The sequence below is a fragment of the Shewanella scandinavica genome (assembly GCF_031932065.1).
GTDB lineage: Bacteria > Pseudomonadota > Gammaproteobacteria > Enterobacterales > Shewanellaceae > Shewanella > Shewanella baltica.
The window spans coordinates 1-57,671 of record NZ_JAUOES010000015.1 but is presented as its reverse complement, the minus strand read 5'-3'; the positions used below and the strand labels follow the sequence as shown (position 1 = coordinate 57,671).

The window sequence follows — 57,671 nt, the reverse complement described above, 5'->3', positions numbered from 1 at the left end:
GCCTGTTTTCCGATGCCAGCCCTGTCGCTCTGTATCCGCTATTAGCCCTGTTCCCTTTGGTGATTGGATTGCACTTGTATTTGATTTGGTTAGCAAAAGGAATGGGGCGACTCGATCAGTTTTTCTATGCCTTAGTGCATATCCCGCTAGCGTTCGTGGTGTGGACATTTACGATTATGCATGTGAATGGCAACGCTTTTTCTTAAATTCGCCTGACGTTTCCGTTACAGAAAATAAAAAGCGCCCTGATAATCAGAGGCGCTTTTTTAAATGCTGTATTGCTAACAATTAGGCCGTAGTGTTGATGTTGTGGCCTGCGTTACCTACAGGTTTTGGCGCCGCAGCTGCAATTAAATCTACCGCGATTTGACCTTCGGCTTTTTGCTGCTCTTTGGCTAACTGAGCAACCTTAACGCCAATTGCACCATTTTCTAGATTAGGTGCGATAGCTTGGGTATTCAGTGAAATTGACATAACTAACCTCGATTGTAAGCTGGATCCCTTTATCGGCAAACCCAAGGTTAACTTTAGCCGTTAGCCATGAATTTGCCAATCATCCATTATTTTGTTAATTATTTAGTCGATTGTTTCGTCAATTACTTGGCCTTAGCCGAAAACAGTTTGCGGCCGATAATAATAATGGCTGTAATCCCCAATGAGCCTAAGATCAACCCCAGTGCCAGCGCCACATTTTGCAGTGCGGTAGGGTCGATAACCAGCGCGATACCCATACCCAACATCATCACACCTGACATGAGTTTTAGGGCTTGGCCTTCTTTTTCAGTCAGTTTACGTTTACCTAAGGTCGCGCTGAAGACGATAACGATAATCGCCAGCGGAATCACGTAAACAATGTTATATAAAACCAGATACATATAGCGTTCAATGTCTGGCAGATTGTGCATAGAAAGCACGCTGGTGTAAATCATCGGGAAGCCCGCGGTGCAGAGCAGTTCATAGGCGTTGGCGAGAACGGCTAGTACGGTAGAGCCAATAAGTAAGGCGCCTAAGCTACTCGAATTTGACAGTTTACCCATGCGCTTTATCAAGCTCGTCCGGTTTTCTGCCGACATAGATAGCGTCACTTCCCCCTTAGTAAAGAAGTAATCTTTAATGTTGATGACCCCTGCGATTAAGGCCAAACAACCCGCCGCTAAGATGATCATGCCGCCATCACTGCCAGCGCCCAACAGCTGGAAGATGTTCAGCCATGCGGTCATAAACAAGAAATAGATAAAGCCAGAGAAGAACACGAAAATCCCGCCGACGAGCAACATTCGGCTGCGGCTCTTGGCATTAACCATGATTGACAATAAAAACAGTAAAACGAAGAAGGCGCAGGGGTTAAAGGCATCAACCCCTGCAAGCACTAAGGTGAGCAGCGGCAAAGACATAGTCTCAGGAGTCACTACGCCCACTAAAGGTAACTCAACGGGCTGGACTTCAGATTGCACTGACGACGGTTCTGTAGCGTCCCCCAAGCTGGTGGCATCGCAGGTGCCTTCGCCAGTATCTGTGCCACAAGTGCCAAAGAGCGGCGCATTAGTTTCTGTACTCGCGCTCGTACTGATAACGCCTTTGGTGGGCATGTCCGCTTCGCTGAGTTGACCGCCAAGGGATAAATAACAATTCTTCAGTCGATTAACGAGAAACTCGCCCGTGACCGCTTCGCTCGAATAGCCCACCACGGCCTTTTCACAACTGGCCATATAGGGTACAGAACGTGCTTCTGTATTAGTTTTTGCGGCGATATTTTGCCAAATATCCTGCACACCTGGTGCGGACACCATATGAGATTCAAGTTCTATCCAAGGGTATTTTTGCGGCAATGAATCGATGAAAGGATGGGCCTCTGCACAGTGTGGGCAAGTTTTAGACCAGAAGAAATACAGCTTAATTTTGAGCTCACCCTGACCATTTATATAATGCCACGTTCGATCCGCTGAGCTTGCTGGTGTTGTCTCGGCCCAGCTAGGGATTGAAAAGGCAAAGAGGAATAATAGCGAGCAAAACAGAGATAATTTCGATAGATATTTTGTCATAGCGCCTCCCACTGAGAGTGGGTTTAAGTATCGTCAAACGGTTCGATTAGCTCTTACTCTACTTAAATCAATCATTTTGATTAAATTAGATATTAAGAAGTGTTAGTTAACTCGCGAATAACCATTTTTTGGGAACTGAAACCAGTTTATCTCCCTGTTAAATGGTGTGATGCACATTCACTCTCAGCTTGAGTCGTTAATGGCTAATAAGAATAGAGCACCCGAGGGTGCTCTATTTCTGACGTTATCAACAAGTGTCTATGATGGATTATGGTTAGCCTAACGCAACACCATTTACGCTGAGTTTCACGTCGATATTATTGCGAGTGGCGTTAGAGTAAGGACAAACTTGATGCGCATGACGCACTAGGGCTTCTGCGGCTTCTTGCGGTAAATCTAAGCTGACTTCTAAAGCAACCGCTAATGCAAAACCGCCAGCATCATTGGCACCTATGCCGACAATCGCACTGACTGGCGCTTGTGTAATATCCACTTTGCCGATTTTAGCGACATGCAGAATGGCGTTTGAGAAACAGGCGGCATAACCTGCGGCAAACAGTTGTTCAGGATTCGTGGCGAGACCGCTACCGCCCATGGCTTTTGGATAGGCTAAAGCGACATCCAGTAAACCATCATCAGTGCTGACTTGACCTTGACGACCCGCTTTTGCTGTGGCACGTGTTTCATAAAGTGTTTTCATAGTATTAGACCTTCTGAGGTTAAGGATTAAGTAAATCGATTTAAATTGTGCGCAATTCAATTGTGATAAACTATAATTCGATCTTTGGTGTGAATGCAAGTATATTGTGCGCAATATATTTAATTTGTCGGATCTTCCTATGGCAACAACTCAACCCAACACCCGTGTTAATACTGTCGATATGGCCGAAAATACCAGCACAGAGAATGCCTTATGTCTTGAGAATCAAGTGTGCTTCTCTCTTTATAGTGCTGCAAATGCTATGGTGCGTGCCTATCGCCCTTTGTTGGACAAATTAGATCTAACCTATCCGCAGTACTTGGTCATGCTAGTGCTATGGGAAGAGCAGGGCATTAGTGTCAAAACCTTAGGCGATAAACTTTTCCTCGATTCAGGCACGTTAACGCCATTGCTGAAGCGGCTAGAATCTAAAGGATTAGTGACTCGTGGTCGTAGCGAACAGGATGAGCGTGTGAGAGTGCTCGCCTTAACGCCAGCAGGGCTTGCCCTTAAAGCGCAGGCCAGTGAAATTCCCCATTTAATGCGTTGCAAAGTCGGCGGTGAGGCGAGCGAGTTACAAGCCTTAAAGGCCATGTGTGATCAAGCACTTAAACAATTACATGCCAGTATTGATTAAACTCTTATCGTCGAGATTTGATCTAAGACTAACTTATTGACATATTAACGCTTATTAGCTGTTCGACTGAGCTTGATTGAATGTTTGAGGCTCAGTAGGTCGGTCGTCTATGGAAGGTTAGCGAGAGTGAGTTATGGCCAGTTTCGATATAGCCATTATTGGCGGTGGGATCAGCGGTGTCGGCATTGCCCAATATGCGGCAGCGGCGGGCTATTCCACCTTGCTGATTGAAAAGGGGGAAATTGGCGGCCAAACCTCGGCTAATTCCAGCAAACTTATCCACGGCGGCTTGCGTTATTTAGAAACCGGGCAAATCAATTTAGTCCGCAAGTCCTTGCTTGAACGGCGCCATTTACTCAATCTTGCGCCCACTCTGGTTAAAGCTGTGCCTTTTTATATTCCCGTGTACGACAACAGTCAGCGCAGTCCTTGGACCATTCGCGCAGGCTTAAGCATGTATGCACTGCTGAGTGAATTTGATCCTTTAGGCCAATTTGTGTCAGTGCCTGCCGTGCATTGGCATCGTTTCAAGGGATTAAAACTCTCTGGATTAAAAGCCGTATTTCAGTACTGGGATGCGCAGACCGACGATAAATTGCTCACTCAAGCGGTGGCGCGCAGCGCGCAGGCTCTGGGCGCCGAAGTCTATGCCGAGGCTGAATTTCTTGAGCTGGAACATAGGCGCGAAACTTGTGAGCTGAGTTTTAGCCACAGGGGCGAAATCCATAAAGCCGAAGCGAGTCTAGTGATCAATGCTGCCGGCCCTTGGGTGAATGCGGTTTTAAGCAAAGTCTTGCCTCCACTTGCGGGTGTTGAACTCGATTGGGTGCAAGGCGCCCATGTGCTACTGGATATTCCTGCGCCCGATGGCATCTTGTATTTAGAGTCTTGCTTCGATAAGCGGGTCATATTTGTGATGCCTTGGTATGGGCAAACTTTGGTTGGCACCACAGAAACGGAACTGGCGTCTTTAGATAAACCACCCCAAGCGACCGAATCTGAAATTAATTATCTGCTTGGAATTTATAAGCATTACTTCCCGTTAACGCCGGAGATTGATGAGCTTAAGACAAAGATAACTCAGACCTTCTGCGGCATTCGGGTTTTACCTAAGCAAAATAGCCAAGCCTTTGAGCGGCCGCGGGATACCTTGATGAAAACATCGATTTCCCATCCGCGCATCCTCAGTTTATACGGCGGTAAGTTAACGACGTTTCGCAGCACCTCGGCAGAAGTACTTGAATGGATTGAAAAGGCCCTTGGTAAGCGCGAGGCGATTGCCGATGTTGATAAACTCAGCTTGTCTTGAATAAACCTAAAATTGCGCCCTTGGTACTGGTTGAGTGTGTTTCGAGATGATTTTTACCCGTAAAACCGCTACAGTGTGGCGCTTTTTTACTGAATCTAGGATCTGTCGTGAGTGCTGCTATTGTGAATGCCGTTAAGCAATGTGGTTATTTTAATCAAGGTCAGTGCCTTTCTTGCCGGCATATTCAGCAGCCTCTAGCGCAGCAAGTAGCGGTTAAAACCCAAACGTTACTGCAATTACTCGCGCCTTTTATTCCCGCAAATTCGGCAGAACTTTTTCTGCCTCCCATTACTGGCGATGACAGCGGCTTTCGTAATAAAGCCAAAATGGTGGTGCTCGGTGCCGCCCATGAACCCGTGTTGGGGATTGTAAGCCCAAGTGGTGAGGCGGTAGATCTTTGCGACTGCCTGTTATATCCCGCTGATATGCAAGCCTTGTTGCACCGTTTAACCCGCTTTGTGCAGCAGGCGGGGCTTCCTCCCTATCGGGTTGATAAAGCCAAGGGCGAGCTTAAGTTTATTCTGCTGACCCGTAGCCAAGTACGCGGCGAGTATCTACTGCGTTTTGTGCTGCGATCACGCAATGGCATTGAACGTATCGAACGCGAATTACCTGCATTATTGGCGGAATATCCGCAGATAAAAGTAGTGTCAGTCAATATTCAACCGATTCATATGGCAATCCTTGAGGGCGATGAGGAGATTTTTTTAACTGAGAATACCCGTCTCGAAGAACGTTTTAATCATGTGCCTTTGTTCATTCGGCCCAAGAGCTTTTTCCAGACCAATCCGCAGGTTGCGGCTCAGTTATATCAAACCGCCCGTGAGTGGGTCGCCGAGTTTTCTCCTCGCTCGTTATGGGATCTGTTTTGTGGTGTCGGCGGTTTCGGACTGCACTGCGCATCCAAAGACATAACACTCACAGGGATTGAAATTGAAGCCGAGGCGATTGCCTGCGCGCAAATGTCAGCGCAAATGATGGGGCTCGAAAACGTGCAATTTATGGCGCTCGATTCCACCGACTTTGCCAAGGGTAAAAGCGCAGCCGATAAGCCGGATTTGATCATTGTTAATCCACCAAGGCGTGGTATTGGCGAGGCTTTATGCCAGTCATTAAGCGAGTTTGCACCTAAGGCGATTCTTTATTCCAGCTGTAATCCCAAAACCTTAGCGAAAGATCTCGAGCATATTCAAGGTTATCACTTAACCAAGGTGCAGCTATTTGATTTATTTCCCCACACGGATCATTTTGAAGTTTTGGCTATGTTGGTGAAAGATTAGTTTTTTAGCTCATCAATTTATCACTAAGCATTTGTACTCACTCGTTTTACGACTCTTGAAATCCGCTCAAACTATCTTAAGGGCTCTGCTGTGTGGAGCCCTTGTTATCTTTTATCTGCGTTGCTCGCGTGAAACTTCATCATAATGTCTTTTTAGTGGCATAATCTTCAGCACTTTATGCATTGATGGGCGGCGATTTATGCTACAGATTTTCCTACGCTTTTTTACCTTAGGCTTGCTGAGTTTTGGCGGTCCTGCGGCGCACATTGGTTATTTTCGCCAGACCTTTGTTAATGAACTCGGTTGGCTCGATGATAAGCGTTACGCCAGTCTCGTCGCCTTAAGCCAATTTATGCCGGGGCCAGGGTCGAGCCAAGTGGGCTTTGCCATTGGTTATCAAAGAGGTGGACTGGTGGGGGCGCTTGCTGCCTTTGCTGGTTTTACGCTACCTTCCTTTATTTTGATGTACTTACTGGCGGTAACAACGTCGGCGTGGCTCGCTAATCATTATGTTCAAGGGATGATTGATGGGCTTAAGTTAATGGCCGTCGTTGTGGTTGCCGATGCCGTTCTTGCCATGTTTAAGCAGTTCTGCCAACGCAAATCCGCCCGTTTGTTAATGCTTGCCAGTGCTGCGGCGATTTTGATTGCGCCATTTATGTGGACGCAAATCATCCTGTTACTCGGCGCTGCGACTATCGGTATTTATAAATTGAGTGCGACGCAAGATGACACTGCGCCGCTTGCACCGATTCGCTTGAATTATCTCTATTTACTGCTCTTTTTCGTGCTGCTCATCGGCAGTTTTTTTATGGTGGATTTCGGACCTGAGGCTTGGATCTTCAGTGAGTTTTACCGCGTAGGGAGTTTAGTGTTCGGTGGCGGTCATGTTGTGCTACCTCTGCTAGAAACAGCAGTGGGCGATACCATAGGCGGCGATCGTTTTCTGACGGGTTATGCCTTTGCCCAAGCTGTGCCTGGGCCTATGTTCACATTCGCGACCTTTTTAGGCGCCGAAGTTATGCTAGATAAACCTTTCATGGGGGCTTGCATCGCGACTGCGGCCATTTTTTTGCCCGGATTTCTCCTTATGCTGGTGGGCCTGAAGAGTTGGCATGCGATTGCGGCAAGACCGAAAATTGCTGGTGCGATTGCTGGCGTCAATGCCTGCGTTGTTGGCTTACTCGCGGCCGCGCTTTATCAACCTGTTTTTTCTCAGGCGGTATTCTCGGGCAAAGATATGGCCTTGGTATTGCTCGGTTTTGGTGCATTAAAGTTATTTAAACCACCCATGCTGGTGCTGGTTTTAGGCTTTAGCTTGTGTGGGATCTTGCTAAATCGGCTGTGAACTGAGGGGCGATTAATTGAAGTTTTATTGAGCAAGATTAAGATTTTGTTACTTTAAGCGCATAGAAAAATAACAATGTTAGCTATACTCCAAAGATACAAGTTGTATTCCTTTGGAGCATTCAAGCATGTCTAAGTTGAGTTTACGCAATAAATTACTATTGCTATCGCTATTCCCTTTGATCCTCGCATTGCTCATATTGATGTCGGTTTCCTATTATGTCGAACAAGATGCACTTGCCGCTGAAGTGGTCACTTTTAAAACTAAGCTCGTCGGTGAGCGTAAACAACAAATTAAAGAAGCCACCGAAATTGCCGCAGGCATAGTGAATTATCAATTATCACTAAAAGAGCAAGGCAATGTGAATCAAGCACTCAGAGACATACGTTTTGGTAGCGCAGGTTACTTTTTCATGTATGACTCTCAAGGTAAAAATATCTTTCATGCCCTAATCCCAAGTTTAGAAGGGCAAAATAAGATTGATATGACAGATCCCCGCGGCACTAAAATTATCGTCGGCCTGCTCGACGCCGCTAAACGTGGCGATGGTAGTTTCTCCTACTACTATCAAAAACCTAATACCAATGAGCAGATTGAGAAGATCAGCTACGCCATGATGATCCCTGGCACTGACTGGATGTTAGGTACGGGCGCCTATATTGATGATATCGATGCCGTTGTTGAGGAATACCGCGCCACAGTGACAGAACAAATGGCAGATAAATCCTTCGCTATTTTACTGATAGCACTGTTCCTTACGGGTATTACTGGCTTTATCATCATGATCGCTGCCCACCGTATGGTCGTGCCAATCAAGAATATGGCCGATAACTTGAATGATATCGCTAAGGGTGAAGGGGATTTAACCAAACGACTCGCCGTAAAAGGGGAGGACGAAATCGCTCAACTTGGACGTTCCTTTAACCTCTTTGTCGATAAGCTGCAAAATATTATCGGCGATGTGGCGACCGCGACCGCTAAAGTGAAAACCGCGGCCAATGCGATTCATGCGCAAACTAAAGTTATGTCGAGTCAGTTAGTCAGTCATAACAATGAAACCGATCAGGTGGTGACGGCGATTACTGAGATGTCATCCACCGCTAGCGAAGTGGCTAAAAATACCACTCAAGTGGCAGAGGCCACCCACGCAGCAACGGGCGATGTGGCTAATGCCCAGCGCTGTGTTGATGCTTCGCTTGAAGAAATTGCCTCTTTAATGTCGCAAATCAACAATGCGGCTGGCAGTATCAAATCACTCAGCGAGCAATCCCAGAAAATCAACAGCGTACTGTCAGTGATTGGTGGTATTGCCGAGCAGACCAACCTATTGGCATTAAACGCTGCCATCGAAGCGGCCCGTGCCGGTGAACAGGGCCGAGGTTTTGCAGTGGTCGCCGATGAGGTACGTAACTTAGCCAGCCGCACTCAAGCGAGTACTTTAGAAATCAATGAGATGTTATCGGCATTACATAAGCTAGTGACCCAAGCCGTGAAAGCAATGGAAGAGAGTCAACAAAGCTGCGTGCGTTCGGTGGATTCTTCTCGCACGATTTCCGACAGTCTGGGTTCAGTGACTTCGGCTGTGACTGCGATTAACGACATGAGTACCCAAATCGCGGCCGCGGCGACAGAGCAAAGCTCAGTGACCGAAGAAATTAACCGTAACGTGTATGCCATCCAAGAAATTGTGAATGAGCTACTGCACTCCAGTGAAGATGCGGCCAGAGTGAGTCTGACTGTATCAGAGGAAGGTATTAACTTAGGTAAATTAGTGGGACAGTTTAGGATTTAATTACATCAATCTAAATAAAAAACGGGAGACTTAAGGTCTCCCGTTTTTTATTTGGCTCGTTTATTTTTTAAAGCGTTAACCGTTAATTCAGTTTAGTTAATTCATCCAAGCTAACTCGTGTTAGCCAATCCACTTTAGCCAATGCACGTTAACCCATTCACCTTAGCTCACTTCCTTTAATCAATCTTCTCGGCAACCCGTTCTACCCTCACCGAGCAGACCTTATATTCTGGGATAAAGGCCACAGGATCGAGCGCATTGATGGTGAGTTTATTCGCAGCAGCCTCAACAAAATGGAAGGGCAGGAATAGCACGCCAGCTTGGGCTCTTTTCGTCACAAAGGCGTCGATTTCAATTTCGCCGCGACGGGTCGTGAGTTTGATTTTATCGCCATTGCCTATCCCAAGTTGCTCAGCGTCATAGACTGAAATCATTACTTTAGGCGAGCCGAGTAAGTCGAGCCCCGCTGTTTTACGGGTTAAGGTGCCTGTGTGGAACTGTTCCAGTAAACGTCCGGTTGAGAGGGTGAGCGGGTACTCACTGCAGGGCATTTCCGCAGGTAAGCGATAACTCACTGGCGTAAACTTGCCTAAGCCGCGGGTGAATTGATTTTGGTGCATGATGGGCGTTCCCGGATGGGTTGCATCTGGACAAGGCCATTGAATGCCTTGGGGAATTTTACCGTCAGCGGCTGCACTTAATCGCTGCCAAGTAATGCCACGATATTGTGGTGTTAGCTCATTGATTTCCTGCCAAATCGCTTCTTCATTGGGGTAATCCCAAGCGGCGCCCATCGCATTGGCAATGGCTTGTACAATTTGCCAATCAGGCAGGGCTTCGCCTGGCGGTAACAGGGCCTGTTCGAGTCGCTGCACTCGCCGTTCTGTATTGGTGAAATGACCGCGTTTTTCGACAAACGCGGCGGCGGGCAGAACCACATCGGCAAGCTCGGCGGTTTCAGTGAGGAAGATATCCTGCACCACTAAAAAGTCGATAGCGTTAAGGGCCCTAAGCACATGGGCTTGGTCAGGATCGCTCAATACAGGGTTTTCGCCCATGACATACAAAGCCTTGATTTTCCCTTTGGAAATATCATGCATCATGTGGGTTGCAGTTACGCCAATTTCTCCCGATAACGGCGTTTGCCAATGTGCCTCGAAACGCATTCTGGCATGAATGTCAGTGACTTTTTGGTAACCACTAAAGAAGTTGGGCAGAGCGCCCATGTCGCAGGCACCTTGCACATTACTCTGTCCACGAAGCGGGTTAATTCCCGCACCCTCAACCCCAATATTGCCGCATAGAAGTTGTAGATTGGATATGGCGGTGACATTGTCGTGTCCCGTCGTGTGCTGAGTGATCCCCATGGCATAGTAGATTGCGGTTTTGTCTGCCGTGCCTATGGTGCGGGCGATACAGGCGATATCTTCGGCTTTAACGCCGGTTATCAAGGCCGCGTTTTCTAGGCTGTAATCTGCTTTTGCGAGTTCAGCGTAGAGGGCATCCACGCCTTCGGTGCGTGCGGCAATGTAGCTTTTATCCTGCCAGTTGTTGCGGATGATTTCCGCCATAATCGCATTGAGTAGCATGACGTCAGTGCCGGGTCTGTGGGCGACATAGAGCTGTGCACTGTCGGCAATGGCGACACGTTTAGGATCGGCCACCATTAGTCTCGCGCCATCCAAAGTCACGGCTTGTTTGATTTTCGAGGCAATGATCGGGTGGGCGCTGCTGGTGTCTGAGCCTATGATAAAAATCACATCCGATGCTTGAATGCTCGGAATGTCATTGGTCATAGCGCCACTACCAATACTCTGCTGCAGGCCTGTTACCGTAGATGAATGACACAGACGGGCGCAGTGGTCGATGTTATTGGTGCCGAGTATGCTTCTGACAAATTTTTGCAGCAGGAAGTTTTCTTCATTGGTGGCTTTTGCCGAGGCCAAGCTTGCCAGTGCATTACTGCCATGTTGCTGTTTTATTTGCTGTAAATGTTCGGTCACATAGGCGATGGCTTCAGGCCAACTACTTGGCGTGAGCTGACCATCTTTACGAATGAGTGGCGTGGTGAGGCGTTTTTCACTTTGAAGAAAATCGAAGCCAAATCGCCCTTTGACACAGAGCATGCCTTGGTTAACCACAGACTCTTTGTTGCCCTCGATATGACGGATCTGATTAGTGCTGGCATCAATTTTAAGGTCAAGCCGACAGCCTACGCCGCAATAGGTACAAATCGTTGAGGCGGTTTTGAGTGGCGTTTCATCGCCTTGGCGTTTATCCCGCGCATCGACGAGCGCGCCCGTTGGGCAAACCTGCACACAGTTACCGCATTGCACACATTTGCTGTCGGCCATGCTGGCGCTAAAGCCGACTCTCGGTGCGCGGCGCGTGGCGGTTTCACTTAGGTCTTGCGGCAGCGCTTGATAGGAATCATGGGCAAATTGAATCGCACAATGGCCACTCTGCAACTGGCACACATCAACGCACTTACCGCAGCTAATGCAGCGATTCGCATCAAATTGAATGAACGGACTCGATTTATCGACCGAAAACTTACGCGCGCTTTGGGTGCTGAGTGACTTAGGTTCGACATGGTAGTCGGTCGCATAGTCCCTTAATTTACAATCAGTATTGGCTTGGCAGGCGCATTCAAGGCAGCGCGCGGCTTCTTGCATCGCGGCATCGGGAGCAAAGCCTAGCTCGACTTCGCCGTAATTGAGTAAACGCTGCACCGCACTGAGTTCGGGCATGCTTAAACGGGCTTTACGCGGTACGGCGGGATAAAGATCGGTTGCGGGCAAGTCTTGTGTTACCGCTTTGCTGATGGCTTTAGCGGAATTAAATGCATTGGCATGCAGATCGCAACTTAGGCCTTGTTTGAGTAATTTATCTATGGCGATGGCGGCTTTATGGCCATCGCCTATCGCGGCGACTGCGGTAGCTGGACCGCGGCGCGCATCACCCATCACAAAGAGTTTTTCAACCCCAGATGACATAGTGTGCTCGCAGCCAATAAAGGTATTCCAGCGGCTGAGAGCTAGTGTACCTTGGCTTAAAGGACTCGCGGGATCTTGCAGAAAACTCATGTCGGGAGTTTGCGATACTGCGGCTATTACAGTATTAAAATCTTGGGTAAAGGTTTCACCGGTATCAACGGGAGCGCGTCTGCCCGAGGTATCGGCTTCGCCGAGCGCCATTTTGGCAAAGGTGACGGCGTGGACTCTGCCTTGCGCATCGCTATGGTTTTCAAGCGGATTGGTTAAGAAATGAAATTTCACCCCTTCGACTTCGGCCTCGTGTACTTCGTAAGCTTCGGCGGGCATTTCTGCGCGGGTGCGGCGGTAAATTAAGGTGACATCGCAGCCTTCACGCACCGCAGTGCGGGCGCAATCGATAGCTGTATTGCCGCCACCAATGACGGCGACTTTTTTGCCCAGTACAAGTGTCTGGTCGAGGCAATGATCTTTTAAGTAATCGACACCTAAGTAGCAACCTTTGAGCGTGCTGCCTGGGTAATCCATAGGCACGGCTTTTTGGGCGCCAATGGCGAGACAAACTGCATCGAAATCTTCAACTAATTGATTTAAATGCACCTCATGGCCGAGGCGCATTTCTGTGTGTATGGTTAAGCCGTTATGGCACAAGAGTTCGATTTCTTTATCGAGTATCGCCTTAGGTAAACGATATTCAGGAATGCCATAGCGCAGCCAGCCACCCGCCTGTGGCATGGCCTCGAATATCTCAACGCTATGCCCTTGGTTTGATAAGTAATATCCGGCACTTAACCCCGCAGGACCCGCCCCGATAATGGCGACTTTTTTGCCTGTGTCGGCTTGGCGTGGCGGCACATAACTCGTGCCGCCCTTTTCGCCATCGGCTAAATCGAGATCGGCGGCGTGGCGTTTTAATTGACGAATAGCGATGGGCTCATCGACCAGTCCGCGGCGACATTGTGCCTCACAAAAAGCGGGGCAAACTCGGCCAATAGATAGCGGCAGTGGCAAGGTTTGTTTAATGACTTTAACGGCTTCGGTATAGTTGCCTTGGGCGATGTGATAAAGGTAACTCTGCACATCGACGCCCGCAGGGCATGCTTGTTGGCAGGGGGCTTCGCAATCGGCAAAATGATCGCTCAAGATCGCTGTCAGTGCTTGTTTGCGCTGTTGACTTAACCATTCGGACTGAGTTATCACCCGCATGCCCGCTGCGATAGGCGTTTCGCAGGCGCGTACGCAGCGCAAACTGGCATCGGCATTTTCAATTTGGACGACACACAAATTGCAGGCTTGCTTGTCTGCTTGTGCGTGAGTGTGTGCATGAGTGCCTAATTGCTGCGAGGCCGCGCTGGGATCACATAAGCTGGGTATGGCAATGCCCGCGGCATGTGCCACTTGCAGTAGGTTATCGGTCGGGTTAACCGACAACACTTGGTCATCAATTCGAAGTTCTATCATCCCATGGCCTTTTTTATATGTAGGGTGCTTAGCTGCTATAGCGCGGGGCTGCAGGCTTAGGTTGTCTCGAGTATACCTAGACAGCTTTAGAAGACGCTTATGAGCGAGGGAAGTTTGCAGCAGAATTGCAGCTTGAATCACAAACCTAGTGCAGACTGTGCGCTGATGAATGTTTGTTCGAATTGAGCCGTGATTAGGTTGGTGGTATTTGGGCTTTTTAGTGGTAATTCCATTGATATTACGAATGTTTTCTTGGCAGGTAAGTGGTACTTTGGGTCGCGTTTGGCCTACTGAATCACTTAGCTTGGCTAAATTTAAGTAAGATCACAGTCTTAACTCTGCGCTTTTTGTTAGTCTCGGCTGTGGCAATCTGGTCTTTTAGGCCGGAAATTAATCCTTGTTATCCCATTTAATGAACAGTGCCCCCCTAGGTTTACCAGCCTGGTTAGGTTAAAATGCGCGGTTGCAAATACTGTTAATCATCGCCTCTTTTAGTGGAAGATCAATTAAAGCGGCCAAATAAAGAAAGTTGAAAATTCATGTTTGAAGTTAATCCAGTAAAATTCAAAATTAAGGAGCTTGCCGAGCGCACGCAGCTTCTTAGGGGGTATCTTTGACTACGATGCCAAAAATGAGCGTCTAGAAGAAGTTACCCGTGAGCTTGAAAGTTCAGAAGTGTGGAATGACCCAGAGCGCGCCCAAGCCTTAGGCAAAGAGCGCGCCAGCCTAGAAGCTGTGGTCAAAACCATAGACGATATGGACTCAGGTCTTGAAGATGTTGAAGGCTTACTCGAGCTGGCTATTGAAGAGGAAGACGAAGACACGTTCAACGAAACCAGTAAAGAGCTGGATTATCTCGAAAGCCGCCTTGCCGATCTCGAATTCCGCCGTATGTTCTCCGGCCCGCAAGATGCGTCAAACTGTTATTTAGACATTCAGTCTGGCAGTGGTGGTACCGAAGCCCAAGATTGGGCCAACATGGTGCTGCGTATGTACCTGCGTTGGGGCGAAGCCCATGGTTTTAGCCCAGAGTTGATGGAAGTGACCGATGGTGACGTGGCCGGTATTAAAGGCGCGACCATTAAGTTCACTGGCGAATATGCGTTCGGTTGGTTACGTACCGAAACGGGCGTGCATCGCTTAGTGCGTAAGTCGCCATTCGACTCATCGGGTCGTCGTCATACGTCATTCTGCTCAGTGTTCGTTTATCCAGAAATCGACGACGATATCACTATCGATATCAACCCATCGGATCTGCGTATCGATACTTACCGCGCTTCGGGCGCGGGTGGTCAGCACGTTAACAAAACAGAATCGGCGATTCGTATTACCCACTTACCGACTAACACAGTCGTGCAGTGTCAGAACGACCGTTCACAGCACAAGAACAAAGACGCTGCGATGAAGCAGCTGAAAGCAAAACTGTTTGAGTTAGAAATGCTCAAGCAAAATGCCGACAAACAGGCCGCAGAAGACGCTAAGTCTGATATCGGCTGGGGCAGTCAAATTCGCTCTTATGTATTAGACGATGCCCGCATTAAAGACTTACGCACAGGCGTTGAAAACCGTAGCACTCAAGCGGTACTCGATGGCGATCTGGATAAGTTTATCGAAGCCAGTTTGAAATCTGGGCTGTAATTAATTCAAGGTATAGACGAGAAATAAGATGACTGAACAAGTAATTGATGAGAACAAACTGATCGCCGAGCGCCGTGCCAAGCTAGAAAGCATCCGCCCAAACTGTAGTGCTAATGCGCATCCAAATACCTTCCGTCGCACCCATAAAGCGGCTGAACTGCAAGCACAGTATGGTCAAAACACTAAAGAAGAACTCGAAGCCTTAGGTTTTAAGACCAGCATTGCTGGCCGCATCATGGCAAAACGTGGTCCTTTCTTAGTGATCCAAGACGTGTCTGGCCGTATTCAAGCCTATGCTGAAAAAAGCGTACAAGCTGACTTGAAAGAGCGTTTTCAAGGTCTGGATATCGGTGACATTATCGGTGTAACCGGTCAGCTGCATTTGTCTGGCAAAGGCGACTTATACGTCAACATGGAACAGTACGAGCTACTGACCAAGGCGCTGCGTCCATTGCCTGCGGACTATTATGGTCTAGCCGATCAAGAAATGCGCTACCGTCAACGTTACGTGGATCTGATCGTTAACGAAGATTCGCGCAATGCCTTTATCATGCGTTCTAAAGTGGTTTCTGCAATCCGTAACTTCATGATCAAAAAAGAGTTCATGGAAGTTGAAACCCCTATGATGCATGTGATCCCTGGTGGTGCTTCGGCCCGTCCTTTCATCACTCATCACAACGCCTTAGACATGCCAATGTACCTGCGTATCGCGCCAGAATTATATCTGAAGCGTTTAGTGGTTGGTGGTTTTGAGCGTGTGTTCGAAATCAATCGTAACTTCCGTAACGAAGGTCTGTCGCCACGTCATAACCCAGAATTCACTATGATGGAATTCTATATGGCTTATGCAGACTACAAAGATCTGATGGACTTAACCGAAGAAATGCTCAGCTCGATTGCTATCGAACTGCTTGGCAGTGCGCAAATGCCCTACGGCGAGCACACAGTCGATTTCGGCGGCCCATACGCACGTTTAAGCATGTTAGAAGCGATTCAGAAGTACAATCCTGATAACGCGACTATCCAAGCTATGACCTATGAGCAAGTGAAAGATGTTGAATTCATGCGTGATTTAGCGAAAAGCTTAGGCATGAAGATTGAAAAGTTCTGGACTTGTGGTCAGCTACTTGAAGAAATCTTCGGTGAAACTGCTGAATGGCAATTGATGCAACCGACGTTCATCACTGGTTATCCAGCAGACATTTCACCACTGGCACGTCGTAACGATGACAACCATTTCATCACTGACCGTTTCGAATTCTTCATCGGTGGCCGCGAAGTGGCTAACGGCTTTAGCGAGCTGAACGATGCAGAAGATCAAGACAACCGCTTTAAAGCGCAGGTTGACGCGAAAGATGCCGGCGACGATGAAGCTATGTTCTACGATGCAGACTATATCACTGCACTAGAGCACGGTTTGCCACCAACGGCAGGTCAAGGTATTGGTATCGACCGATTAGTGATGTTGTTCACTAACACTCATACTATCCGTGACGTGATCCTGTTCCCAGCGATGCGCCCACAGGCGTAATGCAGTCGAACAAGGCATTTCGTCGTTGTACATTTTGTTGCATTAGCTCTTAGCCACGCGACTTTTAGTAAGTCGTAACAGGTTAAGTTTGCAGTGATTGATTTAGGTATAACTAAACCATCACAGTGATGAATGCCCCCTAAAAGAACCAGCCATTTGGCTGGTTTTTTGTTTTCTAAAATAGCTAAAAATGATGCGTGCTAGAGTCGAGCTATTAGTGACCTAAAAATAGGTTAGATGAACATCATCAAGTGGCATGTGAGTTTCAGGTTGTGGCTATCGATTGTAGTGTAGATTGCGGGTTTAGTTTGTGAGTGTCGATTGTGGCTTTAACTTGGGGTTTCATATTGGATGTCAGGAAATACTCAGCCAAGGTGAGGGCATCCCGTCGCCAGTTACACACGATATTGGCTGTGTTCATTTCATTATTGGTAGAGAAGATTTACGGGAAGACCTAGGGTGAAGGGGTTAAGAGGCGGCAATCAGTGAATGCCAAAATAGCAGGCTACATTACTGACGTTATAAACAGTACGATGAACTATTTTTAAACGCATTTATTCACCTATACCCACTCCTGTGGCTGTTTCAGATAATCAACCCGACATTAGTCTAATAGGGTGTTGCTTGACCTCAGTAGCTAACTCAATGAAACTCTCCATTAAATCACCTCCTACTAAAGTATGGATAATTAAATAATGTTAATTTTCTTTATTTGTATCGCACTCTTAGTGCTTGCGTACAAGTTCTATAGCCCCTTTGTGGAACGTCAAGCGGGTATAGATCCTAAAGCCAAGACGCCGCAGGCGAGATTCGAAGATGGCGTCGATTATGTTCCGGTTCATCCGGCTAAAGCGTTTCTGATCCAATTCCTCAATGTCGCAGGTGTGGGACCGATATTTGGTCCGATCCTCGGTGCCTTGTACGGTCCCATTGCCTTAGTGTGGATTGTGTTGGGGAACATTATTGGCGGTGCGGTGCACGATTATTTTTCTGGCGTGCTCAGCATTAAAGAAGACGGTAAGAGTTTGCCTGAGATCGCTGGCCACTACTTTAATATCTACTTTAAAGGCGTGATGTTGCTGTTTACCGCCATGCTACTGTTTTTTGTGGGCGTGGTCTTTATCATGAGCCCAGCAGGTTTGCTGAGTAATCTCGATTATTTCAAAGACACCATCTTTGGCAATAACACCTTCTGGGTGTTAGTGATTTTAGCCTATTACTTTTTGGCGACTATGCTGCCGATCGATAAAATCATCACTAAACTGTATCCCGCATTTGGTTTGTTGATGATAGTGATGACGGTTTCTATCGCAGTTGCCCTGATGCTCAATGCGCCGCAGTTACCTGAAATGGGTGATGTGTTTGCTTATTTTGATCACAGCCATTACAACAACGAGTTACTTGAGCCAAATCCAGACGGCTTACCTGTATGGCCACTGTTGTTTGTGACTATTACCTGTGGTGCTATTAGCGGTTTTCACTCGACCCAAGCGCCTATCATGGCCCGTTGTTTGACCAACGAGAAGTATGTGCGTCCCGTGTACTATGGCGCTATGGTTGCTGAAGGTATTGTTGCTTGTGTATGGGCAACGGCCGGTATTGCGGCTTTCCCTGGTGGTTATGTTGAGCTTAAGAGTCTGCTCGACCAAGGTGGCCCAGGTTTAGTGGTTAACCAAGTGGCGACGACTTATCTCGGTGTGGTGGGCGGCATTATGGCGATTGTGGCCGTGGCTATCTTCCCGATCACCTCTGGTGATACCGCGTTCCGTTCGTTGCGACTGACGATTATCGACGCATTCCATATTCCGCAAAGCATGCGTAATCGTTTACTTGTCGCGGTACCTATTCTCACGATTGCGTACTTTATGACGAAGATCGATTTCTCCTTGATTTGGCGCTACTTTGCCTTCTCAAATATGCTGCTATCAACCAGTGTATTGTGGTTAGCGACTAAGTATTTGTTCGATCGCGGGACCTTCCATTGGATTGTCAGCCTGCCAGCCATTGGTGGCACCAGCGTCACGGTTTCTTACATTATGACTGCGGGTATTGGTCTGGGTTTACCACAACCTTTGAGCCAGCCTGTGGGTATCGCAGTCGGGGTTATCTGTTTAATTGCGCTGATCATTGCGCACAATCGTCGCAAACCTGTGGCAGACGTGAAATAGTCCGTTATGCCAAGTTTGACCGTATAGACACAAGGGCTGCATTTTGCAGCCCTTGTTTTTTTATGATCTGCAGTAACTTGACTATCCTTTAATATCTTAATTTATAAAGGGGAATGTTTGCTGAACATTATTTAATGGGATGATTCATCGCGTTTCATCTAGAGGTAAGGTAAGGTCGTTAGACTGGTTTTTGTTTCTCTATTGAAACGATTAGTCGGTGATAGAGAACGTTATGCAGTACAAACATGCAGCAAAAGTCATTTAGTTTTTATTTACTTGAATATTTTTTGCGAACAGAAGGAGAGCACGTTATGTCTGAGAACAAATGTCCTATGCATCATTCTGCTGGTGGCACCACGAATCGAGATTGGTGGCCTAAACAGCTGCGGCTCGATATTCTGCACCAGCACTCTTCCTTGTCGAATCCTATGGGTGATGACTTCAATTATGCTGAAGCCTTTAAATCCCTCGATTTGGCCGCGGTAAAGCAAGACCTCCTCGCATTAATGACTGATTCACAGGACTGGTGGCCAGCGGACTTTGGCCACTATGGGCCACTATTTATTCGTATGGCTTGGCACAGCGCTGGCACCTATCGCACTGGTGATGGACGCGGCGGAGCGGGCAGCGGTAATCAACGTTTCGCGCCGTTAAATAGCTGGCCTGACAACGTCAGCCTCGATAAAGCCCGCAGGCTTATCTGGCCGATAAAGCAAAAATATGGCAATAAAATCTCTTGGGCCGATTTGATAGTCCTTACGGGCAATGTCGCGCTGGAATCTATGGGATTCAAAACCTTAGGTTTTGCCGGTGGGCGGGTGGATATTTGGGAACCCGAAGCCGATATCTACTGGGGAGCCGAAGATAAGTGGTTAGACGATAAACGTTATTCTGGCGAACGGGATCTTGAAGACCCCCTCGCCGCAGTCCAAATGGGGCTGATTTACGTCAACCCAGAAGGACCCAATGGCGATCCCGATCCCTTCGCTGCCGCCGTTGATATCCGCGAAACCTTTGCCCGTATGGCTATGAATGATGAAGAAACCGTGGCGCTGATTGCCGGTGGCCATACTTTCGGTAAAACCCATGGGGCTGGTGACGCGGCATTAGTCGGGCCTGAGCCTGAAGCCGCCAGTATTGAGCAGCAAGGACTAGGCTGGAAGAGTAGCTACAAAAGCGGTAAAGGTGGCGATGCTATTTCCAGTGGTCTTGAAGTGACTTGGACCTCAACGCCAACCCAATGGAGTAATAATTTCTTTGAAAATCTATTCGGTTATGAATGGGAACTGACTAAGAGCCCAGCGGGCGCGCATCAGTGGATACCTAAAAATGGCGCGGGTAAAGGGGTAATTCCCGATGCGCACGACGCCTCAAAACGGCATGTACCGGCCATGTTAACCACTGACCTTGCACTGATCTTCGACCCTGATTACGAGAAAATATCGCGTCGACTCTTTGAAAATCCCGATGAGTTTGCCGAGATTTTTGCAAAGGCTTGGTACAAGCTAACGCACAGGGATATGGGGCCATGCACACGCTATTTGGGTCCTGAAGTGCCAGCAGAAGCGTTTCTTTGGCAAGATCCCATCCCAGCGGTTGATCATCCCTTGGTTGATGAGCAGGATGTCACGGATCTTAAACTTAAGATTATTGGCTCTGGATTAACGATTTCAGAAGTCGTAGCAACCGCTTGGGCCTCTGCTTCGACCTATCGCGGTTCTGATATGCGCGGTGGTGCGAACGGTGCCCGAATTCGCCTCGCGCCGCAAAAAGATTGGCCAGTGAACCAACCTGAGCAACTCGCTAAGGTGCTGAAAGTACTTGAGAGTATTCAGTCTGAGTTCAACAAAAGCGGTAAAAAAATCTCCCTTGCTGATTTGATTGTGCTGGCAGGTTGTGTCGGTATTGACCAAGCGGCCAGAAATGCGGGGGTTGAAGTGACGATTCCATTTACGCCGGGTCGTATGGATGCCACACAAGCGCAAACGGATGTGGAATCTTTTGCGGTGCTAGAACCAGTCGCCGATGGCTTTAGAAATTATCATCCCACTCAATTTTCGGTATCTGCGGAGGAGTTATTGGTCGATAGGGCACAATTACTGACCTTAACTGCACCGGAAATGACGGTACTCATCGGTGGGTTGCGGGTGTTAGATACTAACGCTGATCAATCTAAAACGGGTGTATTGACCGCGCGTCCTGAGTTTTTGACCAACGACTTTTTCGTTAACTTGCTGGATATGGGCACGACGTGGAAACCCACCTCAAAAGCGGAAGATAGGTTTGAGGGCGTGGATCGCGTTAGCGGCCAGCCCAAATGGACGGCGTCGCGGGTTGATTTGATTTTTGGTTCTAATTCGCAGCTGCGTGCGCTTGCTGAAGTGTACGCGAGCAGCGATGCGCAGCTGCGATTTATCGATGACTTTATCGCGGCTTGGACTAAGGTGATGAACTTAGATAGGTTTGATCTCCGCTGAGCCTGGCTTTAACTGATATTGTTAGTCTTATTTTAGTGGTTAATGGATCCAATTTAAGCCTTGTCGTGTTGAAGGTTGGCTTAGCGCTTAAGTGGATTTTCAGTCAAATGATCGCCTAATCCTCAGTGGTTACGCGGTCATTTTTATTAATCTGTAATGGTGTTTATCAATTTTGGGTAGGAATATGAACATTCAGCAAATGTCGGGTTTAGCTATTTTACAGGCAATGGCAAAAGGCGAACTGCCCGCACCTTCGATCACCCAGACTATGCCTATGTCCTTGGTTCAAGCCGAAGAAGGTTCAGTGCTGTTTCATGCGACAGCCGATGATAAGCATCTGAATCCGCTGGGCGGCGTTCATGGTGGTTTCGCTGCCACTGTACTGGATTCGGTTACAGGTTGCGCCGTGCATACATTGCTTGAAGCGGGTGTGGGTTACGGTACTATCGATTTGAATATTAAAATGATTCGACCTGTGCCTAAGCATCAAGTGTTAGTGGCCGAGGGCAGAGTGATTAATCTGTCTAAGTCCTTAGGGATTTCGGAAGGCACGCTAAAAACGCAGGATGGAAAATTACTGGCTACCGCCACGGCGACTTGCATGATTTTAAGGCCGTAAACCAATTCAATGCGCTCATGCAATGGTATCTGTGCTGCACTTTGCCTTGGCTTTTCCATCGCGTGCTGCGGCGATACGGCCTCTTCGATTTTAAGCCATGGATTGATGAGTTAACTCATGCCGAATCTGAGCGCTAGCATCGCACTCGCATCAGCAATCAAACATCGCGCTAGCACCAGCAATCAAATCGACAATTGCCCTGTTAGCTGTAAGGATTTATATAGATGTTAACTCAGTAAATAACGGATTTTTTTCATCATATTTTCATAAATAGGCTTCAAGATTGAAAATAGCTAGCATGCGATATTCCATTCGACAGAAAGTATGCTAGATTCTGGCGAATTGTTGCTGATCGCTGTATTGTTACCTCTGTCATCAACAGTTCTCCACAGGGCCATCGCTGCAAATTTAGTTAGATTTGCAGGGAAGTGTCAGGAAGTTACACCAATTCAGAGTCTGCTTATGCAACCCAATTTATTTCCCGAACAAAGAAACGTTTACCAACAATCGATGGTGACAGTACCTTCGATTGAAGCCCAATCCTCCTCTCGTCGCGGCCGTTTGCAGCGCATGGTTGGCAGCGTATTGTTAACCTGTAGCGTATTGCTGAGTCTTTCGGCGTGTGCAGCGGGTAAGCAGGCGTCACCACAAGAAGGTGAAGAGTTCAGTTACGCTTGGCTTAAGGGCTATGCCCGTACTATGGCTGCACAACCTTATGAAAGCCATAAAGGCGAATTGCCTAAAAGCCTTCAGGGCATGAGCTGGGATGATTACCAACAATTCCACTTTAAGAAAAAAGCCGCACTGTGGCGCGATCAGGACTCGGAGTTTCGTGCCGAGTTGTTCCACCTAGGGCTGTATTTCGACACGCCAATTCACATCTATGAGTTGAATGAAGGCAAGGCTAAGTTAATCGACTATTCGCCTTCTATGTTCGATTACGGCAAGTCAAAGGTGAAAGGCAGTCAGTTGCCTAAGGATCTTGGCTTTGCGGGTTTCCGTATGCAGTTCAATACCGATTGGGAACGTGACGTTGTCGCCTTCCTTGGCGCCAGTTATTTCCGCGCAGTGGGTCATGAGATGCAATACGGCCTGTCGGCTCGTGGTTTAGCGGTGGATACTGCGCTGCCAAAACCTGAAGAGTTTCCAATGTTCACCGACTTCTGGTTAGAAAAACCTAAGCCAGGATCGAATATCACGACTGTGTATGCCTTGTTAGACTCACCGAGTGTGACAGGTGCTTACCGTTTTGATATCGAGCCGGGTGAGCGTTTAAAAATGAAAGTGGATGTGGCTGTTTATCCACGTAAAGCGATTGAACGTTTAGGCGTAGCGCCACTGACCAGTATGTTTATGGTGGGTGAGAACGATCGCCGCACCGGTTACGACTGGCGTCCAGAAATCCATGATACCGATGGCTTAGCCATGCACACGGGAAATGGTGAATGGATTTGGCGTCCGCTAGGTAACCCAGAAAACCTGCGATTCAACGCCTATAGCGATGAAAATCCAAAAGGTTTTGGTTTACTGCAACGTGACCGTAACTTCGATCACTATCAGGATGACGGCGTGTTTTACGATAAACGCCCAAGTCTGTGGATTGAACCAACCAGCAGTTGGGGCAAAGGTTCGGTGCAGTTAGTTGAAATCCCAACACTGGATGAAACCTTCGATAACATAGTGGCTTTCTGGAATCCTGCTGAGCCGATTGTGCCGGGTCAAGAGCTGCTGTATAGCTACAACATGTATTGGGGCGGCATTCCACCAGTTCAATCACCCCGTGCTCGTGTTGTCGATACTTTCACTGGGATTGGTGGCGTAGTTGGCCAGAAACGCAAATACTACAGTAAGCGTTTTGTGGTGGATTTCGCCGGCGGCACTTTGCCTATGATAGGCAAAGATACCCAAGTTAAAGCTGTGATCACTGCATCTGAAGGTAAAGTCGAAATTGAATCTGCCCGTCCGTTAGCTTCGATTAATGGTTACCGCGCTATGTTTGACGTAGTGCCACCCGGAGACGGCACTGAGCCGATTAACCTGAGAGTCTATTTAGAAGTCGATGGCCAGCCATTGTCTGAAACTTGGATGTATCAGTGGAATCCGCCTGCAAAGGATGATCGTGAATTGCACAATGCGGGTCATCTGCAATAAGCGATTAGTGAGTCATTAATCTAAAACGCCAGCTAACTTAGCTGGCGTTTTTGTTTTAACTGAGCCGCTGAATCCTGCCTCTGCAGGTTTTTGGGTTTATACGGCTTGATAGGTTAAGACTAGATTATCTAAAAAATGCCCCAGCAACTGATTCATTCGAGTCGTTGGTTGTCCAAGAATGAACTCAGTGCTTTGAATATATGGCATTTTTTGTGTACTGGAAAAAGCATGTTCTTGGGCTATTAATGGCGTTAATTGGCTACTGATAAATTCAAGATGGCATTGAAATCCAAAAACTAAATGTGTGTAACGTATTATTTGCCTTGGGCAAGCTTCACTTGTGGCGAGCACTTCGCAATCGGGAGTGAGGCCTGGCATATCGTTATGCCAGTGGCCGACCACTTCAGTTGTCGAAAATGTCTTAAGGCTAATATCACGTCTTCCTGCTGCAGTCAGTTCAATAGGGAAGTAACCAATCTCGGCATGTGGACTCTTTTGATAACGGGCACCTAATGCCTCGCCGATTAACTGTGCTCCAAGACAAACACCCACAACGGCTTTATTTGTCTGGATAGCTTGCCTGATAAGTCTTTGTTCTGCTTGGCTATCAAAATATGGACAATCGCTTTGGCATGTCGCGGGAGATTGGGGGCCACCGAGGATAATTAATAGATCAAAACCATCACTATTGTCAGGTAAAGCTTCATTTAGATAGACTCTGCTAAAGCTCATTTTGTAGTTTTTACTTGCGGCCCAATCGCTAAAATAGCCTGGACCTTCATAGCTTTCATGGATAATGCAATGAATCTGCATTGAGTTTTCCTGTGTCTTTTATGGGATAACGCTATGCTACAATCCTTTTTATTTGGCTGAATAACGTTATATGGACAAGTAATAATGCTAAGTCGCCAACTCGATTCGATTAACGCCATTATTGAGCAAGCGCCTAATATGCCTTCTTTTATAAAAACGATTGAGATGCAGAAGGGTTATGTGGATGTTTTACACCAGCACTGTTGGCATCAGCTTATTTTTCCACTTCAAGGCCTGTTACAGACAGAGGCAAATGGGGCACTGTTTTTGGTCCCCCATACCACAGCGCTTTTTGTGCCTGCAGGGGTGATACATGAGTCTGTTGCGATTACTGATACCTGCTTTATTGGTGTCTATTTGAATCCTATGTATGGTCGAGATTATGGTGCCATGATTAAACCCGTCGCTATGAGTGCTTTTCTAAGGGAGTTAGTGTTAACACTCAGAAAACAATGTGCTTTTAATACCCCAATAAATGTTGAGCCAATGGTTCAGGCGCCAATACTGCGTTTGCTTGAGGTGCTATACGATCAAATTAATAGTGCGGGAGGACAGACTTTTAAGTTGCTGATACCCAAAGATAGACGCCTAAAATTGATTTTTGAGCATTTAACCCAAACGCCAGTTTTAGATTTCTCTTTAGTGAAATGGGGGGAGATGGTTGGGGCATCGGAACGAACATTGTCGAGGCTATTTGTGAGGGAGTTTGGTTCTTCATTCGTATTATGGCGTCAACATTTGCGGCTGATCTATTCGCTGTCGTTATTGGCTACTGACCTATCAATACAGAATGTGGCTCACCAAATCGGTTATCAAAATGATTCATCCTATATCAAAGCTTTCAAGGAGCGTTTTGGGATGACGCCACAGCGATTTCGGTTAGGCGATCATGGGATATAATCCTGTTACGATTTATTGCGTTTAATACTGCTTTTAGTTGAATTATTTAACATTGAATCAATGTTTTGCCCCTTTTCGCGGCACAGATATTCATTTGGCCGAATAAAATCAAGCCAGTGTTAATTGCAAGCATGCTACTGAGTTATTGAGGACTAATTCACTTTTTGACAATCTAAATAATTTTTCACTGTAAAAGAGGCCAAACTTGGGCGTAATCTGTGGGCGTTCTCGCCATGGGTCAGTATTTTATGTTTGAAATGTTCACAACGTTAGGCTTTGCTTGGTCTGTGGGTTTAGTGCTTGCGATACTGTTTGTATTGGCATATGAATTCATTAATGGCTTCCACGACACGGCCAATGCGGTGGCTACGGTTATTTATACCAAGGCTATGCCAGCCAATCTTGCGGTCGTTACCTCTGCGCTCTTTAACTTTGCAGGTGTGCTATTAGGTGGCTTAGGTGTGGCCTATGCAATAGTGCATTTGTTGCCCGTAGATTCCTTGCTCGGCATGGATTCGACCCAAGGTTTGTTGATGGTCTTTTCCCTGCTGTTTTCGGCAATTATCTGGAACTTAGGCACTTGGTATTTTGGTATACCGGCATCGAGTTCCCATACCTTGATAGGTTCGATAATGGGCGTGGGCGGCGCGTTCGCTTGGATGAATCATCAGCCTGTCTTGCAGGGCATTAATGTCTCTAAGGCCTCGCAGATCATGTTGTCCTTAATCATTTCGCCGACTTTAGGTTTTGTGATGGCGGGGATTTTTCTACTCATCATGAAATACGTCTGGCAGAAACATAAAATTCACCGCACTCCCGATGAGCAGATGCAGATTAATGGCAAAAAACACCCGCCATTTTGGGCAAGGGCGAGTTTAATTGTCTCTGCTATGGGGGTGAGTTTTGCCCATGGTTCGAACGATGGACAGAAGGGCATAGGCCTAGTGATGCTAGTGCTGATTTGTATGGCACCGGCGTATTTTGCCTTGGACATGGGCAGTCAACCCTATGATTTGGAACGAACTCAAGATGCCAGTCGGCGCATTATGGCAATTTACGATCGCAATCAAGCCGTTATAGCGGATGTGATCGACTTTAGCGCTTCAGCAAACGTCCCCGAATATATGCTGGCCCATTGCTCATCTGAAAATGTATTACCCGCGATGTCGTTACTTGACCGCCGCTTGGCAAAAGTCTCGACTTACAAAGACATGGATGTACAAGAGCGGCGCGAGGTACGTCGGTTACTCTTGTGTATCGATGATACGGCTCGCCAAGTGGCGAAGTTAGATCTCCCCGCGAAAGATCTAACCTCATTGGCTAAATGGCGCAAGGATCTCACCCGCACCACTGAATATGCGCCTCTTTGGGTGATTATTGCCATTGCGACTGCGCTGGGTTGCGGCACGTTAGTGGGCTGGCGACGGATTGTGTATACCGTGGGGGAGAAAATTGGTTCATCGAGTATGACCTACAGCCAAGGCATTGCCGCACAGGTCACCGCTGCCGTATCGATTGGGATTGCCAGTATGACGGGCATGCCTGTGTCGACGACTCATATTTTATCTTCCGCCGTTGCGGGCACTATGGTGGCTAATCGTTCGGGGCTTCAGATCCAAACAATTAAGCAAATCATGCTCGCTTGGCTGCTGACGCTTCCTATTACTATGTTGCTCTCTGCGTGCGTGTTTATCCTTGCCAATGCACTTTGGGGTTAGCTAAGAATACTCAAGTTGAATGCACACATAGCCAAGCCTTGAGCGCTTGGCCTTTAGGTTCAGTGCCGTTTTCCGCGATAATGACCTAAGCCATCTTGTTAGAGTTGAGCTTTCAACACTAACAAGGACATAAGATGGCTGAGCAATTTAGAATACTTTTCAAAGCACTACACCAACAATCAGAGCCGCTGATATTAACTAACGTTTGGGATGCCGCCAGTGCGGCCATCATCCAAGCATCGGGCGCCCGTGCGATTGCGACCAGTAGCGCGGCATTGGCTTGGTCGCTCGGTTATCCCGATGGCCAAGCGCTACCTAAAGCGGCTTTATTGGACGCAGTGAACCATATCCTACGGCTGAGCCGAGTGCCCGTGACGCTAGATATTGAATCTGGTTATAGCCAAGATCCCGATGAGGTTGCTGCTTTTGTTGCACAGCTCGCTGAGCTTGGCGTAGCAGGGATTAATATTGAGGATGGCAGTGCAGGTGTTGCTGAGATGGTGGCAAAAATTCAGGCTATTCGCGCCCATCCTCGTTGCCAAGGATTATTTATTAATGCGCGAACCGATGTGTATTTACTGGGCTTAGCCAGTGGTGATGCCGCGGTCGCTATGACAATCGATAGGTTAACTCAATATCAGGCTGCTGGCGCGGATGGCGGCTTTATCCCTGGCGCGACCAAGGTCGAGACCGCTAAGCGCTTGTCTGCCGCTGTGGATATGCCACTGAATTTTATGCTATTGAATGAGCAGATGGATATCGACGAGTTATTTGCAGCGGGTGTGCAGCGTTTTTCCACCGGTCCGGCTTCATTTTTACAAGCCTATGACACTTTGCTTAATCCAATTTTGTTAAATTCAATTAAGGCAAAGCCGTTTCAGCAACAGCCAAAAGATGCGGTTATTGCCGCTGATAATGGCTTCATATATAAAGTCATTGCCCTTGATTTTGAACAAATGAATAACTTATTTATCCCGAGTTAAAGCTGTTTTTAATCTATCCCCAAGCTACCTGAAGATACGAGTTTCAGAGCGCCCAGGGTGCTTCAATTCAAGGCGCATTAATGACAGAATGTCGGCCACCTTTTGAATTGATGCAACACGGAAGTGGAGTGCCCTGGGCGCTCCGTCCCGGCGGCTGATGTTAACCACGGGGTAACGCACTTTATGCCGTGTTGGCTATTTTTAACTTATCCCGCTAGGCCTGCAAATAACCGCAATCGCCATGGATGGCGTGAATGCCATTTATGCAGGAGCAATAAATGGCCTTGCCTAAAGTGCGTTACCATTCAGTTAACATCAGCCCGCTGAATCCTGCATCTTCAGGTTGTTTGGGTATATACCCACGGCGAGCTTGCCGTGGGTTCCTTCTTACGTCCGTTTTACCTCGCGCCCTTTTACCAAGCAAGTCCCATCTGCGTACTTGTCTCCTCAGGTATCTTCTCAAGTAGGCTTAACTCGGCGAGTTGAATGTGCGCTGCAATTTGGCTGCGCAATGTTTGATAGAGACGGATGGCCAGTTCAGGCGCGGTTTCATTATCGGGAGTATGAATAAACAGATAGGGCTCCCGACCTTCTGCGAGCCACAGCGGGAGCTGGGTTAGCCAATTATCAAAAAAGGCATCGTTATCCTTAGGCAAAGCGCTTACGCCTTGCTGCGCGAGTTGTGCTACGGCATCGTCTGGTTGGCCGATAAAGCGCACCACAGGATTGTTGGCGGTGGCAATCGCATGCACTGGCACCCGCGGTTTTTTCTTGTGGGCGTCGATAATGGCGGCGTTGCTGGGCGGCAGGGCAAACAAGGGTCTGCTATCCATGATGATGCGATTCACTTTTTTATCGATAAGTAATCGATTAAGTGCACGCTCGGCTTCTCCCTTCGCAAAAAACGCAGCATGCCTGACTTCAACGCCATAGGTTAATCCTTGGGGGACTTGATTGAGAAATTGTGCTAACACAGGTAAGTTTTCTGGGCCGAAATGGGCGGGAAGTTGAATTTTCCAGATCCCCGTTTTATCGATTAATGGCGCCATTACTTGGAAGAAATCCTTCAACTCTTGGCCGCAGTGTTGCAATAGTCTTTGGTGAGTAATGGTTTGCGGCAGCTTGAAAGTAAAGCGAAAATCATCGGGCGTGGCACTGTGCCAGTTCATCACGGTTTGCAGTGCTGGCGTTGCGTAGAAACTGGTGTTGCCTTCGACCGTATTGAATATTGTGGCGTAACGGGCGAGTCGCTCCGCTTGTTTAATCCCATGGCCATAGACACTCTCTTGCCAATTTGAGTGTGACCACATGGCTAGCCCAAGGCGAAAATGACTCGGTTTATTTAACCCAGAACGCAACTCATCCAAAAAGACCTTCCTTAAATTTTATTCACATTTGCCAATGCAATCCTAGCCTGATGTAGGCTAGGGTTTGGGGCATTGTGCCGATACCCTTAGTCTAGAGTCAAATCTCGCCGCTGATGGCTTAGGGTATTGTATTTGATTTTGTTTGCATTTAATCCTATAAAAAGCCGAGCCCAACTTGGGCAACTCTGGAATGACATTGAAAATTAACCTACTCTAATAGTGCGTTATTATTATTTTTATGCTTATGATCAGACTTATTACTTAGCCAAATACAGACGTTGATTGGAGAACGGTGTGAATAATGATGGCTACACTTCCCTAAGCAATTTTATTGACCTTCTTTTGGATGCTATTTGCGTCGTTGATAAAACTGGGCGGTTTGAATTTGTCAGTGCGGGGGCTGAACGTATTTTTGGCTATACGCCTGCGGAAATGATAGGTATGCAGATGCTCGATCTTGTGCTGCCTGAAGATAGAGAACGCACACTCGCAACTGCCAATGAGATTATGACTGGCCGCTATAAGGTCGATTTCGAAAACCGTTATGTGCGTAAAGACGGCACAGTTGTCGATATTTTATGGTCTGCCCGCTGGTCCGAGGTTCACCAGCAACGTGTGGCAGTGGCGAGGGATATCTCTAAAAGTAAAAACGCCGAACGCCGACAAGCAGCCCTGTATGAGATTTCTGAAGCTGTGCATGTTGCTGAGGACTTGCTAGCCCTATACCGCCGTATCCATGAAATTATTGCGAAATTGCTACCTGCGGCAAATTTTGCCATTGCATTGTACGATCAGGATTTGAATGAACTCAGTTTCCCCTATAAAGCCGCCGCGGGGGATAATTCACTGGTCGATATCGCCAGTTTCAGCGTGTTCACTGAGCAAGTGATCCACAGTGCAGAGTCATTACTCCTATGCCCCTTAAGCTTAACTGAGTATCCACAAGCTATTCGCGAAGAGCTGGGTAATGGCAATTTAAGTTGGCTGGGCGTGCCACTGAAACTGCAAAAGGGCGTTATTGGTGCCTTGATGATGCATAGCTTGCCCACTTCGGCTTCTTATACTCATCAAGACCGTGAGTTATTGGAATTTGTTTCTACGCAAATTGCCTTCGCGATTGAACGCCGACAAATGCTAGCGCGATTAGAGCATATTGCGCTGTATGATCAGCTAACCCTGTTGCCCAATCGTGAGCTTTTTTACGACAGGTTTCAAAAGGCGCTATCCAGAGCCCATAGGGAATCAAGTTATTTCTCTTTACTTTATTTAGACTTAGATAAGTTTAAGTGGGTGAACGATACCTTTGGCCATAGTGTGGGCGATTTATTGCTGCAAGTGACAGCACAACGTATTGTCAGCTGTGTAAGGGGCTCTGATACCGTAGCGCGTTTTGGGGGCGACGAGTTTGTCATCTTACTTGAGCGCGTTGATTCGGCACAAAATACCCTGTTGGCAGCGCAAAAAATATTACAAGTCCTCAATCAACCCTTTGAGCTTACCGATCAGCAAATCCATATTCTGCCAAGTATCGGTATTGCCCTGTATCCGGAGCACGGCACGGACGAAAAACAGTTACTTTCCTGTGCGGATGCGGCCATGTATAAGGCCAAGAAGAATGGGGGCAATCGCATTGAAATGGGCTATCAAGGGCTGAGAAACCTGCATGCAGATCCTTTCACAGCGGCTCCTGAGTTAAAAGACACTGAGTTAGAAGACCGTGAATTAAAAGACACTGAGTTAAATAACCTTGAAAACAAGGTGACTAAGATAGTGTGAGTTCGATTGAGACGTTCAAGCGCAAGAGTTTGAATTACTGGAATGTGTAAAGAAATGCCCGCGAATGTCAGTGACATTCGCGGGCATTATTGTATGTAGCGCTTTTACGGCATCAGGGTATAGAGTCCGTGATGACTCTACAGTTTGAAGCGATTCACTTCCTGCTGTAATGACGCGGCTAAGTGGGCGAGTTCCTGCGCTTGCACCATAGAGGTTTGCGCTTCAATCGAGAGATTCTCCGACACTTCACGAATCGACTCAGTATTGCGGTTGATTTCGCTGGTGACTGAAGTTTGCTCCTCAGCTGCCGTGGCAATTTGGCTCGCCATATCTGAAATATCATTAATGGCTTTACTGATCAGCAACAAACTTTCGCTGGCGGAATTGGCGTCGGCCACACTGGTTTCTGCCATTTCATGACTCTGAGTCATAGATTTAACGGCTTTGCCGGCGGTTTGTTGGAGGGTTTCGATCATCGCTTGAATTTCTTGGGTCGATGAATGGGTACGTTGTGACAGTACTCGAACTTCATCGGCAACCACAGCAAAACCGCGACCTTGTTCACCCGCACGCGCGGCTTCAATGGCCGCGTTGAGTGCGAGTAAGTTGGTTTGTTCGGCGATGCCACTGATCGTTAACAGAATACTGTTGATCTTCTGTGAGTGCTCATTCAGCTCGCCGATAATTCGGCCGGCAGTTTCAACTTCACTGGCTAAATTACGGATAGATTGCTGACTCTGGGCGACTTGTTTGTGGCCATGATTCGAAAGCCCGACTGCATTTTGCGCCGTTTGTGCTGTGTGCTCGGCGTTGCTGGCAATCTCTTCGGTGGCACTGGCCATTTCGGTGACAGCCGTGGCGACCATAGTCACTTCATCTTGTTGGACTTCAATGCGTTGGCTGTTGTCTGTGGCCGAAGCGCTGCTGCCTTGGGCTTGATGCTCCAATTGACCTGCAATCTTGTGCATACGGGAAATCATGCCATGGAGACGTTCCACAAAGCGGTTAAAGCCCGATGCCAACATACCAATTTCATCGTGACTGTTGGCAGTATGAATGCGCACAGTCAGGTCGCCATCACCTTCGGCGATATCATTGAGTGCTTGAGCAACGCGTTCGAGATCTTTGAATTGGATTTTGAAAATCGCGATTAAAATCAAGCCAAATAGCACTAATAGGGCGACACCTACGGCCGACATCCACCAGGCAAGATCGGTTGCCTGTGACATGATTTCTTGTTTATCCATCACGAAAATCAGCGCCCAGTCCGTCGAGGGTATCGCCGCGACATAAACTAACTTAGTGGCGCCATCGAGGGTGCGTTCTTCCATTGTATTGGCATTGGTGCGCTGTGATAACCAGCTATTACTAAAATCACTATCAATTTTCGTGAGTTGTTGGGTATTGAGCTGGCTATTGGGATGACTGATGATGAGTCCCGCAGTATCGACCATCAAGGTATAACCTTCGCCCGGCACTTCGAGGCGCTGCACCGCATCGGTTAATTGATCTATGGTTAAGTTCGCTGCGGCCACGCCTATCAGCTGTCCTGATCCCATCACAGGCTCGGCAATGGTCACGACTTGTTTTTTCAGTGTGGCGCTGACGTAGGGCGCCGTCATGATCATTTTACCGGCAGCTTTAGCGTCCATATACCAAGGGCGAACGCGGGGATCATAATTCGCGGTATTTAGAGACGGATCTTGACGATACATGTTGCCTTGCTCGTCGCCATAATAGGTGAGGGCAAAGTCAACCGCAGTATGCGCTTGCAATAAATGAGGGGTAACGTTTGTACTTGGATCGGCTTCAATGGCTTGTTTTAGGCTGGTAATGGCCATTTTTCTGTCTTGCATCCACTGACCAATACCGGATGAAAAGGTATTCGCCAGTTGGTCAATTTCATGTTGAGTGTTTTCTAACGCATTATTTCTAATGAAATAACTAGAGATACTTACGAGTACAGCAATAGTGATCAGTACAGCGGAAAGACTGCTGAACAGCAGCCGTGTTTTGAGTGTCGATCGCATAATCTATTCCTTTATATTCCGTTAGCGCTCTAACGTTGTTTTAGTATAGCGGCTGTAAGAGACAAAACATTAAAGCATTGAGAAATTATAGTAATAAATTTAGACATGACGCCCATAAATCAGTCGCTTTATAATGGCATGATTTTTATGCAAATAACGATTAGGTAAGCCATTTGTTATTAATGCTTACTCGATAAACTGAGAAGACTGAATCGAAGAGAAAATAATATTTTACAGATGACGAATATCATTATTTACCGTCACTAAGCCATTAAAACATACCGATTCTCGCTAACGATATAATTAACTATGTTACCGTTTTTCGATTGCGATTAATTGATTCAGAATGCTAGCTTGTTTATTTAACGTTAAGTTGTTTGCGTTACTTTTTGTTATGTTTCGAGCTTAGCTTCCATCTATTACCGCACAAAAAAGGAGCTTCTAGAAGCTCCTTTTTAATTCTAAAATGGCTTAAATATCATTGGGTCATTTTACTTTTGATCAGCACGCAGCGCTGTTCAATTTGACGGGTTTCTAATAGATTGCGGCGGGTGAGATTCGATAATCCAGTTTGGCTATCAAGCACTTTATCCAATGCCGCTATGCTAGTGTAGTTACAATCAGTAGGAATCAAGTTGTGAGCGTAGTTACGCATAAACACAGGGCCTTTTTTATCCATATCCCTCAAGCTCGCCAGACGTTCTTCCGCCGTAGCCGCGCTCAATAGTTTCTGCTCCGCAGGATAAAGATTTTCCATAATGATCCGTTGCTTAGAGAAAGGCAGGCTGTCTTGATGAACCTTGCTTAACCAGCGACGTTTGGCCGCCGCTTCTGGGCGGATCACTTGCGCCGCAAGCGCAGCTTTTTCGCCTGAGTCCGAATTATCCTTAGCCGCTTCTTTGGTTAAACGTTGCTGCGCGTTAGGGAAATCATAGCGATTGAGCTGGGTGATGATCGCCCAGCGTAAATCTTGATCTAAGGTTAATCCCTTAATTTTTGTCTCACCGTCAACGAGTTGCGCTAAATGGCGCAATGAATCCCTGTCGCTGGCTAAACTGACATACGCATCGAACCAAATACGTTGGAAGTCATTATCGCCTTTGCTTTCCATCGCTTTTCTAAGGCTCATCTGGCTTAAGCCTTTGATTGCATTCTCAGCGTAGTTTTGCTGTATAGGTGCGATCTGTGCGAGATACTGCTTCGAGCGCAACATGCTATCGATGATCTGACCAACAATCGTGTAGTCCGTCTCAGCAGGCGCGTTAACAAATACTGTGCTTAGGTATTGATCTAAGCTCAATTTACCTTCACGAACGCTGTCCCACAGACTTTGCCACAGCATAGAGCGCAGTAGTGGATCTGACACATTACTCAACTGCTGTTTTGCGGTGTTAAAGGATTTATCATCTAGCTCGACTTTCACAAAGCCCCAATCATCAAAGTTTGGATAGACTAAGTCTGGGCAGCGCTCACCAATCAGTTGTTTGACTTCGGTACGCTCCCCCTTGTAAGTCACTGGCACTGTGACGTCATGGCGCAAATCGAAGCGGCCTTGGGTAAAGAGTGCCACTTGGACTTTTTGTTCGCGTAATGTTGGCAGCTCAGCGCTTGCTGGGAGCTGTATCAAGCTAAAGTCGCTGATACGGTTACCTTCACAGCGATATTCCGCCTTGATGGTGTTAACGCCCGCGCTGTAGAGCCATTCTTGAGTCCATGCGCTTAAATCACGACCAGCGGCTTTGCCTAGGCTATTGATAAAATCATCTAACTCGGCATTTTGATAACTATATTGTTTTAAATAATTGCTGACTCCACGGCGAAACACCATGTCGCCCAGCAAGTGGCGCAGTTGTTTCAGTGTCGATGCGCCTTTTTGATAAGTGATCGCATCGATATTGTCGAAGGCGTTTTGGGTTGTTGCCACTGGCACTTCAATCGGATGCGTGGTGACTAAGCTGTCCTGCTCATAGGCTCTTTGTTTGCCTTTAGCGTAAAAAGTGCGCCAAGCATTGGTGAATTCGGTCGCCTCCTGAGTCGCAAGCGTGCCCATAAAGGAGGCAAAGCTTTCATTGAGCCACAGGCCATTCCACCATTTCATGGTCACGAGATCGCCAAACCATTGATGCGCCATTTCATGCATGATAACGCCGGCTAGGCTTTGTTTTTGATCTGCCGTCATGGCTGCTTTATAGAGGAAATGATCTTCGGCAAAGGTCACAGCCCCCGCGTTTTCCATGGCGCCATAGAGGAAATCAGGCACCAGAATTTGATCATATTTCTTAAAGGGATATGGAATGCCAAAGTAGTTATCGAAGAAGGTTAACCCTTGTTTGGTATAGTTAAACCAATCCTGCGGTGTGACTTGATTCGCCACAGATTCACGGGCGAACAGGCGCATCGGATAGCGGCCCGAGTTGTCCTGCCACATGTGGTAAGGGCCCGCATGCATAGAAAAGTTATACGGACTGAGTTTTGGCGTATCAGGGAAGGTCCAACGATTGTATGCGCCCGCTGGAGTGATTTGGCTTTCACGCATAGTGCTAATCACTTGCCAATCTTTGGGCGCTGTTACCGTAATCTGATAGTTGGCTTTGATATCCGGTTGGTCAAACACCGCAAACATCTGCTGCGCGGCGGCGGGTTCAAAATGCGAATAGAGGTAGACCTTGCCATCGACCGGATCTTTAAAACGATGCAAACCTTCGCCATTGGTGCTGTGAGGGCGAGTAAACTGCACTTCAACCGTGTTTTCACCCGAGGTCAGCAGACGCGTATTTAAGCTAATGTAAGCGCCATTATAGTTTGGATATACGGCGGTACCGTTGATGATAAAGCGTTTTATCTGTGCCTTGTTTAAATCTAAGCTCAGTTGTTTTGGTATTTCACTTAATTGAAAGGTCACTTTAGAGGTGGCGGAAAACTCGGCTTCCCCTGTGAGCTGAAAATCCAGTTCATAGCGAACATCGGAAATGATCTGTGAGCGCAGCGCGGCCTGATACTGGCTAATGTAAGCACTGGCGTCACGTGGACCCGTATTAAGAGTGCTTTGGGTGGCACACGACATCAATGCGCCGCAGGCAAGGGCAACAAAACTGGCTTTAAACAAGTTCACAACTGAATCCTTCAACAATTTGTTTTGTTTTCTGCTTGGATATTTGCTTTCAATATCGGGAGTTTGGGGTTGCCTGAGTGGCAAATGATCCCTCGCGCCAGCGCCGATTTGAAGCAGCATCATTGCAGTGTATTTTGGCCGAGTACACTACCTTATTTACCTTGGATAACCAATGTTAAAAATGTAAAAAAAAGCCAGCGTTTAAGCTGGCCTCTTGGGATCTATGTTTGGCGACAGTGAGCGCCAATAGACAATTACATGCCTAAGAAAGACTTAGACTTCATCTTACGGATTTCTTTTTCATCAGACCATTCAATCAGGCCTGTTTCTAAATCCATTAAACGCATTGTCATCTTGTAGTACACGTCTTTAGTGCTACCGTCTTGCTTAACTATGCTAGATAAATTGCCGTATAACATGTATTGCGCGCCGATTTGACGACCAAACTTGATGGCGGTTGATGGATCAACCATGCCAGTGTTGTTTTGGTAATCCAATTGCTTACGGACTGAATCTACTTTAGTCATGTCGATAAAACGGAACTTGCCTGAGCGCAATAGTTTGTTGCTGATAGAGTCAGTAACAGACTCAGTATCAATGTGCTCTGAGGTTTTGTTCTTGATGCTGTCGACAAATAAAATCGGACGGCTATTGGCTGTCATGGCCACGATAGGAGGGAAAGTCATCATGCTATCCACCATCTTGGCTGCAATAGCTTGTAGATCCGTTGAGCCAAAATTCTCATTGACGGTTTCAACTTCGGTGGCATCGCCATATTCGACTTTAGATTGACATGCAGCCAGACCCATAACGGCAGCCAGCACAAAAATCAGTTTAAATTGTTTCATAGTCAGTTCCATTTTGTGATTGTATAAACTTAATGACACACGTCTTATTCAAATACCACAACCGCTAGGCTAAATGATTATTGAATAAATTCGGGTGTAATTACCAGTATCAATTGCCCAGACTAAGGTGGTTTTGCCTGCTGCAACGTCAATTTTTGCCGGTGGCGCTTTATCTAACTGCAAAGTGTATTCACCTGCACTCAAATAACGCCGCCCGATCTGTGCTTGTTTAGGCAGCGTCAGCCAACTACGGCGATCCGCTTGCTCTGTTACTACGTTAAAAATCTGCATCGCTATGCTGCCAATATCGGCGGCATTGTTTCCGGGGCTGCCACTCTTTCCAACCTGATAGGCCATCTCAGATTTGGCATAGACCCTTGCGACTTGGCGAACCAAGGTTGCGGGCAGATCTTCCTTGAGTGCTGTGATGGCTAAGGCATCGATATTGGCAATAGGTTCAGTTTTCAGCACTGTACCTAAACCTTGCACTTGCGTCTCTGGCACAAAAGTATTGTTTGGCATGTAAGTGGCTAGCGATACAGTTTGCCAATTGCCATGGATAGTAAAAGGCACGGTAAGCGCCTGTTTTTCCGGTACAAAACCGCGCTCGACTATCAAAATCACTTGGCCATCTTTGGGATTAGGTAATTTAGCATCGCCCCAACGACGTTTAAACTCATCATATTGCGGCATGCCGAGTTGCTTGGCGAGACGCACCAGATCTTGCTGTAAATAGGTGTTGTCTGGGGTGATTTGTGCCGCTTTACGATAATCGATATAGGCATCGTTCGGCTCACCCAGCACTTCATGTAATACGCCAGTGGTGTAATAGCTGTAAGCGTTTAAGAAAGAACTCGTCACAGTGCCTGCGGCTTGGCCTAGCTTGTTGACCTCGGCATCGATAGTCCCGTTTGCCATGGCTTGCACCGACTTTTGCGATTTTTGATAGCGCTCTTGCTCGCTGCTTTGTAACTCGTTACTGCGACGAACTTCGACTAAAGCGCCTTGGTAATCGCCACTAAACAAATAGTTTAGCGCTTGGTATTGGTGCAGCATGATGCGTTCATACCCAGGCCCTCGGTACGGAATCGCATTGTCGTTTAACACTAAGCTGCTGGCTGTGGCACTAATATCACTGACGCTGACTTTGGCCTTATCATCAAAGGCGGTGTAAGCATCGACCGCTTGTTGGTAGTACTTTTTACTGGCCGCAAAATCGCCGGCGACTTGAGCAATACGGCCCGCTTCTTGAGCATAGAGTAGGCCATCGTTGCCATTGATATTACTGGCAAGTTTGTCGATATCGGCCAAGGGTGTTGCACTATTCAACTCTTGTTTGAGCGGTTCAATCTGTGAAGGGTAATTAATAAAAATACTGTTGTAGGCGCAGCCCGATAAACTTAACACCAACCCCATTACCAAAGCGGGGGCAATAAAAGCGCGAGATAAAGGTGTAACCAAAGACAGTTTCATTATTGCGCTTCACCTTGTTCGATGGACTTGGCTGAAATCGACTGAGCCTGTTCAGGCATACGTGAGCGCTCGAGTAAGGTGATCCCTTGAAGGTGATCAAATTCGTGTTGAAAAATCCGCGCAATAAAGCCTGTTAATTCGGCCTGTTGCCACTCGCCTTGTAAATTCTGGTAGCGCACTTCAATGGCTTGATGTCTTTGTATGTTAAATCGTTGGCCGGGAATGGACAGGCAACCTTCTTCGCCGTCGACTAAGTCACTCGATGCATGAATGATTTGTGGATTAACCACGACCACAGGCGCCATATTGGGTGCGTCGGGATAACGTTCATTAGGGCGAGAAGCCATAATAAATAAGGCTAAGGGACTGTGAACCTGTGGCGCCGCGATGCCAACGCCATTGGCGGCTTCCATGCTGGCAGACATTTGCTCTGCAAGGTGCGCGAGCTCGGCATCGAAATGATGCACTGCAATTGCAGTCTGCCCTAGAATAGCTTCACCCACTAACGCTATGGGTAATAAAGGCGGGGTTTGTTTTGGCATCAAATGTTTAAACATCGCATTCCCTGGATATTTTGCGGTAACCGTCTTTGAATCAAAGTCTTATTTTAAAGCGTCAGTATTTAGTAATGTGGCGGCGGCGTTTCTTCTGCCTGAGTCGCCATATTACTCGGTTCCATGTCTTGCAACTTACCAATTAACATGTGAATTTGGTGCTGCTGGTGAGCCACAAGTCGATTCAATTTGATCACTTCTTGGTTTAACTCTTCGACTGTGAGCTCTTGAAAAGCCAATTTGGTTTCTAGATCTTCAATCTGTGCTTGTACGCCTTGCATGACTAACCTCTATTGCTGCCAAGTCTCAACTAAGCCTTGGCTACTGATACTAACGACTTTATTGGTATCTCGAATTGCCACAGAGTATACAACGGCTCCTCGATTTTGGCTGTTTTTAGTGAGTGCAACCTGCCATTTTTCGATTTCCTTACCCGAGTCACGTTGCCACAATATGACTTCCCGCGCCGGCGTTCCCGTTAATATCTGGCTGTCTTGTTTGATAAACCTCACAGCAGAAAAGTTCATCTGCCGACGTGTAATATCTAACTGATTTAACAGCTTACCGCTAGTGTTATCCCAGATTTTGGCTTCATTTGTGCTGCCATTGGTAAAACTTAGTGTGCCACTGTCGTTAAGCGCCACTTTAGTGATACGGCTGCCTAAGGTCCAGGTATGAAGCGGCTGACCCGTTTGCGCCTGCCAAAGAATCGCCTGCATATCATTCGAACCCGTTAATGCTAAACGGCCATCCGCGGAGAGTGAAACGCTATTGACGCGATCTTTATGTCCCAGAAATTTGATTAAGGCACTTTGGGCAGCATTGAGCGACATAACTGAACCATCATTTAAACCAATGAGTAGTGCGCCATTATCGGCTACCGCCACGCTTTCACCGGATGAAGGCAAAGACCACCATCCTAGGGATTTTCCGTCGGCTATTCTCCACATGGCAACTGAATCTCGGCTTAACGACGCAGCAAATAGTCCGTTGGGCGAAATCGCCGTACCTGTGACGCCAGTATTGATATCGCCATGTATCCATTGGTATTTAAGTGTATGGGTGCTGAGATCCCAGCATTGGACTCCACTACTTTGGGTGGCGACTAAGGCGAATTGTCCATTGCTCGACAGACTCGCGCTATAGCTAGCTTCCGTGGTGAGAACGCTAATGTCTTCCGCTTTAGGATGGCAAGCTGTCAGAAAAATTGTGCAAATTACCAGCAGTAGATTTTTCTTCATGAACTTGCTCCCTAAGTTGCTGTCTTTAGACTTGATCAAGTGACATTAATCACTGTTAACCCATAAAGAATCTAGTTGGTATAACCGAGATAACTAGTATAAAGTTGTCTCGCTTAGGTTATTGTAACCGCTTGAGGATGCTGAGGAAGCTTTAATGAAATCGATTTATAAATTATCGTTAGTTGCATTGGCTGTTATTGGCCTATCTGCTTGTAATCAAGAAGAAAAAGCAGCTGCTGCGAGTACAAGTGTTGAATTAACGACAGAAGCTCAAAAAGAAGCTTACAGTGTAGGCGCTTCAATCGGTCGTTACATGTCTGGCCATATCAAAGAGCAAGAAGAATTAGGCCTGCCAGTTGATCGCACTCTGATTGTCACTGGTTTCACTAATGGTCTGAATGACCAATTAAAATTAACCGAAGAAGAAATGCAAACCATTCTTCAAGGTCTAGATAAAAAGTTAAACGATAAACGTCAGGAACAAGCCACTGCGATTTCTGCTAAGAATATCGAAGATGGTAAAAAATTCCTTGAAGAAAACAAAGCTAAGACTGGCGTAGTGACCACTGAATCAGGCTTACAATACGAAGTATTAACACCTGGTACTGGCGAAAAACCTGCTGCTGAAGACACTGTAGAAGTGGATTATGTAGGTACGTTAATCGACGGTACTGAGTTCGACAGTTCATACAAACGTGGTCAAACGGCTAAGTTCCCACTGAATCGCGTGATCCCAGGTTGGACCGAAGGCGTTCAATTAATGCCTGTTGGCGCTAAGTACAAGTTTGTTATTCCTGCAAACTTAGCCTACGGCGAGCGTGACACTGGTACTATTCCACCCAATTCCACACTGGTTTTTGAAGTTGAATTGAAATCAGTTGAGAAAGCGTCTGCAACGCCAGCCGCTGAACCAGCAGCTAAAAAGTAATGAATTAACTGCCGCGTTTATTACGCAGTAAGTGAAATACCGCTCCTAAATGAGCGGTATTTTTTTGTCTGTAAAAATCACATTATAGTTTTAATGCTTAATTTATTGCCTTGCTATACAAGGTTTACAGCCTTAACTCATGTTTAATTTTATATAGCAATCATCAATCTCTATCGGCTATTACAATGGATGGTATTAATCATTAACGTTAGCTCGCTTTAGCGTTGGTTTTATTTCAAAATAATGAAGGCTAAATTACGTTTTAATGATATCTACTATCTTTTAAAGCGCCGCATTCTTTACATTTTATTAGGTATTGCATACCGATAAAAATCATTAAAATATCACATTAAAATATTGGTTATTATTTGTACTCGCCAGTGCTTTGGTTGAGCTTGGGTGTATTACTCTTACTGTTTGTTTTTATTTGGCTAATACTTTTGAATTATTACCTTGTTCTTCTGTGTGAACAGTGCTGTGTCCATAATCATTTACTCATCAATGTGTTACATTGGTAATGTGCGATCTTGCCCTCTTTTTTTACGCATTCAACTCTGAAATAATCCGCCCGCACGTTAATAGAAGTTAGCGGCAATATTATAATAATGGGGTTGATGATATGGATAATGTTAATAAGTTAACGGCTATTTCTTTAGCTGTAGCAGCGGCTTTACCTATGATGGCAAGCGCTGATGTGATGATTACCGAATATGTTGAAGGTAGCTCAAACAATAAAGCGATTGAACTCTATAACGGCGGCGATACGGCAATTGATCTCGCGGGTTATAAACTGGTTCGTTATAAAGATGGTGCAACTGTTGCGTCAGATATGGTGGCATTAGATGGCCAATCCATTGCGCCTAAAACGACTAAAGTGATTTTAAATTCTAGCGCTGTGATCACGCTTAACCAAGGTGTTGACAGTTACTCTGGCAGTTTAAGTTTTAATGGTGGTGATGCGGTCGCACTCGTTAAAGATGATGCGGTTGTCGATATTATTGGCGATGTGCCTACTCCTGCGGGTTGGGGATTAGACGTTACCTTAAAACGTAAATTAGATGCGTTAGTGGCGAATACGGTATTTAATGCCGCCCAGTGGGAACAATTACCTAAAGATACCTTCTCAGGTTTAGGTTATCTAGAAGCTCCAGCTGAGCCAGAAGTGCCGCTCTTTAGCTGCAGCGGCGCTAAAATAGTGCCGATTTATCAAGTACAAGGTGCGGGCGAGTCTAGCCCATTTGTACCAGAAGGTGCATTTGAGTCTGAGGCTGAAGTGACAGTGCGTGGCGTAGTGACTGCCCGTGGCGAAAGCTTGTTTAAAGGTTTTTATCTACAAGAAGTGAAAGGTGATAACTCACCGTATACCTCTGATGGTGTGTTTGTATTCTTAGGTGAAGCGGCGCCTGAAGCAATTCAACCTGGGGTTGAAGTGTGTGTACAAGGTAAAGTGAAAGAATACTTTGGCTTAACTCAAATCGATATTAAAGCCGATAAGAAATTTGAAGTCGGTGCTAAGGGTGAAGTCCCAGTTGCCGCGCCTTTCTATGTCGCCGATGGCGAAACCTTAGCGCAAGCATTAGAGCGTTATGAAGGCATGAATGTGGCTTTAGATGCGGGCAGCGATCTTAAGATCAGCCGTACCTTCAGCTATGATTACGCAGGCCGTCGCAACAACATGTTAGTGTCTTATAAAGAACCGCTAATGAAGTCGACACAGCTTTATCCCGCGCTTTCTGCTGAAGCGACTGCGTTAGTTAAATCTAACCTGGAAAACCAGCTCTTTATCGAATCTGATTACAAACCTGCCGACGGTGTTATTCCATACTTCCCTGATTTCAATGTGGAAACGGGCTACATCCGTGTGGGCGACCAACTGACGAACCTGCAAGGTGTGATTGGTTACAGCTACGGCGCTTATCGTTTAGTGGCAACTAACACTATTACAGCGGGTGATTTTATCCGTGGTGATGACAGAACTGATGCCCCAAGCGTCGCCACTAAGGGCGATCTGCGCGTGGCTAGCTTTAACGTGTTGAACTTCTTTAACGATGTTGATGGTGGTGATACCAATCCATCAGGTAGTAACCGTGGCGCCCTAACGCTTGAAGAAATGGTGCTACAACGTACTAAAATCGTTAGCGCTATTACTGCCATGAACGCCGATATCGTCGGTCTGATGGAAATTGCCAACAACGGTTTTGGTGAGAAGAGTGCGATTAAAAACTTAGTCGATGCACTGAACGAGAAGCAAACGCCTGAAAACGCTTATAGCTTTGTTGAAATCACCGACGCCGACAAGTATGACGGCAAGTATTTTGGCACAGATGCTATCACTGTGGGCATGTTATACCGCGGCGGCAAAGTGACCTTAGCTGGTGCTGCTCAAGCTATCGATACTCCTGAGCAACATGCCAGTGCTGGCAGCGTGACTCGTACTAAAGATGGCAAAACTGAGACAAATCCAGGTAACGATGCTTACCAACGTCACAGCTTAGCGCAAACCTTTAAAATCCATGATGAGTCGCTGACCGTAGTCGTTAACCATCTGAAATCTAAAGGCTCAGGCTGTTTAGAAGATTGGGCTAACTTTGAAGAGTCAGTCGATCCTGCCGATCAACAGGGCAAGTGTAATGCTTTCCGCGTATCTGCCGCCAAAGTCTTGGGTGAAACGCTAAAAGACGTGAAGGGCGACTTACTGATCATCGGTGATATGAATGCCTACGGCATGGAAGATCCTATCCGTGTGCTGACCGATTTTGATGCGAGCAAGTCAGAGCGCGACATCATGACCGCTTCGTGGACGACGCTCGATGGCAAAGTATTTGAACGCCAAGGTAGCAAGATTGAAAAAGGTTATGGCCTGATCAACTTGAACACGAAAGCCCACGGTGCAGGCACTTACTCTTACAGCTATAACGGCGAGCTAGGCAACTTAGACCACGCTTTAGCCAATGCTAGCTTAGCCAAACGTTTAGTGGATATTGAAGATTGGCACATCAACTCAGTGGAATCTAACCTGTTTGAATACGGTAAGAAGTTCTCTGGTGATCTGGCTAAATCTGAAAATGCGTTCTCTGCATCGGACCACGATCCTGTGATCGTTGCCTTAAGCTACCCAGCGCCAGTAGTGCCACCAAAACCTGAGCCAACGCCTAAAGATGATGGCGGTGCTTTGGGTTATTTAGGTTTAGTACTGATGTCCTTGTTTGGTTTACAACGTCGTCGCCGTTAACCTGTGTAACGGGTGAACTCACAAGTGTTATTTGTGAGCTAGACTGAAACGAAGGGATGGTTCGCCATCCCTTTTTTAGTTGTTTTTTTCAGTTTTTATTAGGAGTGAGTATGGATACAGTCTCAAATCCGCTGAAAACCATTAAAGCGAAAGCGCCACTGTGGTTTTACTTTGTCGCAACGCTCAGTTTATTGTGGAATATCATGGGGCTGATGGCCTTTGTGATCCAAATGACCATGACGCCGGATGCCTTGGCGCAAATGAGCCCAGATCAAATCAAACTCTATGAAACCACGCCGGCTTTCGTTGATGCGATATTTGGCTTTGCTGTGGTGTCGGGCGTTTTAGGCTGCTTATTGTTGTTATTACGAAAATCCCTTGCCTATAAAGTGCTGGTTGCCTCACTTATCGCGGTTTTGTTGCAAATGAGCTATGTGTTTTGCATTCAACAAGCGGCTGTGGTGCTGGGGGCTGATGCGTTAATCATGCCAAGTGTGGTGGTGATTTGGGGATTGTTTCTCGTCTGGTTTAGCCAGTTGAGTATTACTAAACAATGGTTAGCTTGAGTCTTATTTTTGCCAATATTGACGGGACTGGCTTAGCGCAAACTAGTTGAACTTCATCTACTTCGCAGTAAACTGCTGATTGGTTTTATTGACTAGGAAGTTGCAATGAGTATTTGGTTTAGAGCTGTCACGTTAGAGGATTGCGCGCGTTTAGATGCCGGTATGGGCGGCAAAGGCACCTTGATGCAGACCTTAGGGATTGAGATCAGTGAAATTGGCGACGATTACATGAAGGCTACTATGCCTGCGAGCCCTGCGGTGCATAACCCTTTGGGGATAGTCCATGGCGGCGCGAATGTTGCGCTTGCTGAAACCGTTGCCAGCTATGCAGCAAACTTTGCGGTGGATTTTGAGCAGTACTATTGTGTCGGCCAAGAAATTAACGCTAACCACTTACGGGCTTCCCGTAATGGGCTATTAACCGCCACGGCTAAGCCTATTCATTTAGGAAAACGCAGCTCTGTATGGGAAGTGTTAATCCATAACAGCGCCGGTGAACTGACTTGTATTTCACGGATGACGGCGGCTGTCGTTAAACGTTAAGTGCTAAGTGCTAAGTGCTAAATGCTAAATGCTAAATGCTAAATGCTAAATGCAATAGCCCAGCCTATTTCCTGTGGTGTGAATGGCGTATCAATCGTTTGATTTAAATAATATATGAATAAGGATTGGATATGGATAACGCGACAATTTGGGAATGGGTTGGTTATTTAGCGTCTGTGGTCGTTGCAATATCACTGATGATGTCAAACATCAAAAAACTGCGCTGGTGGAATCTTATCGGTGCGGCATTATTTGTGGCCTACGGCGTGGCAATTGGGGCTTATCCTGTTGCCTTAGTTAACTTTTTTATCGTACTGATAGACACTTATTATCTGGTTAAGCTTTACCGCGAAGCCGACTCACCCGCCAGTTAATGGCAGCGCATTATCTTTCTCTGCTTTTTTGTACCGCACTCAACTTTACAGTAATCTGTTTCATCCCTGCGAGCAGCCATTTGGTTTTTCAGCCGCACCTTAGTGATGTGAGCGGACCATTGGCTGTGAGTCCGCGCAATCGTTTATCGACTTTGCTATTTTTCTTTTAATCTTTTTTGTAGATTGCATGAATCTAGTTTAATCGTTTTATTCTTTGCTGGCGATTCTCTATTCTTGCTCCATCGACAACACGTCGCCAGCCAAGGAGATAAACCATGGCCACCATTTACGATTTAATTGAAACCTGGTTAACCAGCAATCAAGACTAAGGAGCAGGGCATGAGTCAACAACATCAAACAAGTCAGTACTTAACGAGCCAAAACGGCGCCCCAGTGGCCGACGATCAAAACTCTCTGTCAGCGGGTGAACGTGGTCCTTTGCTATTACAGGATTGGCATTTAATTGAAAAGTTAGCCCATTTCAACCGTGAGCGTATCCCTGAGCGTATCGTGCATGCCAAAGGTACTGGCGTTTACGGCACATTTACCCTGACTAAAGATTTAAGCGATTACACCATTGCCGACCATTTCAATGGCGTTGGTAAGCAAACCGAAACCTTTATTCGTTTCTCAACCGTCGGTGGCGAAATGGGTTCTGCCGACGCAGAGCGCGATCCACGTGGCTTTGGTTTACGTTTTTATACTGCCCGTGGTAATCACGATATCGTGGGTAACAACACGCCGACCTTTTTCTTACGAGATGGGATTAAGTTTCCAGACTTTATCCATACGCAAAAGCGTAATCCTAAGACAAACTTAAAAGATCCGCAGGCTATGTGGGACTTTTGGTCATTGAATCCTGAAGCTATGCATCAAGTGACCATTTTGATGTCGGATCGCGGTATTCCAGCCAACTACCGTCAAATGCACGGTTATGGTTCACACACTTTCTCGCTGTGGAATGCCAAGGGCGAGCGTTTCTGGGTGAAGTTCCACTTTAAGTCCCAGCAAGGCGTGGTCAACTTAACCAACGAACAGGCTGATAAATTAAAGGGGATAGATCCCGATTCATCACAGCGCGATATGGTGGTGGCGATCACTGATGGTAATTTCCCGCGTTGGACTGTTAACGTGCAGATCATGCCTGAGGCAGATGCCAATACTTACCATATCAATCCATTTGATTTAACTAAGGTTTGGCCGCATAGCGACTATCCATTACTTGAGATTGGTGTATTAGAACTGAATCGTCTGCCACAAAACTATTTTGCTGAAGTTGAGCAAGTGGCATTGGCACCGAGCAATTTGGTCCCAGGCGTCGGGGCTTCACCCGACAAGATGTTACAAGCGCGTTTATTTGCCTATGCCGATGCCCAGCGTTACCGCATTGGTGCTAACTACAATCAATTGCCAGTGAACTGTCCGCATGCCGCTAAGGCAAATCATCATCAACGTGCAGGTGCGATGGCGGGCACACAATGCCCTTACCATGGTAGCCAAACGGGTGGCGACGCTTCGGCAAACTATGGCCCGAACAGCACTGCTGATGCCTTGGTTGAGCCAGTAAACTTTAGCGAACCACCATTGCGTTTAGAAGGTGAAGCGGCGCGTTACATTCGTTATAACCAAGACGATTACACCCAAGCGGGTAATTTGTATCGCATCTTCTCTGAAGCGGAGAAAGCGCGCCTAGTGGCAACGATTTCAGGTTCATTAAGTCAAGCGAGTTTAGATGTGCAGCAACGTATGGTGGCGCATTTCGAACAAGCCGATGCGGATTACGGTCAACGGATTAAAACGGCATTAGGGCTATAAGCTGCGTTTCTAAGAAGTTAAGCTTCTAAGTCGACACTGTTTATCTCAATAAAACCGTCGTAAGTAGAAAGGCCAGTGATGTTTATCACTGGCCTTTTTGTTGCCTTAATTCAATATGATCAATGATCTAGAACAGTAGTGTTGCTACGCCTAAGAGTGCGAACAATACGGCGCAGCCACGGTGTATCCACAACATAGGCAATTTTTCGGCGCTGAAGTGGCCTGCGATCACTACGGGTACGTTGGCAAGCAGCATGCCTAAGGTTGTACCTGCCACCACCATAGTTAATGAATCGTATTTTGCGGCTAACACTACCGTTGCGATTTGGGTTTTATCCCCCATCTCGGCGATGAAAAACAGGATAAAGGTGGCGAGGAAGGGACCCATTTTGTAGAAACGGCTCTCTTCAGCATCGACTTTATCTGGGATTAACACCCAAAGAGCGATCGCGAAGAAGGACGCAGCCACTAAATAGCGGGCAAGATCTGGGCTGACCCAGTTAATCGCCCATTGGCCAATCCAAGCGGCGGCAAAATGGTTGAATAACGTTGACAGAAAAATGCCTAAAATAATGGCGGTTTTATTTTTAAATCTTGCGGCGAGAATAAGTGCAAGCAATTGAGTTTTATCACCAATTTCGGCAATAGCAACCGTAAAGGTTGAGGCAAGTAGGGCTTCCAAGTGTGATCCTTTAGGGGTGGTTAAGACATAAGCACAATAAACCGTCCACCCCTAGGTGCAGTCATTGTGCTCAGGTCTTGCTGGGCAAATCGATGATTTGCTGTGAACACCATGGCGTGTGGCCAAGTATGTTGATGTTCACCCTGGATGACGATGGCTCGAAATCCAGTTAGCTACTCCCCCGAAGCGAGGTGGGCATTATACCTAAGTGAACTTCGGTTTCAAGCACCAGTTTATCGCAGTAGACACGAATGGATGTTTGACAGGTGTCAGAAAAATACCGCGCAACATTCTGTAATTATATGAATATAAATGGGTTAATTTTTTGACAGCGTTGTCTTTTGTTGCTAATTTAGCCAGGTCATTTCTACTTGATTACATACTATTAACTCGTAGTGATTCGATGACACCTACCGTATTTGGCAAACTAATTGAAAAGTTAGGACGCAAAGCTTCCGGTCTAAGGTTGTAAATGGATTTTTTAGTGAACTAAGATAGCGGAGTTGCCGCAGAATTCGATTTCTGTGAAAGATAAACGACTGCTGTTTAATGCTGTTGTTTGCCCAAATACCACTTTTATACCTAAGCCCAAGCCAATACTGGCAAAGATGGGTGCAAATGGAGTGCATTAAAGTGGCAAATCCTACTGTTTTTTCCCCTGTTTCTAAATTGAGTTTATTGGCCGCCGCAGTGATGGCGGCAAATACATTTGTGAGTATTTCTGCACAGGCACACGGTTATGTTGTGGCGCCAGAGTCACGTTCCTATGCCTGTAAAACCGGCAATAATACCAACTGTGGCGCGGTGCAATGGGAACCGCAAAGCGTTGAAGGACCATCGGGTTTTCCTGAGTCAGGTCCTGCGGATGGCAAACTGGCGAGTGCGGGTAATGGTGCTTTCTCGCCTTTAGATGAACAGAGTCCCAGCCGTTGGTCAAAGACGGATATCAAAGCGGGCTGGAATAAGTTCAGTTGGCAGTTCACTGCCAATCATGTCACCCGTAATTGGCGTTATTATTTAACTCGCCAAGATTGGAATCAAAACCAAGCTTTAAGCCGTGCGAGCTTTGACTTAGCGCCATTCTGTGTAGTCGATGGTGGCATGGTGCAGCCGCCTAAGTTAGTGACCCATGACTGTTATGTGCCAGAAGGTCGCAGCGGTTATCAAGTGATTCTAGCCGTGTGGGAAGTGGGTGATACCACCAACAGTTTCTACAATGCTATCGATGTGAACTTAGATTCGGGTCCCGTCGTACCGGGTGAATGGCTAGATGTGGGCGACATCAATCCGTCACTCGATCTCAAGGCGGGCGATAAAGTGATGACCCGAGTGTTCGATGCCAATGGTGAGCAACCAGCTAAGCAAACAGTGATTACTATTAGCGATGCGACTCAAGGTGATAAACAAAATTGGCCTTTTCTATTAGCGAGCGCGATTAATGCCCAGCAGTCTCAGTTAAAAGCGGGACAAAAAAATGCATCAGGTGTGATTGAGCCTGTGTATGGCAAAAACGACATTTTTACTGCGACGACTTCAGGTATTGAGCGTGTCGAAGTGGGATTTGATCTGGCGCCCGCACCGGGCAACAGCTTAGAGGTCACTTCACTTGCCGACGATTATCAAATTATCGACGGCGCGGCGCAGGTTCGTTTTGACGTCACCAGCAATGCTGAAATGTTAGTGTCTGCGTATTTGTTTAGCCACGATGGCACGGCTGCGGGTTTTGTGAGCCAAACCGTTAATAATACTAGTGCGAGCTTAGTGTTAGACGTGGTTGCGCCTAAAGCAGGGCATTATCACTTGCAGGTTAAAGCTGAGCCTAAACAAGGTGATGTTATTCAGCAGAACTTTGATCTCTTCTTAAAGGATCAAGCACCAACGCCGGAAGCGGATTTTGTCTTCCCTGAAGGGGTGAAAGGTTACGTTGCGGGCACCACAGTGTTACAGCCTAAAAATGGCAAAGTGTATCAATGTAAGCCATTCCCCTATAGCGGCTATTGCATGCAGTGGTCGGCTTCTGCCACAGGATTTGAGCCAGGTGTTGGCGCTTCTTGGACTATGGCGTGGACTGAGCTGTAAATTAACATGTTGAGTTAATCGATTCTCAACATGATGTGATTGGGCTTAAACACAGCGAATATGTTTAAGCCCATATTCAGCGCGCTCGCGACAGTCAAAATATACGTTTTACCTCGATTCACCCACAATGCGGCATCCCATGTATTTCCAACAAAGGTAGCTATTTTGTTAGCTTGTATGTTTTCGTTTATCACAGCGCTATTAAGTTGTTACCGTACAGTGCGCGACTTATCTTTGTTCACAACTGGCTTGCCCACTGGGTTTGGCTCTGTTAATGTCCCAAACTATCTATTTTACCTATGTTGTTATTAGGATTATCACAATTGAAAGTCATGTCACTTTTATGCAACCGATTTAGTTAGCCTCAATGGCTACTGGGTTGAAATATTCAAAAGCTATTGGGGCCAATTGATCTGCAGGAATGAGATTCGATTGGATGCTTTTTGAAGCTGCTTTAAGTGATGTGTTGCTTATTTCGATTTAAGACGCAAGGCTTTATCGGTTCAAATCTTACTCAAATAAAATAATAATTAATCATTGAACAGGACTATTGTGTGAATTCAAAAATGTTAGGCTCGATCGCCATCGTTGCCGGGACGGCCATTGGCGCAGGTATGTTAGCCTTACCTTTAGCCACTGCAGCTTTAGGTATTATTCCAGCGTTAGTATTACTCGTTGTTATTTGGGGCGTTTCTGCCTATACCTCATTACTGATGCTCGAAATTAACTTACGCACTGGCGTGGGCGATAACGTGCATGCTATTACGGGTAAATTACTGGGTAAAAAAGGTCAAATCATTCAAGGCGCTTCTTTCCTGAGTTTATTGTTTGCCTTGACCGCGGCTTATCTCACTGGTGGTTCTTCGTTATTAGTGCTTAAAGCGAAGAACATGTTCGATATCGTGCTCGATAATCAAGTCGCCGTATTGTTGTTTACCTTAGTGTTGGGTGGATTTGCGGCGCTCGGTGTAGCTTGGGTCGATAAAGTGTCCCGCTTCCTGTTTTCGTTAATGATTTTACTGCTGGTGGTTGTGGTGTTATTTCTCCTGCCTGAAGTCAGTATTGCCAGCATGGCAACGGGCGCGATTGCCGAGTCGATGACCAGCAGTTGGATGGCGGCGATTCCCGTAGTGTTTACTTCGTTTGGTTTCCACGTTTGTATTGCCACTTTAGTGCGTTACCTCGATGGCGATGCGGTTTCGCTGCGTAAGGTATTGTTAATCGGCTCGACGATTCCACTGGCTTGTTATGTGCTTTGGTTGTTAGTGACCTTAGGCACAGTAGGCGGCTATGAAGTCAGTGGTTTCGAAGGTTCATTACCGTCACTGGTGACGGCATTGCAGGATATTGCCCATACGCCTTGGATCAGCAAATGTATTTCGTTATTCGCCGATTTAGCCCTAGTGACCTCATTCCTCGGGGTGACCTTAAGCCTGTATGACTTTGTCGCCGAGTTAACCCGTGCTAAAGAGACGTTTGCCGGCCGTATACAGACCTGGTTGTTAACTTTCACTCCGCCAGTGTTATGTGCTCTGTATCTGCCAGAAGGCTTTGTGGCGGTACTGGGATTCGCGGCTGTACCATTGGTGGTGATGATCATCTTCTTGCCAATTGTGATGGCATTGCGTCAACGCCAAACACAACCGGGCGGTTATCAAGTGTCGGGTGGTTCTGCAGGCTTAGTGATGGCAGGTTTGTTAGGCGCTGTGATTGTGGGCGCCCAGCTATTTGTTGCAATCTAACGGCTTAGTATTTAATTCGCGGCTAGCGTCAGTTTTGTAGCGAACGCCGCGGGGTAATGCTGATGTAATGTAGCTGATGTAATGTATTTGCTTTGTAAGCGAATTTTTCCGAGTCTGTTATAAAGTGTATTCGATGTGATAAAGTCAGGCCCCGGCCTGACTTTTTGCTTTTTAGGTTTTAAAGCGAGTGATGCTGGGTTTTAATACAGTGACTTAAGATAAAAACAACACGATTAAAACGAGAACATGGCCCAGCTTGCGCGTGGCTTCATTCACATAAAACGGACTTAACACAATGAAAAAATGGTTACTCACTGTTGCCGTGGCCGCCAGTTTTGGCGCTCAGGCTGACGAAGGTATGTGGCAGCCCCATCAGCTGCCCGCTATGGCCGATGAGCTTAAAGCAAAAGGGCTAGAAATTGATGCCAAATCGATTTCAAAACTCACCGAATTCCCAATGAACGCAGTGATCAGCCTTGGTGGCTGTACCGCGTCATTCGTATCGCCAAAAGGCTTGGTGGTCACTAACCATCACTGTGCCTATGGTGCGATTCAATACAACTCCACCCCAGAAAAAAACCTGCTACAAGATGGTTTTTTAGCTAAGACCTTCGCCGATGAATTACCTGCCACACCGGGTTCACGTGTGTATGTGACCGAAGATGTGACCAATGTGACCGAGCGCGTAAAAGGCGGGCTCGAAGGTAAAGTGGGTAGCGATTTCTATCAAGGCGTTGAAAGCCAAGAAAAAGCATTAGTGGCTGAATGTGAAAAAGAAGACGGCTACCGTTGCCAAGTGTATAGCTTCCACGGCGGTCTTGAATATTATCTGGTTAAACAACTGGAAATTCGCGACGTTCGTTTAGTCTATAACCCAGCCGCGAGCGTGGGTAAATACGGCGGCGATGTCGATAACTGGATGTGGCCACGTCACACCGGCGATTTCTCTTTCTATCGCGCTTATGTGTCTAAAGCGGGCAAACCTGCCGATTTTAGTAGCGATAACGTGCCATACGAGCCAAAAAGCTTCTTAAAAGTATCGGCTAAAGGCGTGAGCGATGGCGATTTTGTCATGGTGGCTGGCTACCCAGGTCGCACCAACCGATATCGCACCGCCAATGAAGTACAAAATCAGTTCGAGTGGGCTTATCCAGAAGGTAAGTTATTGCGCGAGCGCTTTATTGAGATCATTAAAGATACCGCGCCAGAGGGTAGCGACGAACGTATTAAGTACGAGAGTCAAATTGCTAGCCTTGCAAATTACGCGAAAAACTTCACCTCGATGATCGAGTTTTATGGCAAATCCACCATGCTGGCGGACCGTAAAGCCCGCGAAGCTGAGCTTGCCGCGTGGATCGCTAAAGACAGCAGCCGTGAAGCGAAATACGGCAAAACCTTAGCGGAATTAGATGCGTTAATTGCCAAGAGTAAAGCGCATCAAGAGCGTGACATGATCTTAAGCTACATTGGTAGCACGACTATGTTGCCAACGGCGCGCAGCTTGTATCGCTTAGCGAACGAGAAACAACTGCCGGATATGCAGCGTGAACCGGGCTTCCAAGAACGTGATATGACTCGCCTCAAAGCAAGCATGGAGCGTATCGACCGTCGTTATGCGCCAAGCGTCGATAAAGCCGTGTTATTCGATATGCTGAAACGCTACGCCGCACTGCCAGAGGACAAACGTTTACCTGCATTGGATAAAGCCTTTGGTATCGATAAAAAGTTCAGTGAAGCTAAGCTTTCGAAAACCTTAGACAAAATGTACGCGAAAACTGAGTTAGGCAAAAAAGACGTGCGTCTGGCATGGATGGATAAATCCGTTGCCGATTTTAAAGCCTCTAAAGATCCTTTCATTCAATTCGCCGTGGCTATGTATGACACAGATATGGCTGAAGAAAAGAAAGAAAAAGAACTGGATGGCGAGCTGATGAAAGTGCGTCCTCAGTACATGGATGCCATCATTGCCTACAATCTTGAGCAAGGTAAGCCTGTGTATGCCGATGCGAACTCAAGCCTGCGTGTCACGGTTGGTCATGTGAAAGGCTACTCGCCAAAAGACGGTTTAGTGGCAGTGCCATTCACTCGCCTTGAAGGCATAGTGCAAAAGGACACAGGTGTTGATCCTTTCGATGCGCCGAAAAAAGAGTTAGAGCTGATTAAGCAGAAGCAATACGGTGATTTCTATGTGAAAGCCATCGATTCTGTACCGGTTAACTTCTTGTCGACGTTAGACACAACCGGCGGTAACTCAGGTTCACCCACCCTAAACGGCCGCGCTGAATTAGTCGGTCTGCTGTTCGATGGTGTCTATGAAAGCATTATTGGCGACTGGGCATATGACGATAACATCAACCGTTCTATCCAAGTGGATAGCCGCTATATGTTGTGGGTCATGAAGTATTTAGATCATGCCGACAATTTATTAGCTGAGATGGAAATCGTTAAGTAATCCATTGCCGCACCAGCAATGGTGCGGCCTATAGTGGTATAGTGAATTTTGATTAATAGCATTCAAGCGCAATTTAGCGCTCTTTGAATCCAGCCATAACAAGATAATAAAATAGCGATAAACTCACAGGGTTTATCGCTATTTTTTTGTGCAATGACTGCTGATAGCTGTTGAGATAGCAGTCTTGATAGGCGTGCCATAGCATTAGCTCAACTTTCTAGCATTAGCGGAACCGTGGATTGAAAAATATACGCAACATATTTTGGGGGCTGAAATGTGTTGGAAAGTAGTGCCGGAGGACCTGCATCTTTAGTTTTTAGTGGGCTAGCATTGGTTGGTATCCACGTATATAGGCTTGCCATGGCATTGACTCGTCGACACGCAGCAAGTCCATCCTTGGATGCTCGACCGCCCCGTCCATGGGGCAGACGGTCGTCTCGAAAATCACCATAGCTCACCTTTTGGGCACTAGTGTAACCAGTCTGTATGAAGGAGATACCCAGCAAGCTTTTGGACAAAAGCGTGCTACGTTTTGCGCGAAATTCTCTCCATTTCGGATAAACAAAAATAATCCTAAACGCTGAGTCGTGAGCAACTTAAGGATGTAACGTTTGGCTTGAGGCTTTACCTTTACACCATTTGCCGCTGTTATGCTGCTTTTTAAATGCACACATGCTATCCCATCGACCACTTATGCCACTGTATTGACGACGAAACTCTTTGGCTGATGTGAGCCACGCATCGGGCGCTATACCTAATTCATTGAGTAGTTTCGGTCGTTGATTATCGATATAGCCTTTCTTATCAAGGCGGATGGCGCGGCCTGTCCAATCAATCAGTTCGAGATAATCGGCAAAGTGAAAGGGAATACCCACTTGCTGATTCAGGTGAGCTGCGCCATCGAATTGGACGAGAGACTTGTGGGGAATATGAGCTTCATTAGTTGAGAAGTCAGTTTGTGGCACAGGGAGGGTTAATGGATGATTTGGGGTGTTTAGCGAGTTAATTCGCTCCTGAATCGATGTAAAATCAGAGGATTGCAAAGAATCGGCAATGCCTGCTCTGATTGGATTTAAATCCACATACATCATACACGCGAGCAGGGCTTGCTCATCTAACAGCGCTTGCGACTTAAAACGGCCTTCCCAAAAGGCGCCTTTACACTCATCTTCACGATTGGCCTTGCGGGCAATTTCTTCATTTAAACAGCGCATAAACCAACTGATACTACTTAATCGTTCATGCCACTCTGCAAGTAAGCGATCAAGTAACATCACTTCACCGTCGATTAAAGCATCACCATTCATATACTTAGTCGCGACAGCATGGCCTTTAGTAATTTGACACCAGCGACGAATAATATCTTTTTGCGTTAGCGATTTGGCCTTGTCGACATCAATTTTAAGCACTAAATGATAGTGATTACTCATCACCGCATAGGCACAAATATCGATACAAAATATCGCGGACAAGGCTTTGATTTTATCGACAATCCAGCCACGTCGATGCTCGTAACTGCGACCAGTGAGCTTATCTTCACCACACAAAAAAGCCCTTCTGACACAGCGATTTATCACATGATAGAAAGGTGTCGCATTAGCATCAATTAACTGTCTTCTGGCCGAGGTCATAGCAAACTCCACACAGACAAAATCAAGATAATTTAAAGCTTAAAGCCTAGTTGAAGGTGCTGAAAAACACAAAAAGATATGGCTGTCCCCGCATTTTAAAACTGGTTGTTAATGAACAGAAAAGCCAAGTGGTAGAGGTAGGTCAAAGCAAGTTCCTCGGTTTTACCTTTAACCGCGGGAAGATCCAGTGGCATGCTAAAACATTACACATTTTTAAACAAAAGATGAAACGCCTGACGAACCGAAATTGGGGCGTTAGCATGGGATATCAATTGTTTAAAGTACGGCAATACATGCAAGGCTGGATCAACTACTTTGGCATAGCCAACGCTTATCAAGGGTGTGTCGATTTAGACCATTGGATCCGTCGTCGAGTGCGTATGTGCTACTGGCGTCAGTGGCGAAAACCGCGGACTAAGGTACAAAACTTACTTAAACGTGGCGTCAGGATCCAAGCTGCCGTTGCTTGTGGGATCACAAGTAAAGGCCCATGGCGGAGCTCGAAAACACCAGGAATACAGCAAGCGCTGAGTAATGAGTATCTTAAGAAAGCAGGATTGTATTCACTGAGAGATGGATGGATCGCGGTTCACTATCCGAACCAGAAAACAGGTTAGGCGTTCTAAATGAACCGCCCTGTGCGGAGCCGCATGCAGGGTGGTGTGG

The 57,671-nt window shown here is 46.7% G+C and carries 40 protein-coding genes, 1 pseudogene and 1 riboswitch (1 of these 42 running past the window's edge); of the genes and pseudogenes, 26 read left to right on the top strand and 15 right to left on the bottom strand.

All coding sequences use genetic code 11. The features are described from left to right. A protein-coding gene (locus Q4Q50_RS13915; protein ID WP_006083993.1) for a hypothetical protein crosses the window boundary here: on the top strand, positions 1 to 206 show its 3' portion. 85 nt of this gene lie to the left of the window's left edge; only the last 206 of its 291 coding nucleotides appear in the window; its start codon lies beyond the left edge, outside the window; its stop codon occupies positions 204 to 206. An 82-nt stretch (positions 207 to 288) separates the two neighbouring features. Here the strand turns inward: Q4Q50_RS13915 and Q4Q50_RS13910 are convergent, their stop codons facing one another. The 3 genes from Q4Q50_RS13910 to ohr form a co-directional block, all read right to left on the bottom strand. Continuing rightward, entirely contained in the window at positions 289 to 474 is a 186-nt protein-coding gene (locus Q4Q50_RS13910; protein ID WP_106651481.1) for a cytoplasmic protein, read from the bottom strand. A gap of 122 nt (positions 475 to 596) precedes the next feature. After that, the gene (locus Q4Q50_RS13905; RefSeq protein WP_311899792.1) at positions 597 to 2,042 is read right to left on the bottom strand and encodes a cytochrome C biosynthesis protein; all 1,446 of its coding nucleotides are present in this window, start codon (positions 2,040 to 2,042) and stop codon (positions 597 to 599) included. Positions 2,043 to 2,316: 274 nt separating this feature from the next. Beyond that, the gene (ohr, locus tag Q4Q50_RS13900) at positions 2,317 to 2,742 is read right to left on the bottom strand and encodes an organic hydroperoxide reductase Ohr (RefSeq protein WP_311899791.1); all 426 of its coding nucleotides are present in this window, start codon (positions 2,740 to 2,742) and stop codon (positions 2,317 to 2,319) included. A gap of 139 nt (positions 2,743 to 2,881) precedes the next feature. Between ohr and ohrR the strand changes: the two genes are divergently transcribed. The 5 genes from ohrR (at position 2,882) to Q4Q50_RS13875 (ending at position 9,108) form a co-directional block, all read left to right on the top strand. Then, positions 2,882 to 3,379, top strand: a complete 498-nt coding sequence (ohrR, locus tag Q4Q50_RS13895) for a transcriptional regulator OhrR (RefSeq protein WP_311899790.1) — start codon at positions 2,882 to 2,884, stop codon at positions 3,377 to 3,379. A 133-nt stretch (positions 3,380 to 3,512) separates the two neighbouring features. Further along, positions 3,513 to 4,688 (top strand): glycerol-3-phosphate dehydrogenase/oxidase, encoded by a 1,176-nt coding sequence (locus Q4Q50_RS13890; protein WP_311899789.1) that lies wholly within the window; start codon positions 3,513 to 3,515, stop codon positions 4,686 to 4,688. 107 nt (positions 4,689 to 4,795) lie between these two features. Next, positions 4,796 to 5,968, top strand: a complete 1,173-nt coding sequence (gene rlmC / locus Q4Q50_RS13885) for a 23S rRNA (uracil(747)-C(5))-methyltransferase RlmC (RefSeq protein ID WP_311899788.1) — start codon at positions 4,796 to 4,798, stop codon at positions 5,966 to 5,968. Positions 5,969 to 6,167: 199 nt separating this feature from the next. After that, positions 6,168 to 7,316: a chromate efflux transporter gene (chrA, locus tag Q4Q50_RS13880; protein WP_311899787.1), complete on the top strand. Its 1,149-nt coding sequence runs from the start codon at positions 6,168 to 6,170 to the stop codon at positions 7,314 to 7,316. Positions 7,317 to 7,443: 127 nt separating this feature from the next. Beyond that, positions 7,444 to 9,108 carry a methyl-accepting chemotaxis protein gene (locus Q4Q50_RS13875; protein WP_006083987.1) on the top strand — a complete coding sequence of 555 codons (1,665 nt, stop codon included), beginning with the start codon at positions 7,444 to 7,446 and terminating at the stop codon, positions 9,106 to 9,108. 176 nt (positions 9,109 to 9,284) lie between these two features. Here Q4Q50_RS13875 and fdhF read toward each other — a convergent pair whose 3' ends face one another. Next, positions 9,285 to 13,562 carry a formate dehydrogenase subunit alpha gene (gene fdhF, locus Q4Q50_RS13870; RefSeq protein ID WP_311899785.1) on the bottom strand — a complete coding sequence of 1,426 codons (4,278 nt, stop codon included), beginning with the start codon at positions 13,560 to 13,562 and terminating at the stop codon, positions 9,285 to 9,287. A gap of 539 nt (positions 13,563 to 14,101) precedes the next feature. On the opposite strand from fdhF, the gene prfB reads away from it, so the two are divergent. The 6 genes from prfB to Q4Q50_RS13840 all read left to right on the top strand — a co-directional run bounded on the left by prfB (position 14,102) and on the right by Q4Q50_RS13840 (position 24,146). Then, positions 14,102 to 15,200, top strand: a protein-coding gene (gene prfB / locus Q4Q50_RS13865; protein WP_006080387.1) for a peptide chain release factor 2 whose coding sequence is annotated in 2 segments (ribosomal slippage) — positions 14,102 to 14,176 and positions 14,178 to 15,200 — 1,098 coding nt in all. Because the reading frame shifts where the segments join, the coding sequence is not laid out codon by codon here. Between the two features lie 28 nt (positions 15,201 to 15,228). After that, entirely contained in the window at positions 15,229 to 16,731 is a 1,503-nt protein-coding gene (lysS, locus tag Q4Q50_RS13860; RefSeq protein WP_006080389.1) for a lysine--tRNA ligase, read from the top strand. Positions 16,732 to 17,426: 695 nt separating this feature from the next. Next, the gene (locus Q4Q50_RS13855) at positions 17,427 to 18,899 is read left to right on the top strand and encodes a carbon starvation CstA family protein (RefSeq protein ID WP_012588443.1); all 1,473 of its coding nucleotides are present in this window, start codon (positions 17,427 to 17,429) and stop codon (positions 18,897 to 18,899) included. Positions 18,900 to 19,210: 311 nt separating this feature from the next. Beyond that, the gene (gene katG / locus Q4Q50_RS13850; RefSeq protein WP_311899782.1) at positions 19,211 to 21,376 is read left to right on the top strand and encodes a catalase/peroxidase HPI; all 2,166 of its coding nucleotides are present in this window, start codon (positions 19,211 to 19,213) and stop codon (positions 21,374 to 21,376) included. Between the two features lie 184 nt (positions 21,377 to 21,560). Then, entirely contained in the window at positions 21,561 to 21,995 is a 435-nt protein-coding gene (locus Q4Q50_RS13845) for a PaaI family thioesterase (RefSeq protein WP_012090074.1), read from the top strand. 462 nt (positions 21,996 to 22,457) lie between these two features. Beyond that, complete coding sequence (locus tag Q4Q50_RS13840; protein ID WP_006083981.1) at positions 22,458 to 24,146, top strand: OpgD/OpgG family glucan biosynthesis protein; 1,689 nt, start codon at positions 22,458 to 22,460, stop codon at positions 24,144 to 24,146. Between the two features lie 96 nt (positions 24,147 to 24,242). Here the strand turns inward: Q4Q50_RS13840 and Q4Q50_RS13835 are convergent, their stop codons facing one another. Continuing rightward, positions 24,243 to 24,959: a type 1 glutamine amidotransferase gene (locus Q4Q50_RS13835; RefSeq protein ID WP_311899779.1), complete on the bottom strand. Its 717-nt coding sequence runs from the start codon at positions 24,957 to 24,959 to the stop codon at positions 24,243 to 24,245. An 84-nt stretch (positions 24,960 to 25,043) separates the two neighbouring features. On the opposite strand from Q4Q50_RS13835, the gene Q4Q50_RS13830 reads away from it, so the two are divergent. The 3 genes from Q4Q50_RS13830 to Q4Q50_RS13820 all read left to right on the top strand — a co-directional run bounded on the left by Q4Q50_RS13830 (position 25,044) and on the right by Q4Q50_RS13820 (position 28,560). Beyond that, positions 25,044 to 25,859 (top strand): AraC family transcriptional regulator, encoded by an 816-nt coding sequence (locus tag Q4Q50_RS13830; protein ID WP_311899778.1) that lies wholly within the window; start codon positions 25,044 to 25,046, stop codon positions 25,857 to 25,859. 248 nt (positions 25,860 to 26,107) lie between these two features. Then, the gene (locus tag Q4Q50_RS13825) at positions 26,108 to 27,577 is read left to right on the top strand and encodes an inorganic phosphate transporter (protein ID WP_311899823.1); all 1,470 of its coding nucleotides are present in this window, start codon (positions 26,108 to 26,110) and stop codon (positions 27,575 to 27,577) included. 134 nt (positions 27,578 to 27,711) lie between these two features. Beyond that, on the top strand, positions 27,712 to 28,560 hold the full coding sequence (locus Q4Q50_RS13820) for an isocitrate lyase/PEP mutase family protein (protein WP_311889803.1): 849 nt from the start codon (positions 27,712 to 27,714) through the stop codon (positions 28,558 to 28,560). Between the two features lie 413 nt (positions 28,561 to 28,973). Here the strand turns inward: Q4Q50_RS13820 and Q4Q50_RS13815 are convergent, their stop codons facing one another. After that, positions 28,974 to 29,927, bottom strand: a complete 954-nt coding sequence (locus tag Q4Q50_RS13815; protein ID WP_311899777.1) for a DUF72 domain-containing protein — start codon at positions 29,925 to 29,927, stop codon at positions 28,974 to 28,976. 294 nt (positions 29,928 to 30,221) lie between these two features. Between Q4Q50_RS13815 and Q4Q50_RS13810 the strand changes: the two genes are divergently transcribed. Then, positions 30,222 to 31,703, top strand: coding sequence for a diguanylate cyclase domain-containing protein (locus Q4Q50_RS13810; protein WP_311899776.1), 1,482 nt, complete (start codon positions 30,222 to 30,224; stop codon positions 31,701 to 31,703). A 137-nt stretch (positions 31,704 to 31,840) separates the two neighbouring features. On the opposite strand, the gene Q4Q50_RS13805 is transcribed toward Q4Q50_RS13810, so the two are convergent. The 7 genes from Q4Q50_RS13805 to Q4Q50_RS13775 all read right to left on the bottom strand — a co-directional run bounded on the left by Q4Q50_RS13805 (position 31,841) and on the right by Q4Q50_RS13775 (position 40,961). Next, on the bottom strand, positions 31,841 to 33,733 hold the full coding sequence (locus Q4Q50_RS13805; protein ID WP_311899775.1) for a methyl-accepting chemotaxis protein: 1,893 nt from the start codon (positions 33,731 to 33,733) through the stop codon (positions 31,841 to 31,843). Positions 33,734 to 34,211: 478 nt separating this feature from the next. Next, positions 34,212 to 36,845: an aminopeptidase N gene (gene pepN / locus Q4Q50_RS13800; RefSeq protein ID WP_311899774.1), complete on the bottom strand. Its 2,634-nt coding sequence runs from the start codon at positions 36,843 to 36,845 to the stop codon at positions 34,212 to 34,214. Positions 36,846 to 37,099: 254 nt separating this feature from the next. Next, positions 37,100 to 37,693: a penicillin-binding protein activator LpoB gene (gene lpoB, locus Q4Q50_RS13795; protein WP_006080406.1), complete on the bottom strand. Its 594-nt coding sequence runs from the start codon at positions 37,691 to 37,693 to the stop codon at positions 37,100 to 37,102. 69 nt (positions 37,694 to 37,762) lie between these two features. Continuing rightward, positions 37,763 to 39,166, bottom strand: coding sequence for a COG3014 family protein (locus Q4Q50_RS13790; RefSeq protein ID WP_107403905.1), 1,404 nt, complete (start codon positions 39,164 to 39,166; stop codon positions 37,763 to 37,765). Continuing rightward, positions 39,166 to 39,723, bottom strand: a complete 558-nt coding sequence (def, locus tag Q4Q50_RS13785) for a peptide deformylase (protein ID WP_311899771.1) — start codon at positions 39,721 to 39,723, stop codon at positions 39,166 to 39,168. Before def ends, Q4Q50_RS13790 begins: the two co-directional genes overlap by 1 nt. A 65-nt stretch (positions 39,724 to 39,788) precedes the next feature. Next, complete coding sequence (locus Q4Q50_RS13780) at positions 39,789 to 40,001, bottom strand: SlyX family protein (RefSeq protein WP_006080410.1); 213 nt, start codon at positions 39,999 to 40,001, stop codon at positions 39,789 to 39,791. A gap of 9 nt (positions 40,002 to 40,010) precedes the next feature. Beyond that, a complete protein-coding gene (locus tag Q4Q50_RS13775; RefSeq protein WP_311899769.1) occupies positions 40,011 to 40,961 on the bottom strand; it encodes a WD40 repeat domain-containing protein in 951 nt (316 codons plus the stop codon). A 154-nt stretch (positions 40,962 to 41,115) separates the two neighbouring features. Here Q4Q50_RS13775 and fkpA point away from each other — a divergent pair, with 154 nt between their 5' ends. The 6 genes from fkpA to katB all read left to right on the top strand — a co-directional run bounded on the left by fkpA (position 41,116) and on the right by katB (position 48,419). Then, positions 41,116 to 41,889: an FKBP-type peptidyl-prolyl cis-trans isomerase gene (gene fkpA / locus Q4Q50_RS13770; RefSeq protein ID WP_311899767.1), complete on the top strand. Its 774-nt coding sequence runs from the start codon at positions 41,116 to 41,118 to the stop codon at positions 41,887 to 41,889. A 619-nt stretch (positions 41,890 to 42,508) separates the two neighbouring features. After that, positions 42,509 to 45,121: an extracellular exonuclease ExeM gene (gene exeM, locus Q4Q50_RS13765; RefSeq protein ID WP_311899765.1), complete on the top strand. Its 2,613-nt coding sequence runs from the start codon at positions 42,509 to 42,511 to the stop codon at positions 45,119 to 45,121. Positions 45,122 to 45,231: 110 nt separating this feature from the next. Next, a complete protein-coding gene (locus Q4Q50_RS13760) occupies positions 45,232 to 45,687 on the top strand; it encodes a hypothetical protein (protein ID WP_006080417.1) in 456 nt (151 codons plus the stop codon). A gap of 105 nt (positions 45,688 to 45,792) precedes the next feature. Continuing rightward, positions 45,793 to 46,230: a PaaI family thioesterase gene (locus Q4Q50_RS13755; protein WP_006080418.1), complete on the top strand. Its 438-nt coding sequence runs from the start codon at positions 45,793 to 45,795 to the stop codon at positions 46,228 to 46,230. 131 nt (positions 46,231 to 46,361) lie between these two features. Beyond that, on the top strand, positions 46,362 to 46,604 hold the full coding sequence (locus tag Q4Q50_RS13750) for a YgjV family protein (RefSeq protein WP_006080419.1): 243 nt from the start codon (positions 46,362 to 46,364) through the stop codon (positions 46,602 to 46,604). Positions 46,605 to 46,943: 339 nt separating this feature from the next. Next, the gene (gene katB, locus Q4Q50_RS13745) at positions 46,944 to 48,419 is read left to right on the top strand and encodes a catalase KatB (protein ID WP_311899764.1); all 1,476 of its coding nucleotides are present in this window, start codon (positions 46,944 to 46,946) and stop codon (positions 48,417 to 48,419) included. A gap of 127 nt (positions 48,420 to 48,546) precedes the next feature. On the opposite strand, the gene Q4Q50_RS13740 is transcribed toward katB, so the two are convergent. Further along, entirely contained in the window at positions 48,547 to 49,101 is a 555-nt protein-coding gene (locus Q4Q50_RS13740) for a TMEM165/GDT1 family protein (RefSeq protein ID WP_006083964.1), read from the bottom strand. Between the two features lie 411 nt (positions 49,102 to 49,512). Further along, positions 49,513 to 49,612, top strand: a riboswitch (cyclic di-GMP riboswitch). A gap of 122 nt (positions 49,613 to 49,734) precedes the next feature. On the opposite strand from Q4Q50_RS13740, the gene gbpA reads away from it, so the two are divergent. From gbpA to Q4Q50_RS13725, 3 genes are all read left to right on the top strand, one after another. Further along, a complete protein-coding gene (gene gbpA / locus Q4Q50_RS13735; RefSeq protein WP_311899762.1) occupies positions 49,735 to 51,180 on the top strand; it encodes an N-acetylglucosamine-binding protein GbpA in 1,446 nt (481 codons plus the stop codon). Between the two features lie 566 nt (positions 51,181 to 51,746). Beyond that, positions 51,747 to 52,922 carry an aromatic amino acid transport family protein gene (locus tag Q4Q50_RS13730; RefSeq protein ID WP_311899821.1) on the top strand — a complete coding sequence of 392 codons (1,176 nt, stop codon included), beginning with the start codon at positions 51,747 to 51,749 and terminating at the stop codon, positions 52,920 to 52,922. 295 nt (positions 52,923 to 53,217) lie between these two features. Then, a complete protein-coding gene (locus tag Q4Q50_RS13725; protein WP_311889814.1) occupies positions 53,218 to 55,374 on the top strand; it encodes a S46 family peptidase in 2,157 nt (718 codons plus the stop codon). Between the two features lie 596 nt (positions 55,375 to 55,970). Here Q4Q50_RS13725 and Q4Q50_RS13720 read toward each other — a convergent pair. Beyond that, entirely contained in the window at positions 55,971 to 57,005 is a 1,035-nt protein-coding gene (locus tag Q4Q50_RS13720; protein WP_311899760.1) for a transposase, read from the bottom strand. A 53-nt stretch (positions 57,006 to 57,058) separates the two neighbouring features. On the opposite strand from Q4Q50_RS13720, the pseudogene Q4Q50_RS13715 reads away from it, so the two are divergent. After that, positions 57,059 to 57,622, top strand: a pseudogene (locus Q4Q50_RS13715) (group II intron maturase-specific domain-containing protein); the annotation flags it as partial. Between the last annotated feature and the right edge of the window lie 49 nt (positions 57,623 to 57,671).

What these genes read in the sequence shown, in the direction of transcription:
- Q4Q50_RS13910 (WP_106651481.1), bottom strand. Translation starts at nt 474, where the DNA reads ATGTCAATTTCACTGAATACCCAAGCTATCGCACCTAATCTAGAAAAT.
- Q4Q50_RS13905 (WP_311899792.1), bottom strand. Translation starts at nt 2,042, where the DNA reads ATGACAAAATATCTATCGAAATTATCTCTGTTTTGCTCGCTATTATTC.
- ohr (WP_311899791.1), bottom strand. Translation starts at nt 2,742, where the DNA reads ATGAAAACACTTTATGAAACACGTGCCACAGCAAAAGCGGGTCGTCAA.
- ohrR (WP_311899790.1), top strand. Translation starts at nt 2,882, where the DNA reads ATGGCAACAACTCAACCCAACACCCGTGTTAATACTGTCGATATGGCC.
- Q4Q50_RS13890 (WP_311899789.1), top strand. Translation starts at nt 3,513, where the DNA reads ATGGCCAGTTTCGATATAGCCATTATTGGCGGTGGGATCAGCGGTGTC.
- chrA (WP_311899787.1), top strand. Translation starts at nt 6,168, where the DNA reads ATGCTACAGATTTTCCTACGCTTTTTTACCTTAGGCTTGCTGAGTTTT.
- Q4Q50_RS13875 (WP_006083987.1), top strand. Translation starts at nt 7,444, where the DNA reads ATGTCTAAGTTGAGTTTACGCAATAAATTACTATTGCTATCGCTATTC.
- fdhF (WP_311899785.1), bottom strand. Translation starts at nt 13,562, where the DNA reads ATGATAGAACTTCGAATTGATGACCAAGTGTTGTCGGTTAACCCGACC.
- lysS (WP_006080389.1), top strand. Translation starts at nt 15,229, where the DNA reads ATGACTGAACAAGTAATTGATGAGAACAAACTGATCGCCGAGCGCCGT.
- Q4Q50_RS13855 (WP_012588443.1), top strand. Translation starts at nt 17,427, where the DNA reads ATGTTAATTTTCTTTATTTGTATCGCACTCTTAGTGCTTGCGTACAAG.
- katG (WP_311899782.1), top strand. Translation starts at nt 19,211, where the DNA reads ATGTCTGAGAACAAATGTCCTATGCATCATTCTGCTGGTGGCACCACG.
- Q4Q50_RS13845 (WP_012090074.1), top strand. Translation starts at nt 21,561, where the DNA reads ATGAACATTCAGCAAATGTCGGGTTTAGCTATTTTACAGGCAATGGCA.
- Q4Q50_RS13840 (WP_006083981.1), top strand. Translation starts at nt 22,458, where the DNA reads ATGCAACCCAATTTATTTCCCGAACAAAGAAACGTTTACCAACAATCG.
- Q4Q50_RS13835 (WP_311899779.1), bottom strand. Translation starts at nt 24,959, where the DNA reads ATGCAGATTCATTGCATTATCCATGAAAGCTATGAAGGTCCAGGCTAT.
- Q4Q50_RS13830 (WP_311899778.1), top strand. Translation starts at nt 25,044, where the DNA reads ATGCTAAGTCGCCAACTCGATTCGATTAACGCCATTATTGAGCAAGCG.
- Q4Q50_RS13825 (WP_311899823.1), top strand. Translation starts at nt 26,108, where the DNA reads ATGTTTGAAATGTTCACAACGTTAGGCTTTGCTTGGTCTGTGGGTTTA.
- Q4Q50_RS13820 (WP_311889803.1), top strand. Translation starts at nt 27,712, where the DNA reads ATGGCTGAGCAATTTAGAATACTTTTCAAAGCACTACACCAACAATCA.
- Q4Q50_RS13805 (WP_311899775.1), bottom strand. Translation starts at nt 33,733, where the DNA reads ATGCGATCGACACTCAAAACACGGCTGCTGTTCAGCAGTCTTTCCGCT.
- lpoB (WP_006080406.1), bottom strand. Translation starts at nt 37,693, where the DNA reads ATGAAACAATTTAAACTGATTTTTGTGCTGGCTGCCGTTATGGGTCTG.
- Q4Q50_RS13790 (WP_107403905.1), bottom strand. Translation starts at nt 39,166, where the DNA reads ATGAAACTGTCTTTGGTTACACCTTTATCTCGCGCTTTTATTGCCCCC.
- def (WP_311899771.1), bottom strand. Translation starts at nt 39,723, where the DNA reads ATGTTTAAACATTTGATGCCAAAACAAACCCCGCCTTTATTACCCATA.
- Q4Q50_RS13780 (WP_006080410.1), bottom strand. Translation starts at nt 40,001, where the DNA reads ATGCAAGGCGTACAAGCACAGATTGAAGATCTAGAAACCAAATTGGCT.
- Q4Q50_RS13775 (WP_311899769.1), bottom strand. Translation starts at nt 40,961, where the DNA reads ATGAAGAAAAATCTACTGCTGGTAATTTGCACAATTTTTCTGACAGCT.
- fkpA (WP_311899767.1), top strand. Translation starts at nt 41,116, where the DNA reads ATGAAATCGATTTATAAATTATCGTTAGTTGCATTGGCTGTTATTGGC.
- exeM (WP_311899765.1), top strand. Translation starts at nt 42,509, where the DNA reads ATGGATAATGTTAATAAGTTAACGGCTATTTCTTTAGCTGTAGCAGCG.
- Q4Q50_RS13760 (WP_006080417.1), top strand. Translation starts at nt 45,232, where the DNA reads ATGGATACAGTCTCAAATCCGCTGAAAACCATTAAAGCGAAAGCGCCA.
- Q4Q50_RS13755 (WP_006080418.1), top strand. Translation starts at nt 45,793, where the DNA reads ATGAGTATTTGGTTTAGAGCTGTCACGTTAGAGGATTGCGCGCGTTTA.
- Q4Q50_RS13750 (WP_006080419.1), top strand. Translation starts at nt 46,362, where the DNA reads ATGGATAACGCGACAATTTGGGAATGGGTTGGTTATTTAGCGTCTGTG.
- katB (WP_311899764.1), top strand. Translation starts at nt 46,944, where the DNA reads ATGAGTCAACAACATCAAACAAGTCAGTACTTAACGAGCCAAAACGGC.
- Q4Q50_RS13730 (WP_311899821.1), top strand. Translation starts at nt 51,747, where the DNA reads ATGTTAGGCTCGATCGCCATCGTTGCCGGGACGGCCATTGGCGCAGGT.
- Q4Q50_RS13725 (WP_311889814.1), top strand. Translation starts at nt 53,218, where the DNA reads ATGAAAAAATGGTTACTCACTGTTGCCGTGGCCGCCAGTTTTGGCGCT.
- Q4Q50_RS13720 (WP_311899760.1), bottom strand. Translation starts at nt 57,005, where the DNA reads ATGACCTCGGCCAGAAGACAGTTAATTGATGCTAATGCGACACCTTTC.